The sequence below is a fragment of the Lysobacter gummosus genome (genome assembly GCF_001442805.1).
In the GTDB taxonomy this organism is placed as follows: Bacteria; Pseudomonadota; Gammaproteobacteria; order Xanthomonadales; family Xanthomonadaceae; genus Lysobacter; species Lysobacter gummosus.
Genome location: NZ_CP011131.1, coordinates 3,492,965 through 3,550,635, shown reverse-complemented (window position 1 = coordinate 3,550,635; position 57,671 = coordinate 3,492,965). Strand labels below are relative to the sequence as shown.

The window sequence follows — 57,671 nt, the reverse complement described above, 5'->3', positions numbered from 1 at the left end:
TTTCACAAAGGGGAATACCAGATGATCGCTCGCTCGCCGGGTCGCAAGTCCTTGTCCTTGGCCATCGCATTCGGCCTGGCCGCTTTCGCTTCGCAGACGCAGGCGCAACAAGCCGCCGCGCCGCCGCAGCAAGAGGAAGCCAAGACGCTCGCCGGTCTGACCGTCACCGCGCAAAAACGCGAGGAGGCGATGCAGGACGTGCCGATCTCGATCACCGCCTTGCCCGAGCAACTGCTGCGCGACACCGGCGTGCGCGACGTCAAGGACGTGCAACTGCTGGTGCCGGGCCTGACCGTCAGCAGCACCCAGAGCGAGGTGCAGACGGTGGCGCGCATCCGCGGCATCGGCACGGTAGGCGACAACGCCGGTCTGGAGTCTTCGGTCGGCGTGGTCATCGACGGCGTGTATCGCCCGCGCAACGGCGTGGGTTTCGGCGACCTGGGCGAGATCGAGCGCATCGAAGTGCTCAAGGGCCCGCAGGGCACGGTGTTCGGCAAGAACACCTCGGCCGGCGTGATCAACGTGATCACCCGCCGTCCGAGCTACGACACCACGGTGGAGGGCGAACTCACCATCGGCAACTACGGCGCGCTCGGCGCGGCCGGTTCGCTCAACACCACGATCGGCGAAAACGCCGCCTTCCGCATCTACGGCGCCAAGCGCAAGCGCGACGGCTTCACCGATGTAGAAGTCGGCCGCGGCCCGCGCGGCGAGCGCGAGGACGGCGACCAGAACTTCCACACCTTGCGCGGCCAGCTGCTGTTGGAGCCGACCGAGAACCTCGACATCAACCTGATCGCGGACTTCACCAGCCGCGAAGAAAACTGCTGCGTCGGCCTGACCACGGTGCGCGGGCCGACCTCGGCGATCATCAACGGCCTGGTCGGCGGCATCGGCGTGGCGCCGGTGGCCGATCCGTTCGCGCGCCGCGCGTGGAGCAACCGCCCGACCACGCAGGACATCAAGGACAAGGGCATTTCCGCCGAGGTCAACTGGATCACGCCGTGGTTCGGCGGCGCCACTCTGACCTCGATCACCGCCTCGCGCGATTGGCAGGCGATCAACGGCCTGGACTTCGATTTCACCACCGCCGACATGATCTACCGCGACGCCGATCCGGACGAATCGTTCACCGGCTTCAAGCAGTTCAGCCAGGAATTCCGCCTGACCGGCGCGACCGACAAGCTCGACTGGATGGTCGGGCTGTTCTATGCCGACGAAGACCTCAAGCGCAACGACTCCTACAGCCTGGGCGCGCACTACGAGCCGTATCTGTCCACCGCCGTGCTGAGCCAGATCGCCGCGCGTTTCCCGGCCGGCATGGTCAACACCGCCAACGCCGCGACCTTCCTGTCGCAGGCGGCGGGGCGTCCGTTCGGCAGCAGCTTCGGCGGCCTCGGCGCGCTCGACCGTTATCAGCAGAACAGCAAGAGCGTGGCGTTGTTCACGAACAACACCTGGCACGCGACCGATCAGCTCGATATCACCCTGGGCCTGCGCTACACCAAGGAAAACAAGGAACTCGATTCGGTCTACAGCAATCCCAATGGCGGCCTGGGCTGCGGCGCGGCGCTGTCGAATCCGGCGCGGGTCGGCCAGGCGCTGGCCGCGCGCGGCGTGCCGGTCGCAGCGCTCGGCGCGCTGGTGCCGCAGGTGGTCGGCTTCATGTGCCTGCCGTGGGCCAACACCTTGCACAACGGCCGGGTGACCAATCAGGAACGCGACGAGAAGGAATGGTCGGGCACGTTGAAGGCGGCGTATCGCTGGAACGAGCACGTGATGGGCTACGCCTCGGCCGCGCGCGGCTACAAGGCCGGCGGTTTCAATCTCGATCGCGTGCAGTCTTCCAACGGCCTGTCGGCGGGCACCGCCGGCATCGCGCCGGTCAACGACACCTCGTTCCCGGGCGAGTTCGTCGATAGCTACGAGTTGGGCGCCAAGACCACCTGGGCCGGCGGCAACCTGTTGCTCAACGCGACCTTGTTCCACCAGACCTATACCGACTTCCAGCTCAACAGCTTCCTGGGCACCAGCTTCGTGGTGCGTTCGATCCCGGAAGTGGTGTCGCAGGGCATCGACACCGAAATCATGTGGCAGACCGGCCTCAAGGGCCTGATGCTGCAGGGCGGCGTGATGTACGCCGACACCAAGTACGGCGACGATCCCTTGCCCGATGCCGACCTCGCCAAGCTGCCCGGCGCGCGCGCGAGCTTCGCGCCGCTGTGGTCGGCCTCGGCGTCGGTGACGTACCAGTGGGATTTCGCCTCCGATCTGGTCGGCCGCTTCAACATCGGCGCGAAGTATTCCTCCGACTACAACACCGGTTCCGACCTCGACCCGGAGAAGTCGCAGGACGCCTACACCGTGGTCAACGCGCGCCTGGGCTTCGGCGCCAAGAACCGGCGCTGGATGATCGAAGCCTGGGCGATGAATCTGTTCGACGAGGAATACAAGCAGGTCGGCTTCGACGCGCCGCTGCAGACCGGTTCGTGGAATGCCTTCCTCGGAGCACCGCGTACCTATGGCATGACCTTCCGGGTGATGTACTGAGCCCTGAGGGCCGCCGATGCTCCCGCCGCTGCGCATGCGGCGTGGCGGGAGCGGGGTAGGCGAATCCTTCGTGGGGTTTCATTGCAGTCCGGTTTCGTAATCGCCGCTCCTGCGGTTGCACTGCAGGAGCGGCGCAGGCTGCGACTGCGTGGCTTCATCAACGACTTTGCGACGACGCGAACGCCCAAGCGTCGATCTCGCGCATCGCACCCGCCACCATCGCGCCGCCTGACACTTGTCAGCGATGCTTGCTGCAAGCGCCAAACCGGCGCCCGCGATGACTAGCGGCACATGCCCGCGCCTGTCCGCGCGCCTAGCGTGAGCCGCGAACCTGGGCCATGGACCGGTGTTGCCCGCGGACGCGACGTTCGCTTTCCACGCATCGGACTGCCGCATGACTTCCTTGATCAAACCGCTGGCGCAAGCGTCGGCGGCATTGGCGCTGTGCGCCGGTTTGTCGTCGCCGTCGTTCGCCGCCGCGACTGCGCCTGTGCAAACCGCGCCTACGATTTTCTCGCCCGGGGTGATCTCCGGCGCCGGCCACGACGCCGCGCCCGCGTTCACGCCCGACGGCGACACCGTCTACTTCGGCCGGCAGGCGCCGGACACTGCGGCGATCATGGAATCGCACCGCATCGCCGATGGCTGGAGCGAGCCGCGCATCGCGGATTTCTCCGGCGAATGGAGCGACATGGAGCCATCGATGGCACCCGACGGCTCGTACATGGTCTACGTGTCCAACCGTCCGGCGCGCGCCGGCGACAAGCCCGGCGATGGGTTCTACAACGGCAAGGCCTGGCCGGGCAAAGCCAGCGCGCTATGGCAGGTGCGCCGCACCGGCAAGGGCTGGAGCGCGCCGGAGCGTCTGCCGGAACAGATCAACCGCAGCACCTCGATCTACGCCCCAACCGTCGCCGCCGACGGTTCGCTGTACTTCATGCAGCCCAACACCAAGACCGGCAATTTCCAACTGTTCCGCAGCCAGATGCGCGATGGCCGGTTCGAGGAGCCGCAGCCGCTGCCATTCAGCGGCGGCGAGCAGAACGACGTCGATCCGGCGGTGGCGCCGGACGAATCGTTCCTGATCTTCGGCTCGCGGCGCGAACCGGCGAGCAAGTCGATGGATCTGTTCGTGGTGTTCCGCGGCGGCGCAGGCTGGGGCACGCCGCAGTGGCTGGGCGATGTGGTCAACGGCCCGAACTCGGATGCCGAAGCGCGCTTGAGTCCGGATCTGAAGACGTTGTACTTCAGCAGCGAACGCACGGTGCCGGTGGGGTATCCGCGGACCCGCGAGCAGACCCGCGCCGATCTGAAGCGCATCGCTGCCTGGGATAATTCGCTTTACAACATCTGGCAGGTGCCATTGCGGCCGTTGTTGGAGAAGTATCGCGGGGAGTTTGGGGCGCGTTGAGGTCGGGCGGCGGCGGTGTTCGCAGGCCTTGGGAGTGCGGGCGCGGGAGGGGACCGAACTTTCCTGCCGTCATCCCCGCGAAGGCGGGGATCCAGGGCTTTATCGCGACGTGCCTTTCGGTGGCAGACGCGGCCGTCTGAAGTCAGGCGGCATCGCTCCCGATCGGTTGGCAACCCGGCCAGGGCTGGCCGCGCTTGCAGGCGTGGGGAGTGCGGCAGCGGGGCGATGGGAGATCGAATCTTCCGGCCGTCATCCCCGCGAAGGCGGGGATCCAGGGCTTTATCGCGACATACCTTTCGGGGGCAGACGCGGCCGTCTGAAGTCAGGCGGCTTCGCTCCCGATCGATTGACGACCCGGTCAGGGCTGGTCGCCCTGGCGTTCGTGGATGCGCGAGCCCGCGGCTCGCAAGCGCATCCACTCACTCAGCAAAGCCGCGTCGCCTTCGCCCGTTATAGTGAGCGCCATGACCGCAGACGCCTCCGACATCGCCTTGCAGCGCCTCGCCCAGCAGATCGGCGAGGACGCCCGCCTCAATCACCACATGCTGGTCACCGCCGAAAGTTGCACCGGCGGCTGGATCGCCAAGACCCTGACCGATATCGCCGGTTCCTCGGCCTGGTTCGAGTGCGGGCTGGTCGCGTACAGCTACGAGGCCAAGCAGGCCCTGCTCAGCGTGCGTCCGCAGACGCTGGAACAGTTCGGCGCGGTCAGCCGCGAGACCGTGATCGAAATGGTCTCCGGCGCCCTGGCCAATACCGGAGCGACCATCGGTGTCGCGGTGACCGGCATCGCCGGGCCCGGCGGCGGCACCGAGGACAAGCCGGTCGGCACGGTCTGGATTGCCTGGAAACGCCGCGGCGGCTATCCGCGCGCGGAAGTCTTCCACTTCGACGGCGATCGCGAGGCGGTGCGCCGCCAGACCGTGGCCGCGGCCTTGATGGGCATGCAGGCGCTGGTCGCCTGAGCCCGCCCGCGTGATTCGGCGCGGCTCAGAAAACGCGCGCCGCGATCAATCCAGCTCGCGCGTCCACACCTGCCCGACCAGATCGTGGCCGAAGCTGTGGTGGCGCTCTTCCTCGATCAGCTTGAAGCCGAAGTCTTCGTAAATCCGCCGCGCCGAGGTCAACAGGTCGTTGGTCCACAGCAGCATGCGCCGGTAGCCGGCGGCGCGGGCGAATTCGATGCAGGTCCGCACCAGGCTGCGGCCGACGCCGAGCCCGCGCGCGCGCGGATCGACCAGCAGGCAGCGCAGCTGCGCGGTATCGGCATCGTCCTTGTTGCGCACCACGAAAACGCAGCCGATGCGCTCGCCGTCCAGTTCGGCGATCCAGCAGCGCTCGCGTTCGGGATCGTGCGTGGCGGCGAAGCGCGCGAACAGGCCCGCCACCAGCGCCTCGAAATCGCCGTTCCAACCGTATTCGTCCGCGTACAGCCGGCCGTGCCGCTCGATCGCCCAGCCGATGTCGCCGATCCGGTGCGTGCGGATCCGCACCCGCTGCGCCGCCGGCAGCGTCTGCGGCGACAGCGCGAGCTCGGCTTCGGCGATCGCGCGCAGCAGGCGGTCGCGCTCCAGCGGCGACAGCGCCGCCAGCATCGCCGCGGTGGCCTCGTGCGAGCTGCGGTCGAGCAGGGCGAAGGCCTCGCGGCCCTTGGCCGACAGGGTCAGCACGAAGCTGCGCGCGTCGAGTTCGGAGCGGGTTTTCTCGATCAGGCCGGCGTCGGCGAAGGTTTGCAGGATCCGGCTCAGATAGCCCGGGTCCAGGCCCAGCGTGTCGCCGATGTCGCGCGCGGCGACCGGTTCGCGCTGGGCCAGTTCGAACAATACCCGCGCCTGGGTCAGCGGAAAGCGGCTGCCCAGCAAGTCCTCGTGCAGCACGCCGATACGCCGGGTGTAGAACCGGTTGAAGGCGCGGATGGCGTCTACTTCGGCGGTTTCGATATCGGTGGCCATGACGGCGTCTCGATGGGCAGAGCCGCAGATTCGGATAACTAATTGACTGTGTCAAATAAATTTCCGTCTCAGCGGCCTTGCTGTCCCGGGTCGTTAGTAGTAATACTACTAACCATGAATCTGACCGACACCCAGCAAGCCATCCTCGCGCTGATCGCGGAACGGATCGACGCCGAGGGTATCCCGCCGTCCCAGACCGAGATCGCCAAGGCCCTGGGCTTCAAGGGCGTACGCGCCGCGCAGTACCACCTCGACGCGCTCGAGGCGGCCGGCGCGATCGAACGCACCCCCGGCCGGGCCCGCGGCATCCGCGTGCTGCAGCCGCCGCAACAGGCCCAGCGCGAGCTCGGGCTGGTTTCGGCCAACGACGAGGAAGCGATCCGCTTGCCGGTGCTGGGCCGGGTCGCCGCCGGTTCGCCGATCGGCTCGGGCGCCGGTGTCGAGCCGGACAACTACGTGCTGCTCGATCGCAACATGTTCTTCCCGTCGCCGGACTATCTGCTCAAGGTCAAGGGCGACTCGATGCGCGACGAAGGCATCTTCGACGGCGACCTGATCGGCGTGCACCGCACCCACGACGCGCGCTCGGGCCAGATCGTGGTCGCGCGCATCGACGATGAGATCACCGTCAAGCTGCTCAAGATCGGCAAGGACCGCATCCGGCTTCTGCCGCGCAATCCCGATTACGCGCCCATCGAGGTCCAGCCCGATCAGGATTTCGCCATCGAAGGCCTGTACTGCGGCCTGGTCCGGCCCAATCGCTGAACCATGGGACGCGCAAAGGCCAACGTCGATCGTTACGGCTCGGTGCGCGCCTGCGCGCCCGTACACGCCGCGCAAGCGGCATTGCAAGGCCTGGATGAGTCGATTTCCGCCTCGATTTCGAGGAGAAATCCGACCCCCGCCCAGGCCGTGCCCCGGCTTACCGCCACGGTGGCGGGCGATAATTTAGTTCCAGGCGCGACGGTCTCAGTCTCTGCGATGCGCGTCCTCTAACTTCCCCTCACCACGACAGACTTAAGGAATACAGCGATGGACGAGAACAAAAAGCGCGCTCTTGCGGCCGCCCTGGGCCAGATCGAAAAGCAATTCGGCAAGGGCTCGGTGATGCGCATGGGCGACCGCGCGGTCGAAGTCGCCGAGGTCATCGGCACCGGCTCGCTGATGCTCGACATCGCGCTGGGCATCGGCGGCCTGCCCAAGGGCCGCGTGGTCGAGATCTACGGCCCGGAATCCTCCGGCAAGACCACGCTGACCCTGCAAGCCATCGCCCAATGCCAGAAGAACGGCGGCACCGCCGCGTTCATCGACGCCGAGCACGCGCTCGATCCCATCTACGCCGCCAAGCTCGGCGTCAACGTCGATGACCTGCTGCTGTCGCAGCCCGACACCGGTGAGCAGGCGCTGGAAATCGCCGACATGCTGGTGCGTTCGGCCGCGGTCGACATCGTCGTCATCGACTCGGTCGCAGCGCTGACCCCCAAGGCTGAAATCGAAGGCGAAATGGGCGATCAGCTGCCCGGCCTGCAGGCCCGTCTGATGAGCCAGGCGCTGCGCAAGCTGACCGGCAACATCAAGCGCTCGGGCACCCTGGTGGTCTTCATCAACCAGCTGCGCATGAAGATCGGCGTGATGATGCCGGGCCAGAGCCCGGAAGTGACCACCGGCGGCAACGCGCTCAAGTTCTACGCCTCGGTGCGCCTGGACATCCGCCGCATCGGCGCGATCAAGAAGGGCGACGAAATCATCGGCAACCAGACCAAGATCAAGGTCGTCAAGAACAAGCTGGCCCCGCCGTTCAAGCAGGTCGTCACGGAAATCCTCTACGGCGAAGGCATCTCGCGCGAAGGCGAGCTGATCGACATGGGCGTGGAAGCCAAGCTGGTCGAGAAGTCCGGCGCCTGGTACAGCTGCGGCGATGAGCGCATCGGCCAGGGCAAGGAAAACGCGCGCCAGTACCTCAAGGAAAACCCCGAGGTCGCCGCGCGCCTGGAAGCGCAACTGCGCGAGAAGTTCGTCCCCAGCGACGCACCGCGCGAAGAGGCCGTCGAGGACTGATCCTCGCCGGCACGGTTAGATGAGTTCCGATCGGGATGACGGACGGCGCCATGGTGGTGGCGCCGACGGCACGGCCGGGCAGGGCGATGAGCCCTCGCCCGGCCGTAGCGGTGCGCATCTCGATGAATTGCGCGCGCGTATGCGCGCGATCGAAAGCAACGCCAAGGCGGCGGCTTCGCTTCGCGATGAAGCCGGTCGCGGCGGCGCCACGGGCGACCGCGCGCGCGGGGGCGTAGGCGGGGCGGCCCGATCCGGCGAAGCCGAGGCCGGCATAGGTGCCGGCACCGGTATCGATGCCGAAACCGAAGGCGACGAAACACCGTCAGCATTTGAGACAGGAGCCGACCGCAAGCCGCGTCGCTCCGGCCTGGGCGGCGGCGGCTTCGGCCAGCGCCGAAACCGCCCGAAGCGGCTCGCGTACGGCGCGGAAATGAACGAGTCAGAAAACGCGCCTGAACCAGGCCGCGCGGCTTCAGGTCGGGACGCCGCGGCGCGGCCCAGGTGGCCGGCCACATGGTCTCGGCGGCCTGGCTCCCGCGATGCCGAAGATGAATCGCCGCAGCTCACGGGAGCGGGTGAGGGGCGGACAAATCCCGGCGGACCGGCTGCGTCCGAGCCGCAATCCGGCCCGGATTCCGATGCCGAGGCGGCTTTCGACAACGACTACACCCCGTTATTCGACGAAAGTCTAAACGACGCCGCCCGCGGTTCGCGCCGGCGGGGCGCGCGCGAGCAGACCGCGACTCAGCGCGCCCTGGGCCTGCTGACCCGGCGCGAGCATTCGCGCAAGGAACTGACCCGGAAACTGACCTCGCGCGGGCTCGATCGCGAAGAGGTCGTGGCGGCCGTCGATCGGCTCGCTGATGCCGGCTGGCAGAACGACGCCCGCTTCGCCGAGAGCATGATTCGCAGCCGCGCTGGCAACGGCTACGGCCCGGTGCATATCCGCGCCGAGCTGGGCATGCACGGCCTGGACAGTCAGATCGTCTCCGAGGCTTTGCAGAACTACGAAGGCGATTGGCTCGACAATGCCCGCGAATTGGCCCGGCGCCGCTACGGCGAGGGCTATTTTCTGGACCCGGCGTTGCGCCGAAAGGCCGCGGATCTGCTGATACGGCGCGGCTTCGACGGCGAAACCGTGCGTAATGCCAGTCGTTCCTGCGCCGAGGACTGAACGGCTGGGCATATTTGCTGCACAGCCTTGCGCATAAAGCCCCCGGGCCTGCTAGGCTACGCGGCTTTCGGGTCCCCGGGTTGCCTGTTCCAGTCGATGCCCCCATCGTGGTGGCATGGGTTCGGTCGAGCGGTCCGCTCCCGACCAGGCGACTATCTCCCAGGCATGAAGACCACCACTGAAATCCGCAGCGATTTCCTCGAGTTTTTTCGGGGCAAGGGCCACACCATCGTGCCGTCGGCACCGTTGGTGCCGGCTAACGACCCGACCTTGTTGTTCACCAACTCGGGCATGGTGCAATTCAAGAACGTATTCCTCGGCAGCGAGAAGCCGGGCTACGTGCGCGCGGCCGACGTGCAGCGCTGCCTGCGTGCCGGCGGCAAGCACAACGACCTCGATCAGGTCGGCTATACCGCGCGTCACCACACCTTCTTCGAAATGCTCGGCAACTGGTCCTTCGGCGATTACTTCAAGGACGACGCCATCACCTGGGCCTGGGAACTGCTGACCCAGGTGTGGGGCCTGCCGGCCGAACGCCTGCTGGTCACGGTCTACCACACCGACGACGAAGCCTTCGATCTTTGGAACAAGAAGATCGGCGTGCCGGCCGAACGCATCGTGCGCATCGGCGACAACAAGGGTGCACCGTTCGCATCGGACAATTTCTGGCAGATGGCCGACACCGGCCCCTGCGGCCCGTGCACGGAAATCTTCTACGACCACGGCGCGCACATCGCCGGCGGCCCGCCGGGTTCGCCCGACGAGGACGGCGATCGCTTCATCGAAATCTGGAACCTGGTGTTCATGCAGTTCGACCGCCAGCCCGACGGCACGCTGCTGCCGTTGCCGGCGCCGTGCGTGGATACCGGCATGGGCCTGGAACGTCTGGCGGCGGTGCTGCAGGGCGTGCACGGCAACTACGAGATCGACCTGTTCCGGCATCTGATCGCGGCTGCGGCCAAGGCCACCGGCACCGCCGATCTGGAGAACAAATCGCTGCGCGTGATCGCCGATCACATCCGCGCGTGTTCTTTCCTGATCGTGGACGGCGTGCTGCCGTCCAACGACGGCCGCGGCTACGTGCTGCGGCGGATCATCCGCCGCGCGCTGCGCCACGGCTGGATGCTCGGCCAGAAGGGGCCGTTCTTCCACAAGCTGGTCAAGGCGCTGGTCGAAGTAATGGGCGATGCCTATCCGGAACTGGCCGCCAAGCGCGAATTCGTCGAAGCCGCGCTGGCCGCCGAAGAAGAGCGCTTCGCCGCGACGCTGGATTCGGGCATGCGCATCTTCGATGAGATCGCCACGCGCTCGCACGGCACCATCGCCGGCACCGACGCATTCAAGCTCTACGACACCTACGGCTTCCCGGCCGACCTGACCGCCGACATCGCGCGCGAGCGCGGCCTGTCGGTGGACATGGCCGGCTTCGAAGTCGAGATGGAAAAGCAGCGCATCATCGCGCGCAAGGCCGGCAAGTTCGGCAACGCGACCACGATGCCGGCCGAACTGGCCGCGCAGCTGGCGCCGACCGAATTCCTCGGCTACGACCACCTCACCGAAGGCGGCCTGCAAGTCGTGGCGCTGCTGCGCGACGGCGCGCCGGTCGAGCGGCTCGACGCCGGCGACGAAGGTGTGGTCATCCTCGACCGCACCCCGTTCTACGCCGAAAGCGGCGGCCAGGTCGGCGACACCGGCGAGCTCGACGAAGCCGGCACCCGTTTCGTGGTCGGCGATACGCAGAAGTTCGCCGGCCAGTTCCACGGCCACATCGGCACGCTTACCGCCGGCAGCCTCAAGCGCGGCGACCGCGTCCTTGGCGCCGTGGACGAAGCCCGCCGCTCGGCGACCGTGCTCAACCATTCGGCGACCCACCTGCTGCACGCGGCCCTGCGCCGCCTGCTCGGCGACCACGTGACCCAGAAGGGCTCGCTGGTCGCTCCGGACCGCCTGCGTTTCGACTTCTCGCACTTCAACCCGCTGACCGACGCCGAGCTCGCCCAGATCGAGCGCCAGGTCAACAGCGACGTGCGCCGCAACTACGAAGCCGAAGTCCACCAGATGGGCATGCAGGAAGCCATCGACTTCGGCGCCATGGCGCTGTTCGGCGAGAAGTATGGCGACCGCGTGCGCGTGCTGCGCATGGGCGAGGCCTCGACCGAACTGTGCGGCGGCACCCACGTGTCACGCACCGGCGACATCGGCCTGTTCAAGATCGTGGCCGAAAGCGGCGTCCAGGCCGGCGTGCGCCGGATCGAGGCGCTGACCGGGCAGGGCGCGCTGGACTATGTGGCCGAAGAGGAGCAGCGCCTGGAGCAGGCCGCGCGCCTTCTCGGCGGCAACGCCGGCGATGTGGCCGACAAGCTGCGCGCGCTGCTCGACCGGCAGAAGAAGCTCGAACGCGAGTTGGAATCGATTAAAGCCAAGGCCGCTTCCGGCGCCGCCTCCGACCTGGCCGCCTCGGCGACCCAGATCGGCGCGGTCAAGCTGGTAGCGACCCGGCTGGAAGGGTTTGACGCCAAGGCGTTGCGAGAGGCGGTAGACAGCCTCAAACAGCAGCTTGGCGACGCGGTGATCGTGCTGGCGGGCGCCAGCGACGGTAAGGCGGCCTTGGTCGCTGGAGTGAACGGAAGCGCGGCTGGCAAGGTCAAGGCGGGGGAACTCCTCGCTCACGTGGCCGGTCAGATCAACGGTAAAGGCGGCGGCCGTCCGGACATGGCGCAGGGCGGAGGCGATGACGGCCCGGCCCTGATCCAGGCTCTTGCGGGCGTTGCGCACTGGGTTGAGAGTAAGCTTGTCTGAATGGCGAACAGTGACCTCTATCGCTTGCGACCTAGTTTGACCGGTCGCTAAGATGGTTCACGTTTGTGTACAAATTGAAGCATTCTTCCTGATGGAAAAGAATGCCAACGCCGGTACTACGGTCCCGGCTCGAGGAGGTTTTCAATGCTGATCCTGACGCGTCGCGTCGGCGAAACCCTGATGATCGGCGACTCGGTGACCGTCACCGTGCTCGGCGTCAAGGGGAACCAGGTGCGTATCGGTATTACCGCACCGAAAGATGTCGCGGTCCATCGCGAGGAGATTTATCAGCGCATCCAGCGTGGCGAGGACGCGTCGGACGATTCTGGCAAAAACGCTGGCGGCTGATAAAAAAAGTTTGTCGCAAGCGTTGCCGTAAAACGGGTGAGCCGTTATGCTTCCCGCCCGCATTGCTTCAATAGATGCGGAGAGTTGCCCGAGAGGCTGAAGGGGCTCCCCTGCTAAGGGAGTATAGGGTCAAAAGCTCTATCGAGGGTTCGAATCCCTCACTCTCCGCCAGTTGCAAATGGAAGCCGCCAATGGCGGCTTTTCTTTGCTGATTGTCGGTTTGGCGGTATCGATGATCAGCAAAAAAAGAGTTTGAAAAATGTTGACGATGCGCTGATTAATCGTCATAATTTTCCAACTAGGCGCCCGTAGCTCAGCTGGATAGAGCACCAGGCTACGAACTTGGGGGTCGGAGGTTCGAATCCTTCCGGGCGCGCCACTACAAAGAAAGCCGGCAATCGAAAGATTGCCGGCTTTTTCTTTGCGTGTTTTGTTTAGCTGTTCGCGCCTCGCGAAGTGGCCGATCCGATGGTGTGTATCGGTGCTCGAATGCAAAGCGCGTCGGTCAGCGATGCGCGGCCCAGGTGTGGAGTTCCGAATGCCTTAGCGGCCGCTGCGCGAATACGCCGGCTCCGATCCGCCGGGCTCATACTCCGAACGCGTCACCAACCCGAACCGATGCCTTGCGCACGCGCGCGCTAGCCACCATAGTCCCGGCCTTTCTGGCCAAAGGACCTCGCCATGAACGCCATCGTCGCGATTCATCCGTACAAGACCCACGGCATGTGGGTGTTCGACGACCTCGCGGTCGGACTGCGCGAGGAGCCGTTCGTCTCCGGCGCCGATACGATCATCGATCACATGGTCGCCGGCATCGACGGCGCCCAGAACGGCTTCACCCTGCTGTTCTCGACCCACCCGTTTCCGGGCTATCAGCTGCAACTGGACTGGCAGCGCGCCGACCTCAGCGGCAACTGGTATCGCAGCGAATCGATCGGCATGGAAGGCTGGCTGTGCCCGGCCTTGCTCAAGTACTTCGATGCGCCGCCGACTACGCTGTACGCGCAGTTCCGCGCCAAGGCTGCGTAAGGCGGGCCGTCGGTCGCGCACGAACGCCCGGCGCGCTCGTGCGTGCCGCGGCTTGAGCGGCCGCTACGCGACGTGGATTGAAACGGCCACCCAAGCGCACGCGCCGATCGAACCCCGCTTTCAGCGCGTCTCGATGAAACGCAGCCCCACGCCCGGCTCGGTGGCGATATAACGCGGTGCCGCGGCGTCGTCGCCGAGCTTGTGGCGCAGCTTGCCCACCAGGATGCGCAGGTAATGCGTGTCCTCCTGATGCGTCGGCCCCCACAGCTCGCGCAGCAGCTGCGGCTGAGTGACCACGCGTCCGGCGTGCTGGAACAGCATCGCCAGCAGCGCGTACTCCTTGCGCGCGAGCACCACCGGCTCGCCGTGCAGATGCACCTCGCGCCGCGCCAGGTCGATGCGCAGATGGCCGTCGTCGAACACCGGCAGGGTCTCGCCCTGCGGGCCGTGCGCGCGCAGCAGGGCGCGCACGCGCGCCATCAGTTCCTGCACGCCGAAGGGCTTGGTCACGTAGTCGTTGGCGCCGCCGTCGAGCGCGGCGACCTTTTCCGATTCGCTGGAACGCACGGTCAACAAAATTACCGGCACGCCCGACCACTGGCGCAGCTCGCGCAGCACGTCGTGGCCGTCGCGATCGGGCAGGCCCAGATCCAGGATCACCAGGTCGGCGCCGCGCGTGGCCAGCGTTTCCAGGCCGCTGTTGCCGTTCTCGGCCAGCTCGACCGCATAGCCCTGGGCGCGCAGGGCGATGTCGAGAAACTTGCGGATCTGCGGCTCGTCGTCGATCACCAGCACGCGCGCGGGCGGCGCGGCCTGCGGGTGCGAATGCGGAGCGTGGTCCTCGGTCATGGCGCGGCGGCAGGCTCGGGTTCGATAGGCGGCAGGGTAATGCGGATCGTGGTGCCGCGGCGACCCTGCGCATCGGGCTGGCCGGGCAGGGCGACGACGTTGCCGCCGTGCGCGCCGATCATGCCCTGGCAGATCGCCAGCCCCAGGCCGGTGCCCTGGCGGCCGCGATCGCCGCGCTCGACGCTGTAGAACATGTCGAAGATGCGCGCGCGTTCGTCCTCGGGAATGCCCGGGCCGCGGTCGCTGACGTCGATGCGCAGCACCTGCTCGGGCTGGGCGCCGGGCTCGTTATCGACCCGGCGCGCGTCGATGCTCACCGGCGTGTCGGGCGGGGAGAACTTCACCGCGTTTTCGATCACGTTGAACAGCGCTTGTTCGATCAACGCCGGATGCACCCAGATCGGTCCGAGCCCGGGCTGCAGCCGCACCTCGAAGCGCGCGCCCGGCTCGTAGCGTTGCAGGCGCGTGACCGCCGAACCGATCAATTCGTCCACGCCGATCCAGTCGCGATTGAGCGCCAGCCCGCCGTGGCCGAGCCGGGTCATGTCGAGCAGATTCTGGATGTAGCGGTCCAGCCGTTCGCCTTCGATGCGGATGGTTTCCAGCAGGGCGTGGCGATCCTCGCGCGGCATCGCCTCGGCGTAGTTGTCCAGGCTGCTGGCGGCGCCGATGATCGAGGCCAACGGCGAGCGCAGATCGTGCGAGACCGAGGACAGCAGCGCCGAGCGCAGGCGTTCGGTTTCGCCGCTGACGCGCGAGTCTTCCAGGTCGGCGACCAAACGGGTGCGCAGAATCGCCTGTGCGACGTCGTCGGTCATGGCCTCGGCCAATCGACGCTGTTCCGCGCCCAGCCGGGTCAGCGACGTGGGAAAACGCAAGCCGACCACGCCGGCCGCCGGCGCGTCGTTCGAGCCGGCGCCTTTGAGCGGCAGCAGCCACCAATCCGATCCGGCCAAGGTATCGGTATAGCGGCCGGCGGATTGGCGATGCTTCAGGCTCCAGTCGGCGGCGGCGCGATCCTTGTCGTTCATCTCCGGCAACTGCTCGCCGCGCAGCGGCGCGGCGCCGATGTAGACGAAGGCTTCCGCGCCCAGCGAGCGCTTGAGCGCGTTGCGCCCGGCGCGCACGACCTGGCCGACGTCGGCGGCGGTGGACAGTTCGCGGCCGAGGCTCTGCAGCTCGGTCGCGTGCGCGTTGGACGCGCGCAAGGCCAGCACCTGCATGCGCAGCTTCGAGGCCAGGCGTCCGGCGACCAGCGCCGCGGCCAGGAACAGCACCACCGTCGCCACGCCCTGGCTCGCGCCGATTTCGAAGGTGAAGCGCGGCTCGATGAAGAAGAAGTTGTACGCCAGAAAGCACAGCACCGAGGCGATCACCGCCGCGGTCATGCGGGTGCGCGCGGCGACCACGACCACCGCGACGATGAAGATCAGCGACAGATCGTCCAGGCCGATCCAGCGTTCGGCGGCCCAGGCCAGGGCGGTGGCGAGGGTGGCGGCAACCACCGCCAGCGCCGCGTCGCTGCGATTGAGCAGGCCGCGCAGGCGGCTGCCGTTGTCGCGCATCGATCGCCGTGCCTTCGCGCGCGCTTCCGGCGTGCTGACGATGGTCAGCTCGTAATGCGCGCCGCGCTGGATCAGTTGCTGGGTCAGGGTGCGGTTGATCATGCGCGCGAGCGGCCGCTCGCGGGTGCGGCCGAGCACGATGGTCGATACGCCGGCGCGTTCGCCGTGATCGAGCAGGGCATCGACGATGCTGTTGCCGTGCAGCACCACCGCCTCGCCGCCGAGCCGGCGGGCGAGGGCGAAGGCGCGGTCGAGTTCGGATTGGCGCGCCTCGTCGGGCGCGCCGCCGGTGTGGACGGTGACCACGATCCACGGCGAATCGCGGCGTTCGGCGATGCGGCGCGCCACCCGCACCAGGTATTCGGACTGGCCGAGCCCGTCGATGGCGACCATCACCGCGCGCCGCAGCGGCACGCCGGGCAGGCCGCGCGCGGTCTGGGCCTCGCGCAGGTCGCTGTCGACGCGATCGGCGGCGGTCTGCATCGCCAGTTCGCGCAGCGCGGTCAGGTTCGAGGGCGAGAAGAAGGCCTGCAGCGCGTGCGCGGCCTGTTCGGGCACGTAGACCTTGCCCTGTTGCAGGCGCTCGATCAGCTCGCGCGGCGGCAGATCGACCAGGACGATATCGCGCAGGCGGTCGAACAGCGCATCGGGCACGGTTTCGCTGACGCGCACGCCGGTGATGCGGTGGATGACGTCGTTGAGGCTTTCCAGGTGCTGGATGTTGATGGTGGTGTAGACGTCGATGCCGGCGTCCAGCAGTTCCAGCACATCCTGCCAGCGCCGTTCGTGGCGGCTGCCGGGGGCGTTGCGGTGGGCGAGTTCATCGACCAGCGCGACCTTGGGCTTGCGCGCGAGCACGGCGTCGAGGTCCATTTCCTCGAGCGTGCGGCCCTGGTAGTCCAGGCGTTTGCGCGGGAGCACGTCGAGGCCTTCGACCAGGGCCGAGGTTTCGGCGCGGCCGTGGGTTTCGACGATGGCGACGACGACGTCGATGCCGCGGCGTTGCAGTTCGCGGGCGCGGCCGAGCATGGTGTAGGTCTTGCCGACGCCGGGCGCTGCGCCGAGGAAGATCGTCAACCGCCCGGCGCCCTGGCGTTGCAGTTCGCCCATGAGGGCATCGGCTTGGGCGCTGCGGGGGTCGGTCATGCGGGAATTGTGCGCTGGGTGGGTGATGGGTGTGTAGTGGTGCGGGTGGGCGGTTTAGGGCTTTGGGGCCCTCCTAAGTAAGAGCCCGACGTTCCTGATCGAAACAACCCGGCCTGCGCATTCTCTCCCACCGTCATTCCCGCGAACGCGGGAATCCAGGGCCTTTCGTGCGAGAACGCTTGAAGTCTCTGGATGTTCGGCTACGCCGAAGTAAAGCGGAGCCCGCGTTCGCGGGAATGACGAGCAAAAATGCAGAAGCCTCAAGCAAGAGCAAGAGCAAACGCCTAAAGCTTCCGCCATAAAGCGGCGGGTTACTTTCTTTGTCCAAAGCGACAAAGAACGTAACCAAAGAAAACGCTTTGGCTGTTTCGAGTCAAAAGCCACGAGCGCGATGCTTACGCAGGCAGGTCCCACATTGGGCATCCTGCCCAAGGTGGGACCCGGCACACGTCCATGTGCGCCGCCCTTCGGGTGTCCCTGGTCTCGCGAGTTACTAGCGGCGCCAGGCAACGACAAAAGCAAAGGCAGGGCTGAAGCAAAGCGTAAGCGAAGCGAAGCAGAGACAAAGCGAAGCAAAATCTTGGCAACGGCAACGGCAACGGCAACGGCAACGGCAACGGCAACGGCCGCGCCGCGATAAGCGTCGAATCAGCGGGCCGCATCCAGGGCCAGGTTGAGCCGCAGCACATTCACCCGCGCCTGCCCGAGCGCACCGAACTGCGGCGCCTCAGTGTTCGCGGCAATCAAGGCCTGAATCTTGGCCGCATCCACGCCGCGCGCCTTGGCTACGCGCGCGGCCTGCACCTGCGCGGCGCGGGGCGAGATGTGCGGGTCTAGGCCGCCGCCGGATTGAGTGGCCAGTTCGGCCGGTACTTCGCTCACGGCAATGCCTTCGCGTTGGGCGATCGCCGCGGTGTCGTCGGCGATGCGCTTGCGCAGGTCGGGATTGCTGCGTGCCTGGTTGCTGCCCGATGCGGCGGTCGGATCGTACTTGGCCGCCGAGGGACGCGCCTGGAAATACTTCGCGTCGGAGAAGGGCTGGGCGATCAGCGCCGAGCCGACGGCATGGCCGTTGTGCTCGATGATCGAACCGGTGGCCTGCGACGGAAATGCGACTCGGCCGAGCGCGGTGCCGGCGAGCGAGTACAGCAGGCCGAAGCCGAGCAGAGCGACGGCGGCGAACAGCAACGGCGCGCGCAACCCAATGCGGTCGTCGATGCTGGCGGCTTGGGTGGTGGGAGTGTTCATTTCGTTGTCCTGTTGATTAGGTCGGGCCTTGCTGGTTTCGCTTGGCCCTCACCCCAACCCCTCTCCCGCAAGCGTGAGAGGGGCTCTGTAGGGCGCGGCGGTTCAGAAGATCGCAACCAGCGCCATGTCGATGAGCTTGATCGCCACGAACGGCAGCAGCACGCCGCCGACGCCGTAGACCAGCATGTTCCGGCGCAGCAGCGAGACCGCGGTGGCGGGCTTGAAGCGCACGCCGGCCAGGGCCAGCGGAATCAGCGCCGGGATGATGATCGCGTTGAAGATCAGCGCCGCCAGCACCGCATTGGTCGGGCTCGACAGATGCATGACGTTGAGCGCGGCCATCTGCGGAATCGCCGCGGCGAACAGAGCCGGCAGGATCGCGAAGTACTTCGACACGTCGTTGGCCAGCGAGAACGTGGTCAGCGCGCCGCGGGTGATCAGCTGCTGCTTGCCGACTTCCACCACCGCCAGCAGCTTGGCCGGATCGGAATCCAGATCGACCATGTTGCCGGCTTCCTTCGCCGCCTGCGTGCCCGAGTTCATCGCCAGTCCGACGTCGGCCTGGGCCAGCGCCGGCGCGTCGTTGGTGCCGTCGCCGACCATCGCGACCAGACGGCCGCCAGCCTGCTCGGCGCGGATGCGGGCGAGCTTGTCTTCCGGGCGCGCTTCGGCGATGTAATCGTCCACGCCGGCCTCGGCCGCGATCGCCGCCGCGGTCAGCGGGTTGTCGCCGGTGATCATGACCGTGCGCACGCCCATCGCCCGCAGACGCGCGAAGCGTTCCTTGACGCCGTGCTTGACCACGTCCGACAGCTCGATCACGCCGAGCACGTAGCGGCCTTCGGCCACGACCAGCGGCGTGGCGCCGCTGCGCGCGACCTGCTCGATGCGGGCGTTGAGTTCGGGAATGACCTCGCCGCCGAGCGAACGCACGTAGTTGCCGATCGCGTCCCCGGAGCCCTTGCGGATCGAGCGCGCGCCGCCCGGGTAATCCTCGGGCAGATCGACGCCGGACATGCGGGTCTGCGCGCTGAACTGAATGTAGTCGGCACGTTCGGGTTCGAGCGAATTGCTGTGCAGCTCGCGCGCCAGGCGCACGATCGACTTGCCTTCCGGGGTCGGGTCGGCCAGTGAGGACAGCAACGCGGCGTCGCGCAGTTGCGCGCGATCGACGCCGGCCAGCGGATGGAACGCGGTCGCCTGACGGTCGCCGAAAGTGATGGTGCCGGTCTTGTCGAGCAGCAGCACGTCGACGTCGCCGGCCACTTCCACCGCCTTGCCGGATTTCGCCAGCACGTTCGCCGACAGCGCGCGGTTCATGCCGGCGATGCCGATCGCCGGCAGCAGGCCGCCGATGGTGGTCGGGATCAGGCAGACCAGCAGCGCGATCAGCAGCAGCGGATCGAGCTTGGCGCCGACGAAGCCGGCGAAGAACGGCAAGGTCGCGACCACGATCAGGAAGGTCAGCGTCATCGCCGCCAGCAACATGGTCAGGGCGATTTCGTTCGGCGTCTTCTGCCGGTTGGCGCCTTCGACCAGGGCGATCATGCGATCGAGGAAGCTGTGCCCGGGCTCGGCGCTGACTTCGATCACGATCTCGTCCGACAGCACCTTGGTGCCGCCGATGACGCCGGAACGGTCGGTGCCGGCCTCGCGCAGCACCGGCGCGGATTCGCCGGTCACCGCCGATTCGTTGATCGTCGCCACGCCCTTGACGATTTCGCCGTCGGCCGGGATCAGCTCGTTGGCCGAGACGATCACCCGGTCGCCGGGCTTCAAGGTCGAAGCGGCGACGCGGGTTTCGTTCTTGCCGATGGTGTCGAGCTTGCGCGCGACCAGATCGCGCCGCGCCGCTCGCAATGACGCGGCCTGGCCGCGGCCGCGCGCTTCGGCGACGGCTTCGGCGAAGTTCGCGAACAGCACGGTGATCAGCAAGATCACGCTGACCGCGATGCCGAAGCCGGTGTTGCCCGGAACGAAGATCGTGATCAGCGCCGACAGCACCGTGCCGAGCAGCACGATCGCCATGATCGGGCTGCGCACGGCGTGACGCGGCGAGAGTTTGACGAAGGATTCCAGGATCGCCGCGCGCAGGCCGGCGGCGTCGAGGCCGGCGACCGCGGTGGTGCGGCGCTGCACTCCGAGATGGGTTTGTTCAGTCACGATGGCATACCTCAGAGAGCGGGGCTGCTGAGCGCCGGAACGGCGCCCGCATACAGCGTCAGGTGGTCGGCGATGGGGCCGAGGACCAGCGCCGGCATGAATTGCAGGACGGTCAGGATCACGATCACCGCGATCAAGGTCAGGGCGAAGGTCGGCGTTTCCGTGTGCAAGGTGCCGGCGCTTTCCGGCGCGACGCGTTTGCGCGCCAACAAGCCGGCGACGGCGAGCGGCACGATCAGGGCCGGGTAACGGCCCAGCGCGAGCACCGCGGCGCAGCTCAGGTTCCACCAATACGTGGCGTCGCCCAGGCCTTCGAAACCCGAACCGTTGTTGGCGAAGGCCGAGGTGTACTCATAGAACACTTGGCTGATGCCGTGGAAGCCCGGATTGGAATTGGCGGTGATCGACGGGATCGCCAGAGTGACCGCGCTGAAGCCGAGCACGACCAGCGGCTGCAACAGAATCAGCAGCGCCAGCAGACGCACCTCCGGCGCTTCGATCTTGCGACCGAACAACTCCGGCGTGCGCCCGGTCATCAGGCCGGCCAGGAACACCGACAACAACAGATACACCAGGAACTGCTGCAGACCGCAGCCGATGCCGCCCCAGATCGAGTTGATCAACATGTTGACCATGGCCATGCCGCCGGTCAGCGGCGCCAGCGAGTCGTGCATGGCGTTGACCGAGCCGTTGCTGCTCTGGGTGGTCAGCGCCGCCCACAAGGCCGAGCCGTCGGCGCCGAAGCGGGTTTCCTTGCCTTCCATCAGTGTCGCGTCGGCGGTGGTGGACGAATGCGCTTCCGACCAGACGGTAAGACCGGTGGAGACCACCGACATCATCAGCATGCTGCCGAACACCAGCGCGGTGAGTTTGCGCCGGCCGGTGAACGGGCCGATCATGAACGTCACCGCGACCGGAATCAGAATCAGCGCCAGAGTTTCCAGCAGATTGGCGAACGGGGTCGGATTCTCCAGCGGCACCGCGCTGTTCGGGCCGTACCAGCCGCCGCCGTTGGTGCCCAGTTGTTTCGCGGCGACCATGGAAGCGACAGGCCCCACAGGGATCTTCTGTTCTTTCAGCTCGGCGCTTTGGTCGAGCGGCGAAACCGTCACGGCGCCTTGCAACGTCGACGGAACGCCTTGCGAAGTCAGCAGCACCGCCCAGACCAGGCACAGCGGCAGCATGAAACGCAGGGTGGCGCGGGTGACATCCACCCAGTAGTTGCCCAGATCGCGCGTTTCGCCTTCGCGCGCGGCGGCGTTGGGCGCGCCCATTGCCTGACGCCCGCCGAACAGGCCGCGCAGGGTGGCGACCACGATCGCCAGACCCATCATCGGCGTGACCACCTGCAGCCCGACGATGCCGACCATCTGCGACAGATAGCTCAGCTGCGCCTGACCGGAGTAGTGCTGCTGGTTGGTGTTGGTGAGGAACGACACCATCGTGTGCAGCGCGGTGTCCCAGCGCATGTTGGGGATGTTGTCCGGGTTGAACGGCAGCCAGGCCTGGGTCATGAACAACACCCAGACCAGCACGGCCAGCACGAGATTGCTCAGCGCGAAGGCCAGCGCGTAACCGCGCCAGCTCATGCCGCGGCCGGGATCGACGCCGAGGGCGCGGTAGATCGTGCGCTCCAGCGGTCCGAACACCGCGTCCAGACGCGAGCGGTCGCCGCGCATGACCCGCGCCAGGTACAGGCCGAGCGGCCATCCCAGGCCGACGGCCAGCGCGAATACGAGAATGATTTCGATCATGGTGAAACACCGGGCGATGAAGGATCCGTCGCGACGCATCCGGCGTCTCTACGGACCGCGCCCGAGCGGTCGTTCCGTTCGGGCGCTGAGGAAAGGTGATGCGGATCGGTCCTGGTCCGCACTGCGGCTGCGCGGACTAGAAGTCTTCCGGACGCAGCACGACGTAGAACAAATACGCGGCGGCCACCAGGACCGAGACCGCGCACAACATGGAAAGCCAGCCAGGCATGGTCGTATCCCCTGTCAGAACGAGGCTTGCACGGCCGCTTCGATGCGCGAGCCGGCAAGGGAATCGCCGAAGATGCGTTCGGCGTTGTGATCGGTGGCGTGCGCGGTCAGGCGCAGTTCGAACGGCGCCTTGACCGCCCAGATCGCGCTGAGCTGGCCGTGGCTGTAGCTGCGGTCGTAGACGTCGTCGAGGAAATAGTGGCCGACCGCGGCTTCCAGGCGCAGCGCGTCGTTGACCGGGAAGCGGGCGCCGATCTGGGCATAGATGCCTTGATCCTTGCTGCCCAGCGCTTCGTTCGAATAGCCCAGCGACAGCCAGTAGTTGTCGCGGTAGGTCACGGTGCCGTTGAGCTCGGTCCAGTTGAGATCGCTGGTGGTCGAGGGATAGCGGTAGTGCAGGACGTTGATGTCCAGCGCCCAATCCTGGGCGATCTTGCCGGCCCAGCCGACGGTGAAGTCGAGCTCGCTGCTGGCGTGGGTTTCCGGCGCGAACTCGACGTTGGAGCCCCAGATCGAGCCGTAGAAACCGTTGGCCGCGGCGGCCTTGAAGCCGACCTGCACGGCCGGATCGCCTTGCGTCTGCGAACTGCCGCGCCAGACGTAGTCGCTGGTGAGCGCGGCCGAGCCGGTGAAGCTGGCGCTGGGCGTTTCGGCGGCATCCGCGCGCGTGCCGAGCGCGAGCAGGCCGAGGCCGGCGCAGACGGCGAGGAGCAACGGAGCGGCGGCCTCGCGGCGGCGGAACAGGTGATGCGACGACGACATGGGTGTATCCGTGAATAGGAACGAGGCCGGTCTTGGCCACGTCGTCATTCTCGGAACATGGGGCGTAAAGCCGCTATTTCGTGCAGGCCGTCACGCCGTAAATTCAGCGTAAAAAATCGCCGGTTGGGCGTAAATCGCCGCGGCGCGGCATCGTGGTTCCTGATGCGGCCGATGTTGAAGCGGTGCAAGCCGTGACCGTGGGGCGGGTAGTGGCATCGTTGCTGCGAGGCCGCCGTTCGCGCTGCTGCCTGCGCGTGGTTCGTGCCGGTTCGCCTATTAGCGCAGCAACGCCTTCGCCACCGCTTCGGGCTGTTTCAGCCACGAAAAATGATCGGCGCGCGTTCCCAGATCGCTCTCGCGCAAGACCACTGTCTCGGCGCGCGAGCGCGGCAGCTTCGACAGCAGGAAGTCGAGCGAGGCCCGCGGCACCAGCCAATCGCTGTCCATGATCGCCGCGCGTATCTCGACGTCGGCCTGGGCCATGCCGGCTTCCATGTCCGCCTCGATGCCGCGCGCGGCGTAGCGGCCGCTCAGTGCGGTCAACGCCCAGTCGCGAATCAGGCTGCGCGCCTCGTTGCCGCCGAAGCCGATGCGTTTGCCGGGCAGGGCGCCATTGACCTGCGCCAGCCACGGCAGGAAGCGGTAGATCATCGGCATCGCGATCCTCCGCGGCATCGGCCACGCGCGCCAGTACGGCGCGCCGCTGGCCGCCAGCCACAGCGAACGCGGCATCAGCGGATCGTTGCGCAAAGCCGCCAAACCCAACTGCATGCCGGCCATCTGCCCGCCGAGGCTGTGGCCGCCGATGATGCGCGGCACGCCGGGCAGTGCCGCCGCGACGGCGTCGTCGCTGAGCGGAATGTCTTCGAGCAACAGTTCGCGATAACCCCAGTCGCTGTCGCGGCCGGCGCGCAGGCTGCTGCTGCCGTTGCCGCGCCATTCGTGCACGAACACGGCGACGCCCTGAGCGGCCAGCGCATGCGCGAACGGCAGATAGTTGCGCGCGGCGACGCCGAGCGCGGGCAGCCACAGCAGGCTGGCGCTGGGTTGTTGCGGAATCGTGGAGATCAGCGACCAGCGATGGCCGTCGGCGCCGCTCAGAGGGGATTGACCGACCACGACAGATTCAAGCACGCGGCGCGGCTCCGAAGTGATCGAGCACCAATACCTCGCTGCGTCCCGGCCGATAGCCGAGGCGAAGCGCGTCGTGCACGTAGTCGGCGGCGGCGACGCTCGCTTCCTGCAGCGAGCGTCCCAGACACAGATTCGCCGCGACCGCCGAGGCGAGCGTGCAGCCGGTGCCGTGCGCGTCCACTTGCAGGCGCGGGTGGGCGATCTCGCGCACCGATCCGGGCTGCGCGAACAGATCGACGACATCGCCGTCGCCGGGCAGGTGTCCGCCCTTGAGCAGCACCGCGTGCGCGCCCAGTGCGAACAGCCCATCGATGGCGCGATGCATGGCGTCGCGATCGGCGATGGATGCGCCGAGCAGCAGTTCGGCCTCTGGCAGATTCGGCGTGATCACGCTGGCCAGCGGCAACAGGCGTGTGCGCAGCGCGTGGAGCGCGGAAGGTTCGAGCAGGCGCGCGCCGGAGGTGGCGACCATGACCGGATCGAGCACGGTGTACTGCGGCCGGTAGTGTTCGAGCGCATCGGCGACGGCGACGATGACCTCGGCGGTGGCGAGCATGCCGAGTTTGACCGCGCGGACGTCGAAGTCGTCGAAGCCGGCGTCGATCTGCGCGCGCAGGAACCCGGTATCGGGCACGTGCACGGCGCTGACCCCGCGGGTGTGCTGCGCGGTCAGCGCGGCGATGGCGCTCAGTCCGTGCACGCGGTGCGCGGCGAAGGTCTTGAGATCGGCCTGGATACCGGCGCCGCCGCCGGAGTCGGAACCGGCGATGGTCAGGGCGCTGGGGGGGCGGGGGGAGGAGTGTGGGGCGGTCATGGGGTTAGCGTACCCAAATCGTTTGGGGTGTGGGGATGGGGTGAGAGGTGGTGTGTGCGATGGGGCGAGCGGCAGTTTGCGAAGTTTTCGCGATTGACTGCAGGTTCGTTCCTCGCCTTAGCCCTTGGCCTTGCGCTTGCTGTTGCTGTTGCCAAGATTTTTCTTCAGCTTCAGCTTCAGCTTCAGCTTCAGCTTCGGCTTCGGCTTCGACTTTGCTTTGGTCTGGCTTTGTTTTTGCCGTTGCCGGGCGCCGCTTGTAACTCGCGAGACCAGGGACACCCGGAGGGCGGCGCACATGGACGTGCGCCGGGTGCCACCTTGGGCAGGATGCCCAATGTGGCACCTGCCTGCGCAGGCACCGCACTCGTGGCTTTTGACTCGAAACAGCCCAAAGCCTTTTCTTTGGTTACTTTCTTTGTGGCTTTGGACAAAGAAAGTGACCCGCCGCTCCATGGCGGAAGCTTTAGGCGTTTGATCTCGCTCTTGCTCTTGCTCTTGCTCTTGTTTGAGGCTTTTGCTTTTGCTCGTCATTCCCGCGAACGCGGGAATCCAGTGCCTTTCGTGCGAGAACGCTTGAAGTCTCTGGATTCCCGCTTTCGCGGGAATGACGGTAGGAGGAGTGCGCAGGACTGGTTGTTTCGATCAGGGGCTTCAGGTTCGTTAAGAAGCCTTAGAAGCCCTAGAAGCCTTAGAAGCCTTAGAAGCCTTAGAAGCCTCAAGCAAGATCAAACGCTAAACGCTTCCGCCATAAAGCGGCGGGTCACTTTCTTTGTCCAAAGCCACAAAGTCCCACGGGATTTCCTTCGGTCAAAAGTAACCAAAGAAAAGGCTTTGGGCTGTTTCGAGTCAAAAGCCACGAGTGCGATGCCTGCGCAGGCAGGTGCCACATTGGGCATCCTGCCCAAGGTGGCACCCGGCGCACGTCCATGTGCGCCGCCCTCCGGGTGTCCCTGGTCTCGCGAGTTACTAGCGGCGCCCAGCAACGGCAAAAGTAAAGCCGAAGCAAAATCTCGGCAACGGCAACGGCAACGGCAACGGCAACGGCAACAACTACGACAGCGGCCGCAGCTGCAACTACCGCAACCAACCTCGCCGATCGCATGCCCCACAAAACCAAACGCCGCGCGATTCGCATCGCGCGGCGTAGGTCAAGCCGATCCGATGAAACTCAGAGCACTTCGGAAGCGTAATCCGCCAACCGCGAGCGCTCGCCGCGCCGCAAGGTCACGTGCGCGCTGTGCGCCCAGCCCTTGAAGCGATCCACCGCATAGGTCAGGCCCGAAGTCGTCTCGGTCAGATACGGCGTATCGATCTGCTCCACGTTGCCCAGGCACACGATCTTCGTGCCGGGACCGGCGCGGGTGATCAAGGTCTTCATCTGCTTCGGCGTCAGGTTCTGCGCCTCGTCCAGAATCAGCCAGCGGCTCAGGAACGTGCGCCCGCGCATGAAGTTCATCGAGCGGATCTTGATGCGTGAAGCCAGCAGGTCGTTGGTCGCCGCGCGGCCCCAGGCGCCGCCGTCCTGGTTGTGGGTCAGCACTTCCAGGTTGTCGGTCAACGCGCCCATCCACGGCGTCATCTTCTCTTCCTCCGTACCCGGCAGGAAGCCGATGTCCTCGCCGACGCTGACCGTCGCGCGGGTCATGATGATCTCGCGATACCGCTGCTGATCCATCGTCTGCGCCAGGCCCGCGGCGAGCGCGAGCAAGGTCTTTCCGGTGCCGGCGGTGCCGAGCAGGGTGACGAAGTCGATCTCCGGGTCCATCAACGCGTTGAGGGCGAAGTTCTGCTCGCGGTTGCGCGCGATGATGCCCCACACGGCGTGCTGGTTATGGCGGAAATCGTCCACGATCTGCAGGGTCACGCGCTCTTCGCCGACCTTGGTGACCTTGAGCTCGGACTCGTCGTCGCCGGGCAGGAACAGGAACTGATTCGGATACCAGTCGTCGTCCTGCGCGCGGTTGATTTCGTAGTAGGTGCGGCCCTTCTCGGTCCAGGACTTGAGGTCCTTGCTGTGGATCTGCCAGAAATCGTCCGACAGCGCGGTCGCGCCGGTGTACAGCAGGCTGAAATCGTCGAGCGCGCGATCGTTTTCGTAGTCTTCCGACACGATCCCGGCGATCGAGGCCTTGATGCGCAGGTTGATGTCCTTGGACACGAACACCACCGGCACGCCGGGTTCCTGCTCCTGCAACGCCAGGATCGCGCCGAGGATCTGGTTGTCCGGAATCACCGCGCTGAAACGCTTGCCCGCGTCGAACGAGCCGGTCTGGAAGCGCAGCTTGCCGATGCTTTGCGCGCCGCGCAGCTGCAGGCCCTGCGGCCGGTTGAGGGTGAGGCCGGTGCTGATCTTGTCGGTGCCCTCGATTTCGATCAGCTCGTTGAGGAAACGGCTGACCTGCCGCGCGTTGCGGCTGGCCTCGGAGGTGCCTTTCTTGCCGTTGTCGAGTTCCTCGATCACCTGCATCGGCAGGTAGACATCGTGTTCCTGGAATTTGAACAGCGCGGTGGGATCGTGCATCAGCACGTTGGTATCCAGCACATAGATGCGCTTGCTTCTTGTCATCGACAGCTCCGCTGGAGATAGGCGTCGGGCGACGCCGGGGGAAAAGTGCTGCGTACCGCTAGGGCGCGGATGGCTGCTGCGATCGCGCACGGCAGCGCCGCCGTGGCCCGCGGGGCGGGACGGCGTGCGATCGTGGGAATCAGGGGGCTCACTGAGTGGTGGCTTCCTGCGGCGCGTTTATTGGCCAGAATGGGTTTTGAGCGAATCGAGGACGGCCTGGGCATGCCCGGCGACTTTCACCGGACGCCATGACTGCACGATGACGCCCTTCGGGTCGATCAGGAAAGTGCTGCGTTCGATGCCCATGTATTTGCGGCCGTACAGGCTCTTTTCCTTGATCACGCCGAAGGCGTTGCACAAGGTTTCGTCCTTGTCGCTGATCAGGTCGAACTTGAAGCCCTGCTTGGCGCAGAAATTCTGGTGCGACTTGATCGAATCGCGGGACACGCCCAGCACCGTGGCGCCGAGCTTCTTGAACTTGGGCAGCAGAGCATTGAAGTCCAGGCCCTCGGTAGTGCAGCCGGGCGTGCTGTCCTTGGGATAGAAGTACAGCACCAGCCAGCCGCCGGCGTAGTCCTTCATCTTGACGGTGTCCCCGCTGGACAGGGCCAGTTCGAGAGCTGGAGCTTTGCCGCCGTAGGCGCGATCGCCGGTATCGAGCATAGTCAGAACTTCATCGGGTCCATGATGGCGTCCAGGTTCAGATGGTCGCAGAACTCCAGGAAATCGTCGCGCAGGGCGGCGATGTGCATGCTCGAGGGTACGCCGATCGTGATCTGGGCGGAGAACATATCCGCGCCGGTCTGCATCGCGCGGTAGCGCGAGCAGTGCAGGCTTTCGATGGTGATGCCCTGGCGGTCGAAGAAATCCGCCAGCTGGAACAAGATGCCGGGCTTATCCGCGGCCACGACTTCGACGATGTAGGGCAGCAGACTGGACTGCACCTGCTTGGCGCCGGTGCGGTACCAGACCAGCTTGAGGCCTTCCTCGCGCTCCAGGCGCGTGAGCATGGCTTCCAGCTTGGCGACCGCGTCCCAGGAGCCCACCGCCAGCGCGGTGACCGAGACGTCGCGGCCGACCGTGGACAGGCGCGCATCGACCAGATTGCAGCCCGAATCGGCGATCCGGCGGGTCACCGACAATAGCGGCGACTCCGGATGCGTCGTATAGGCGTTGATCAGGAGGTGGTTTTCGTTCGGCGACGGCCGGGAAGCGGAATCGGTCAAGGCGGCGCCTGCAAGGGAGCGTAAGGCTCGGAAATGAACGGCGGCCCGGGCCCGGGCCGCGCTGTGAAGCAGCATACTTGCCCGCGCTTTCGCGCCGCAAGTAACATCGGCGGGTGTATGGCGGCGCGCCGGCACGGTTTCGTGTCCAGGCGCCCGCTTTCGCCGCAACCCAGGTCCGTCCTGCGTTTGCGTCCATAGTGCGTTTCAGGTTTTCGGCCCCCGTCCGCTCCGCCCATGCGCGGAAGCGGCCTTTCACTCAGATAGGTCCTCACTTGCGACTTTCCGGCAGCATCACCGCGCTGGCGACGCCGTTCACCGCGTCGGGCGAAATCGACCTGGACGCCTGGCACAGGCTGCTGGCGCTGCAGTTGCAAGGCGGCACCCAGGCGGTCGTGGTCGCGGGCTCCACCGGCGAAGCGGCCGCGCTGTTCGACGCCGAATACGATCTGCTGCTGCGCAGCGCGGTTGAATTCGTCGCCGGGCGGATTCCGGTGCTGGCCGGCACCGGTCTGTCCAATACCGCCAAAACCATCGAACTCACCCGCCACGTGGCCGCCCTGGGCGCCGACGCGGCGTTGGTGGTGACCCCGCCTTACGTGCGTCCGACCCAAGCCGGATTGCTCGCGCATTACCGCGCCATCGCCGACGACGACGCGCTGCCGATCGTGCTGTACAACGTGCCCGGCCGCACCGGCGGCGATCTGCTGCCGGAAACGGTGGGCGCGCTCGCCGGCCACCGGCGCATCGTGGGCATCAAGGAGGCGGTCGCCGATCCGCAGCGCATGAGCGATCTGCTCGCGTTCAAGTCGGACGACTTCGCCGTGCTCAGCGGCGACGATCCGACCGCGTGCCGGGCCATCCTGGCCGGCGCTGACGGCATCATTTCGGTGGGCTCCAACGTGCTGCCGGCGGCGTTCCGCCGTCTGGCCGACCTGGCCCGCGGCGGCCGTCGCGGCGAAGCCGAGGGCTGGGACGCGCGTCTGCGCCCGGTCTACGATTTTCTCGCCCTGGAACCCAATCCGATTCCGGTCAAGGCGCTGCTGGCGGCGCAAGGCATCGGCCACGGCCTGCGTTTGCCGCTGCAGCCGCTGTCGGCCATCCATCACGAAGCCGCGCGGCAGTCCGCCGCGCTGGTCGTTGAACTCGAACACCTCTGCCGCGACACGCTCGCGGCCTGAACCCCTGCAGGAGATGCTCATGCGTTCCAATGTTTCTCTGTCCCGTGCGGTCGTCGCCGGTGTTTTGCTGGCCGTAATCGCCACGTCGGGCTGCAGCTGGTTCCGCAAGGGCAACAAGCTCTATGCGGAGGCGCCGGAAAACCGTCCGCTGGAAGTGCCGCCGGACCTGGACCAGCCGCGCACCGACGGCGCCATGGCGATGCCTGCCGCCGGTTCGGCCACCGCCTCCGGCCAGGCCGCCGCGCGCCCGACCCAAGCCGCTCCGGCCTCGTCCGCGAACGGTTTCACCGTCAGCGGCAACCGCGACGACACCTTCACCAAGGTCGGCGATGCGCTGGCCAAGGTCGAAGGCCTGACCGTCTCCAGCCGCGCGCAGCTGCTCGGCGCGTTCGACGTCAGCTACGAAGGCAGCAACTTCCTGGTTCGCGTCAGCACGGTGGAAGCCGGCTCCGCAGTCTCGGCGGTCGATCCGCGCGGCCTGCCGGCCACCGGCCCGGCGCCGGCCAAGCTGATCGCCAGCCTCAAGAGCGCGCTCGGCGGGCGTTGATCGACGCTTCGGCGGGTCGCCGGCTCAGGCCGGCGGCGCCCCGGATCGCGAAAACGGGCGCCGCTGGCGCCCGTTTTCGTTGCGGGTGTGGAATTGAGGCGGGGCGGCGGCGGTTGCGCCGGTGTTCGCGCCCTGATTGGCGCCGTTTTTTGTAGAGGCGTATCGCCAAACGGTCCCGCGTGGTGTGCGAAAGCAGCTTGTCGGCAGTGGCGTCCGATGCCTGGACGGCAGGGCCTTGGCGCCGTCCGGCGAACCCGCTCGGCTCAGTTCGACGCCAGCCGCGACAGCCCTTCGTTCAACATCAGCCGAGTCGCCGCGGCGCGCTGCGGCAGCGGCAGGTCCTTGAGCGCATCGAGCAGCCAGCCGAACGAACGGCAGCGCGCCTGGCGCCCGGCCGCGTCGCTGCCGTCGGCGTTCAGGCCGGCGGCGAAGCCGTCGTGCAGGAGCATGGCCTGAGTGCCGGCGGATTTCAGCGTCTGTTTCGCCACCGCCGGATCGTAGGCCTGGCGCGGATTCTGCAATCCGGTCGCGGCGATATTGATCAGCGCTTCGCTGAAACGCTGGCGGCTTTGCGGCGCCAGGCTTTGCGCGGCGGCCATCAGCGCCTGCCCGCTGCGATCGGCCTGCGGGTCGAACAGGCCGCACAGCGTGCTGGCGTCGCGCGGTGTGCGCGAGGCCTGGTGCAGGGCCTGGAACAATTCGTCGATGCGCCCGTCGGGCGCGCGCATCACCGTGTCGTTGGCGCTGGCCACGATCGCGGCCGGGTCCAGTTGCGACAGATCCAACTGCGACAGATCCAGTTGCGACAGATCGAAACCGCGATGCTGGGCGCCGGTCACGGCCGGGGTCAGGCACAGCGTCAGCAGCAGGCCGAAGGGCAGGAGCTTGGACATGGGGCGGCGACCGGAAAGGGCTCGCGGCCGAGTCTAGGTGCCTGCGGATGAACCTTTCCGCGCCACGCGCGAACGCCCGGACGCGGGACAGCGGAACTTTCGCCGAGACGGCCGCGCAGGCAAAGCCCGGCCGCCGATCCGGCGCCGCGCGGTCAGCGCGGCGCGCGTGTGTCGCTGGCGACTTGTTCCTTCTCGACCTCGAATAACCGTACACCGCGCTGCCGTCGGGCGGGCGGTCGTAGCCCATCGCCACGGCCACGCGGTCCGGGCTGAGCAGGCCATCTTCCACGCGCCCGCGCCGTCGAAACCGGCCGCGCCGATCTTCTGGAATTCGCGCTTGCCGCCGAGCTTGTCCTGGATGCGATTGCCGCTGGAGCTGTCCAGCACCGCCCACTGCGGCTGGTCCAGTATCGGCAATACCAGCAGGCGAGCGATCGCGCCGCCGCGGCGCAGGTTCGCGCTGAGCTGACCGAGGCGTATGCGCGGGTCGGCATCACCTCGTGCGCGGGCACGCCATGCGTACAACTGGACAAGGACGCGCCGCGCTGGGGTGGCAAGGGCGGCTACGTGCTGATCCAGCGGTATCCGAACGAGAAGCCGCGTTGAGTGTGGCGCAGCCAAGCATTTAAGCGCGTGCAAGCCGGTTTTTGCCCGTCATTCCCGCGTTCGCGGGCTCTGCTTTACTTCGGCGTAGCCGAACATCCGGAAACTTCAAGCGTTCTCGCACGAAAGGCACTGGATTCCCGCGTTCGCGGGAATGACGGTCTGGAGAGAGGGTGCTGAAGTCCCTGGAGGTTCGGCTCCGCCGAAGTAAAGCGAAGCCCGCGTTCGTGGGAATGACGAACTTGGTTTCCAGCGGCTTCGAGCAAGCGCCTCAGCGCTCGATCAGATCGATCTTGCCCGGCTTGCCTTCCCATTCCTTGGCGTCGGCCAGGGCGTCCTTGCGGGCGGTGATCACCGGCCAGGCCTTGGCCAGTTCGGCATTGAGCGCGACGAACGGCTCCTGGCCGGCGGGCACGTCGTCTTCCGGGTAGATCGCGTTGATCGGACACTCGGGCTCGCACAAGGTGCAGTCGATGCACTCGTCCGGATCGATCACGAGAAAGTTCGGGCCTTCATGGAAACAGTCCACCGGGCACACCTCGACGCAATCGGTGTACTTGCACTTGACGCAGTTCTCGGTGACGACGAAAGGCATGGCTGGGTCCTGGAATGTGGTCCGGTACAAGCAGGCCGGGCGGTCGATAGTGTAGCCACTCGCATCGCGCTCGCCCACGACGCCATCGGGCCGATTGCGAAGCTGCGAAGCGGGTAACGATGAAAATGGAACTGTTCGGACAGGTTGCTCCGGGCGCCCGCGCGAAAACCGCCGGAGCGGGGTTTTCGCGCGAATCGGCCCGCGCCGGTGCCGCCCGCGCCGCGCAGTCCGCGCGCGCGGCGGTCCGGTCGCCGGCTGTTCACGCAAAGAAAAAGCCCGCGTCTGAGCGGGCTTTTTCAGCGACATGATCGCGTGTTTGGCGCTCCCTACGGGATTCGAACCCGTGTTTTAGCCTTGAGAGGGCCACGTCCTAGGCCTCTAGACGAAGGGAGCAGGTTGTACTTCCCGCCGGGCGCGAACCGGGTCTGCGAGACCTGCAGACCGATGGAAGGCGGCTTGGGCGGACCGCATGGACTCTCAATCCTATGCGGCCTGCTAGTATATGCGCCGCCGTAGCCTCGGGCAACGGTTGGACCCACGAAACTTCTAGAAGGCGGCGCGCCCGCGCTCGATGCAAGCCGACAATTCCTCACTTATTCCTCAGACCTCCTTGCGGGTGATTCCGCGCGATCAGCACAACGTATCGCGCAAGGAGATCAGTCCCAACGCGCTGCGCGTGCTGTACCGGCTGCGCGACAGCGGCTTCGGCGCCTATCTGGTCGGGGGCGCGGTCCGCGACATCCTGGTCGGCGGCCATCCGAAGGATTTCGACGTCGCCACCGACGCCACGCCCGAACAGGTGAAGGGGCTGTTCCGCAACTGCCGACTGATCGGCCGCCGCTTCCGCCTGGCGCACGTGGTCTACGGCCGCGAGATCATCGAGGTCGCCACCTTCCGCGCCAACAGCGACGACGGCAGCGGCGATCGCGAGACCGACACCGGTGGCCGGCTGGTGCGCGACAACGTCTACGGCAGCATCGAGGACGACGCGGTGCGCCGCGACTTCACCGCCAACGCGCTGTACTACGCGGTCGAGGACTTCTCGGTGCGCGACTACACCGGCGGCTTCGAGGACGTGCAGAACCGTCTGATGCGCCTGATCGGCGATCCGGAAACGCGTTATCGCGAAGACCCGGTGCGCATGCTTCGCGCGGTGCGCCTGGCGGCCAAGCTGGGCTTCGAGATCGAAGCGGCGACCGCCGCGCCGATCCCGCACCTGGCGCCGTTGCTGGCCGATGCCGCGCCGGCGCGCCTGTTCGAAGAATGCCTGAAGCTGTTCCTGTCCGGCCACGCCGTGGAAAGCTTCCTCGGCCTGGAGCGGTACGGCCTGTTGTCGGCGCTGCTGCCGGAAAGCGCCGCGGCGCTCAAGTCCAATCGCAGCGGCGCGTTGCGGCGCATGGTGCTGGAAGGGCTCAAGGGCACCGATGCGCGCGTGGCCGCGGACGAGCCGGTATCGCCGGCGTTCCTGTTCGCCCTGCTGCTGTGGCCGGCGTACTGCCGCGACCTGATGGGCCTGCAGGCGCAGGGCGTGCACACCGCCGAAGCGCAGCGCCGCGCCGCCGACCGGGTCACCCTGCATCAGCTTTCGACCATCGCCCTGCCGCGGCGTTTCTCGCTGCCGATGCAGGAAATCTGGCTGCTGCAGTCGCGTTTCCAGCAACGCCAGCGCAAGCGCGTGTTCCGCCTGCTGTCGCATCCGCGCTTCCGCGCCGCGTTCGACTTCCTGGTCCTGCGCATGGCCGCCTCGGACGAACACACAAGCGATGTCGAGTTTTGGCGCGAGGCGCAGGCGCATCCGAACGAGCTGCTCGCTCAGCAGGAAGCGCAGTCGCAGGCCTCGGCCGGCGAAGAGGGCGAGGAAGGCGACGGCCACGCGCCGCGCAAGCGTCGCCGCCGCCGTCGCGGAGCGCCGGTCGCGGAGTAACGCGGCCGCGCGGTTCGGCCGCGGTTTCCAGGCTCATCCGGGCGATTGCATCGGGCGCAGGCGGCGAATCCGCCTGAGGCCCGCGCCGTCGCCTTCACCCGTCTTTCCCTTCCTGCGCCAAACGCATGCCGGCTCTCTCCAGCGATCCCGCGACCGTCGCCTTCGTCGGTCTGGGCAGCAATCTCGGCGACAGCGCCGCGGTCCTGCGCGCGGCCTTGCGCGCGCTCGACGCGCTGCCGCGCACGCGCCTGTCGCGGGCGTCGAAGCTGTATCGCACGCCGGCCTGGGGCCAGACCGATCAACCCGATTTCCTCAACGCCGTGGCGATGCTCGACACCGCGCTGACGGCGCGCGAGCTGCTGGCGGCGATGCTGGAGATCGAGCGCGACGCGGGGCGTTCGCGCCGCGCCGACGGCAGCGACCGCTGGGGCCCGCGCACGCTGGACCTGGACTTGCTGCTGTACGCCGAGGCGGTCATCGCCGAGCCGGGCCTGCACGTGCCGCATCCGCATCTGCACGAGCGCGCGTTCGCGCTGGTGCCGCTGGTGGAGATCGCGCCGGACGCGCGGATTCCGGGCATCGGTTTGGCGCGCCAGGCCCTGGCCGGGATCGACGCCGGCCAGATTCAGGCGATCGGTTCGGACGATCGTTTCGAGCGATAAAGGTTCGCCAGACCTCGCGGCGGCGGCGATCGACCGGTGGCCTGCGGCCCGGCCGGGCACAGCGGCCGGGCAAGCTTCGCAATAAGCCGCGCGGGATCGCGCACGGCGCGGCGAGCGGATCGCGACGCAATCCCCGGTTGGTCCGACAGTGTTGCGCCGGTGAGGGCCGCGCGCCGTCGTCGACCTGCTAAGTTATGGAGCTCTCCCCACGACGTCCGTCGCCACCGGACGAATCGCCCATGTACACCTCGGCTCCGACCGACGCCAACGCTTCCGAAAAACGCAAAGCCTGGACCGTGCCCATGCTCGCCGACGCCAAGCGCGACGGCCGCAAGCTGGTCATGTTGACCGCCTACGACGCCGGCTTCGCCCGCACCATGGATGCCGCCGGTACCGACCTGGTGCTGGTCGGCGACTCGCTGGGCATGGTCGTGCAGGGCCACAACAGCACCTTGCCGGTGACCACGGCCGATATCGCCTACCACACCGCCTGCGTCGCCCGCGGCCTGTCCAAGGCGCTGTTGATCGCCGACCTGCCGTTCCAGTCCGACGCCACGCCCGAGCGCGCGCTGGTCGCCTCCACCGCCTTGCTGCAGGCCGGCGCGGCGATGGTCAAGCTGGAAGGCGCCGGGCACAAGCTGGAGGTGATCCGCTTCCTGGTCGAGCGCGAGATTCCGGTCTGCGCGCATCTGGGCCTGACTCCGCAGTCGGTGCTGCGCCTGGGCGGCTACAAGCTGCAGGGCCGCGACGACGCCACCGCGACCAAACTGCGCAGCGACGCGCGCGCGGTGGCCGAGGCCGGCGCCGCGATGATGGTGCTGGAATGCATGCCGACCGGCTTGGCCGCGGCGATCACCGCCGACCTGGCCATTCCGACTATCGGCATCGGCGCCGGCCCGCATTGCGACGGCCAGGTGCTGGTGCTGCACGATCTGCTCGGCGTCAATTCGGGCCATCGCCGGCCCAAGTTCGTGAAGGACTTCCTCGCCGAGGCCGGCTCGGTCGAAGGCGCGTTCCGCGCCTACGCCGACGCGGTGCGCAGCGGCACCTTCCCCGACGCCTCGCACTCCTACGACTGACGCTCGCGGCCGGGCGCTGGAAATCCGCCGCGCCCGACCCGATATCCGAGTTTGTTCAAGCGTCATCCGGCCGGGACCGGCCGGATTTCGTCGCGCATGGAGTGCGCTGCCCAATCACGAGTACCGCATGCTGACCGTCGATCAACTGGACGCCCTGCGCTCCACCCTCGCAAGCTGGCGCCAGGCCGGCCAACGCATCGCCTTCGTGCCGACGATGGGCAATCTGCACGCCGGCCATCATTCGCTGATCCGGCTCGCGCGCGAACACGCCGACCGGGTGGTGGCGAGCGTGTTCGTCAATCCGACCCAGTTCGGCCCGAATGAGGATTTCAGCCGCTATCCGCGCACGCCGCAGGCCGATGCCGAAGGGCTGGGCGCGGCCGGCTGCGATCTGCTGTGGCTGCCTTCGGTCGAGACCATGTACCCGTTCGGCGCGCAGAACACCGTGCAGGTGAGCGTGCCGGGCGTTACCGAAACCCTGGAGGGCGCGCACCGTCCCGGCCATTTCGACGGCGTGGCGACGGTGGTCGCGCGCTTGTTCAATCAGGTCGGCCCGGATCTGGCCGTGTTCGGTCGCAAGGATTTCCAGCAGCTGGCGGTGATCCGCTACCTGGTGCGCGACCTGGCCTTCGCGCTGGACATCGTCGCCGCGCCGACCCTGCGCGAAGCCGACGGGCTGGCGATGAGCTCGCGCAATCAATACCTGTCGGCGGAAGAACGCCCGCGGGCGGCGGAGATCCACCGCGTCCTGCAGTCGATGCGCGAGGCCGTTCAGGCCGGGCGCGAGCGCGAGGCGGTCGAGGCCGAGGCCGGCGAACGTCTGGCCGCGGCCGGCTTCGCCGTCGATTACGCGGCCATCCGCCGCCCCGACCTGACCATTCCTGAATCCGCCCCGGGGCAGGGCGACGGCGCCCGTGTGGCCCTGATCGCTGCCCGCCTGGGCCGCACCCGCCTGATCGACAACCTGGAATTCACCGCCTGAACGCACGCGCGGAGCCGCCGGAGCGCAGGCGCAGCCGACAGGAAAGCTGCGTTCCGCCCAACCCGGCCCCCGCCCATGTTGCAGCGCGCCATGCGCTGCTAGACTTCAGGCCCTTCGCGCCCGCGCGCCTGCGGACCCACGAGTAACGACCATGCAACTGAACCTGCTCAAGGCCAAGATCCACCGCGCCACCGTCACCCACGCCGAGCTGCATTACGAAGGCTCCTGCGCGATCGACGGCCGTCTGCTCGATATCTCGGGCATCCGCGAGTACGAGATGGTCCACATCTACAACATCAACAGCGGCCACCGCTTCTCCACCTACGCCATCCGCGGCGAAGAGGGCAGCGGGGTGATCTCGGTCAACGGCGCAGCGGCCCACAAGGCCCAGCCCGGCGATCTGGTCATCATCTGCGCGTACGGTATCTGCGAGGAAGCCGAGGCGGCGAAATACAAGCCGACCCTGGTCTACGTGGACCGGCACAATCAGCTGACACACACCAACCACTCGATGCCGGCTCAAGCCGCCTGATCGACCCACTTCAAGAGCCTCTCGCACGATGAGCGATGACGTCCGACTTCACGAGCTGCGCGCCGAGGTCGGGCGCGTCGCCGTCACTCCATTGCCCCGGTTGATCGCGCAAGACCCGGCCCGCGCCGCGGATTTCGCCCTGCAAGTCGGCCCGCTCTACGCCAGCTTCGCGCGCCAGCATTACGACCGCGAAGCCCTGGCGTGGCTGCAGAAGGCCGCCGCGGCCGCCGGCAGCGTCCAGCGCCTGCATGCGCTATTCGACGGCGAGATCGTCAATCTCACCGAAGGCCGCCCGGCACTGCATACCGCGCTGCGCGGCGATTTGTCGTCTTCGGAAACCGCCCGCGCCGCGCACCAGCAGGCGCTGGCCGCGCGCAAGCAGATGCGCGCGGTGGTCGATCGACTCGCCGCGAGCGAAGTCACCGACATCGTCAGCGTCGGCATCGGCGGCTCCGACCTCGGCCCGCGTCTGGCCGTGGACGCGCTGACCGGCGCCACGCCCGGCCGCTTCCGCGTGCATTTCCTGTCCAACGTCGATGGCCACGCCGCCCAGCGCACGCTGGCGGGGCTCGATCCCAAGCGCACCGCGGCGCTGCTGATCTCGAAAACCTTCGGCACGCAGGAGACGCTGCTCAACGGCGGCATCCTGCGCGACTGGCTCGGCGACGATTCGCGTCTGTACGCGATCAGCGCCAACCTCGAGCGCGCCGCCAGCGCCTTCAATATTCCGTCCGAGCGCATCTTGCCGATGTGGGACTGGGTCGGCGGCCGTTACTCGCTGTGGTCGGCGGTGGGCTTGCCGATCGCATTGGCGATCGGCATGGACAAGTTCGAAGAATTCCTCGACGGCGCCGCGCTGATGGACGCGCACGCGCTGGAAACGCCGCTGGAGCGCAATCTCGCCGCCTGGCACGCCCTGACCGCGATCTGGAACCGCAACGGCCTGGGTTATGCGACGCAAGCCGTGCTGGCTTACGACGATCGCCTCAAGCTGCTGTCGAACTATCTGCAGCAATTGGTGATGGAAAGCCTGGGCAAGTCCACGCGCCTGGACGGCTCGCCGGTCGGCGGCGACACCGTGCCGGTGTGGTGGGGCGGGGTCGGCACCGACACCCAGCACAGCTTCTTCCAGGCGTTGCATCAAGGCACTTCGATCGTCCCGGCCGACTTCATCGGCGTGATCCGTTCCGATGCGCCGTATCCGCAGAACCATCGTGCGCTGCACGCCAATCTGCTGGCGCAGACGGAAGCCTTCGCCAACGGCCAGAGCAGCGACGATCCGCATCGCGCCTATGCCGGCGGACGGCCGAGCACGACGATCCTGCTGGACGCGCTGACCCCGCAATCGCTTGGCGCGCTGCTGGCGATGTACGAGCACAGCGTGTATCTGCAGTCGGTGTTCTGGGGCATCAACGCCTTCGACCAGTTCGGCGTCGAGCTCGGCAAGCAGGTCGCCAGCCGCCTGCTGCCGGCGCTGGCCGGCGAGGCCGAAGCCGACGATCCGGTGACGCGCGAGTTGCTGCGCAAGCTGCGCGGCTGAGCCGGCGCGGGGGTTTTCGCATGAATCGAACGGCGCCGCGGCGCCGTTCGTGTTTTCGGGAGTGGCCGACATGGCGGTGCGTTTCGATCATTTCGTTCTGACCGTGGCTTCGATCGAAGCCACCTGCGCGTTCTACCGCGCCGCGCTGGATGCGCGCGTCGTCGAATTCAAGGGCGGGCGCAAGGCGCTGGATTTCGGCGGGTGGAAGATCAACCTGCACCGGATCGGCCACGAGTTCGAGCCCAAGGCCGCGACGCCCACCGGCGGCAGCGGCGATTTCTGCGTGATCAGCGACGAGCCGCTGGATGAGCTGATCGCGCGGCTGGGCGAGTTGGGCATCGTGATCGAAGAAGGCCCGGTGCCGCGCACCGGCGCGAACGGGCCGATCGTGTCGGTATATTTCCGCGATCCGGATGGGAATCTGGTCGAGGTTGCGAATCCGGCTTGAGCGAATCGGCTGCCAGAGCAGAAGACAGTTGCGCAACCTGCGCAAGCCACGAGGTCTTTTGGAGGAGCGGCTTCAGCCCCGATGCTCTTCGATCAGTTCGCTGCGACCGGAGCGAAGAGCATCGGGGCTGAAGCCCCTCCCACAAAAAACTTCAAGCGCACGCGGCGTTACGCAACTCCATGCCGCGCCAACGCCCACGCCACATGCTCGCGCACCACCTCGCTGGGATCCTCGCGCCGGGCGCGCAACGCCGCGACAACTTCCGGCGAATCCTCCGCATTCCCCAACGCCACCGCGATATTGCGCAGCCAGCGCTCATGCCCGCTGCGGCGGATCGCCGAGCCCTCGGTGCGCTGCAGAAACTCCGCCTCGTCCCAGGCGAACAACTGCGTCAGCGTGGCCTTGTCCAAATCGTTGCGGGCGCGGAAGTCCGGCTCGTCGGTGCGCTGGGCGAACTTGTTCCAGGGACAGACCAGCTGGCAGTCGTCGCAGCCGAAGATGCGGTTGCCGATGGCCGGACGCAGCTCGATCGGAATCGCGCCTTCGTGTTCGATCGTCAGATAAGCGATGCAGCGCCGAGCATCCAACCGGTGCGGCGCGACGATGGCCTGGGTCGGGCAGATGTCGATGCAGCGCGTGCAGGTGCCGCAGTGCGCGGTCGCCGGCGTGTCCACCGGCAGCGGCAGATCGACGTAGATCTCGCCGAGGAAGAACCACGAGCCGCCGTCCTTGTCGATCAGGCAGGTGTGCTTGCCGATCCAGCCCAGCCCGGCGTTGCGCGCCAGCGCGCGTTCCAGCACCGGCGCGGAATCGACGAACACGCGATGGCCGAACGGCCCGACCACCTCGGCCAGACGGTCGGCCAGGCGCTGCAAGCGCTGGCGCATCAGCTTGTGGTAGTCGCGGCCCAGGGCGTAGCGCGCGACGTAGGCGCGCTCGCGATCGGCCAGCGTCGCCCAGGCGTCTTCGTCGTCGCGGCGGCCGTAGTCCAGGCCGACCGAGATCACCCGCAAGGTGCCCGGCAGCAAGGCGCTCGGACGGGCGCGCAGATCGCCGTGGCGGGCCATCCAGTCCATCGAGCCGTGCAGGCCCTGATCCAGCCAGTCGAGCAGATAGGCCTCGTCTTGCGCCAGTTCGATGCCGCTGATGCCGCAACGCTGAAAACCGAATTCGCGCGCGATCTGGCGGATGCGCGCGGCCAGCGCCGCGTAGTCGGGCGCGGCGGCGGGCGAAGTGGGGCGGGCGTCGGGCTGGCTCACGATGCGGCAAGTATAGAATCGCGCCATGTCCCAGATCGCTGAAACTGCGCAGATCGCCCCGACGACGGGCCTGTACGACGCCGCGGCGCTGCGCGCGGCGGAAACCGCGGCCGCGGCCGAACTCGGCGACGGCTACGCGCTGATGCGCCGCGCCGGCGAAGCGGCCTGGCGCGAATGGCTGGATCGCTGGAGCCAGGCCTATTCGCTGCTGGTGGTATGCGGCCCGGGCAACAACGGCGGCGACGGCTACGTGATGGCCACGCACGCGCATCAGGCCGGGCGCCGGGTAACGGTGGTGCGTCTGGGCGAACACGCGCCGCGCGGCAAGCTCGCGCAACGCGCTGCCGCCGAGTACGCCGCCGCCGGCGGCAGCACGATCGAATTCGACGGCGCCTTGCCGGCCGCCGACGCCATCGTCGATGGCTTGTTCGGCATCGGCCTGAAGCGTCCGCCGGAAGGCGCGGCGGTGGCGTTGATCGACGCCATCAACGCCCATGGCGCGCCGGTGTTCTCACTGGACACACCCAGCGGCGTCGATGCCGATCGCGGCCGGGTCGAGGGCGCGGCGGTGATCGCCGAACGCACCATCGAGTTCATCGCGCGCAAGGCCGGCTTGCGCACCGGCGCGGCCCTGGATCATGTCGGCACCGCGAGTCTGGCCGATCTGGGACTGCGCTTGCCCGCGTACGGCGTGCATCCGGTCGCCGAATGGCTGCGCGCCGAGGATCTGCCGCGCTGGCTGCATCGGCGCCGCCGCGACAGCCACAAGGGCCGCAACGGCCGCGTGCTGTGCATCGGCGGCGATCACGGTCATGGCGGCGCGCTGTTGTTGTGCGCGCAGGCGGCGTTGCGTAGCGGCGCGGGTTTGCTGGATGCGGCGACGCGTCAGGCGCATGTGGCGCCGATGCTCGCGCGCCTGCCCGAAGCGATGCCGCGCGCGGTGGAACATCCCGACGATCTGCGCGCATCGATCGACGCCGCGGACGCGATCGCGATCGGTCCCGGCCTTGGCCAGGAAAGCTGGGGAAAACAGCTGTTTTCCGCGGTGATCGAAAGCGGCAAGCCGCTGCTGCTGGACGCCGATGCGCTGAACCTGCTCGCCGCCGAGCCGCGGCTGTTGCCGAGCCAGACCATCCTTACGCCGCATCCGGGCGAAGCCGCGCGCCTGCTCGGCAGCGATACCGCGCGCGTGCAATCGGATCGTTACTCCGCGGTGCGCGCGCTCGCCGATCACTACCACTGCACGGTCGTGCTCAAGGGCGCGGGCAGCTTGATCGCCGCGCCCGGTTCGGGCGTGCGGGTGATCGGCGCGGGCAATCCGGGCATGGCGGTCGGCGGCATGGGCGATGTGCTCAGCGGCGTGATCGCGGCCTTGCGCGCGCAAGGCTTGAACTCGTTCGATGCGGCCAGTTGCGGCGCGTTGCTGCATTCGGTGGCCGGCGACTGCGCCGCGCGCGAAGACGGCGAGCGCGGTCTGTTGCCGAGCGATCTGATGCCGTGGCTGCGTCGCTGCGCCAACCCGTCCGTTGCCAATACACTGACGCGATGATGAGTCCGAACCATTCCGCGAACGCATCCGAAATCGCATCGAACGCTTCGCCATCGTTGAGCCTGATGTTGGCCGACGCCGACGCCACCGACGCGCTCGGCGCGGCGTTGGCGCAAGCGCGCGCGCAACTCGCGCCGATGCCGGTGTTGCACGTGCATCTGCACGGCGATCTGGGCGCGGGCAAATCCACCTTGGCGCGCGCCCTGCTGCGCGCGCTGGGTGTGCAGGGCGCGATCCGCAGCCCGACCTACACCCTGGTCGAACGCTACCCGCTCAGCGACGGCGGCGAGGCTTGGCACATGGACCTGTACCGGATCGGAGACGCCGGCGAGCTGGAATTCCTCGGCCTGGACGGCGGCGAAGCCTCGCTGTGGCTGATCGAATGGCCCGAACGCGGCCAGGGCTGGCTGCCGGCGGCCGATCTGCGGATCGATCTGGCCGTGGACGGGAGCGGCCGTCGCGCCGGCCTGAGCGCCTCCACCCGGGGCGGGCGCGAGTGGCTGGCGGCCCTTAACCGGGTAACCGACCCGCAGGCGTTTGCGGCCGACTCCTGAACGATTCCATAGGAAGTAGCGGCAGGTACCGGATTTGCAAGGGAAAAATACTTGCAATTCATCAATTCCGGTGCTTGACTTACACCCATGCGAGTAAAAGGGGCCACTGTTCAGAAATTCCTGCTCGGCTTGGCGCTGCTTGCGGCGCTGGCCTGGAACCTCGCGCACGCCAGTGAAATCAAGGGCTTGGAGCTGCGCAGCGGCTCCACCGGCACCCGCGCCGAGATCGCCCTCGACGGCGCCGGCGAATACAAAGTCATCAGCCTGAAGGGCCCCGACCGCCTGGTCGTGGATCTGCCCGCCTCGCACTTGGGCAAGAACATCAAGCTTCCGGCCGGCGCCGGCATCGTCAAATCCGTGCGCAGCGGCGAGCCGCAGCCGGGAACCGCGCGCATCGTGTTCGACCTGGCCCAGCCGGTCGCGGCGATGAAGCCGCGTATCGAGCAGGGCGCCTCGGGTCCGCGTCTGGTGCTGGAATGGCCGGGCGACGGCAGCGAATCCGCCGCCGCGCCCGCCGCTGCCGTGGCGGCCGCGCCGAGCGCGCCGGCACCGCAGGTCGCGGCCAACCCGGCCGTTGTGGCCGCGCAGACCGAAGCCGATCCGGCTGCGGCTTCGAACGCGGCGACCCAGAAGCTGATCGCCGAACTCGCCGCGCGTGGCGCCGCGACTCATCAGGCCGCGCCGCGTCCGGCCGCATCGACCGCGCAGTTGCCCATGGGCGCGTCGGTGTCGGTGCAGCCCGCGGCGCCGCCGCCGCAGAACATCGCGCAGGCCGCCGCGCCGGCGCCATCGGCCTACAACTCCGCGCAGCCAACCGCCAATCAAGCCGTGAATCAGGCCGCCACCCAGGCGATCTTCGAACAGGCCGCGCAGGCGCCGGTGCCGACCACGGTCGCGACCGGCGTGCCGACCCGCATCGCCACCGGCGTGCCCACCCGCGTCGCCACCGGTGTGCCGACGCCGATGCCGGGCGCGCCGGCCATGGCCGCCGAAACCGCGCCCGCGCCTGAGGCATTGCCGCCGCCGGGCGCGGTCAAGACCATGAAGGACGTGATGCGCGGCCGCGGCATGCGTCCGTTGATCATCGCCATCGATCCCGGCCACGGCGGCCAGGACCCCGGCGCGATCGGCCTGACCGGCAAGCGCGAGAAAGACGTGACCCTGGCGATCGGCCGCGAACTGGCGCGCCAGATCAATTCCACGCCGGGCCTGAAGGCCTACATGACCCGCGATTCGGACGTGTTCATTCCGCTGCCGCGCCGTGCCGCGCTGGCGCGTCAGGCGAAGGCCGACATGTTCATCTCGATCCACGCCGATGCCGCCGAAAACCGCGCCGCCAAGGGCTCGTCGGTGTACGTGCTCTCGCTCAAGGGCGCGTCCTCGCAGCGCGCGCGCTGGCTGGCCGACAAGGAAAACGCCTCCGATCTGATCGGCGGCGTGCGTCTGCAGCAGACCGACAACACCCTGGCGTCGGTGCTGCTGGACCTGACTCAGAGCGGACACATGAAGGCCTCCGAAGACGCGGCCGGGCATGTGCTCGATGGCCTCAAGGATGTCGGCAACAATCACAAGCCGCATATCGAGCGCGCCAACTTCGCGGTGCTGCGCACCTCGGACATGCCGGCGATGCTGGTCGAGACCGCCTTCATCTCCAATCCGGACGAAGAGCGCCGCCTGACCGATCCCTCGCACCAGCGCGCGCTGGCGCGCGCGGTGCTGGGCGGAATCAACACCTATTTCACCCGTCAGCCGCCGCCGGGCACGATGTACGCGGCGCGCGCCGAGGCCCAGCAGGCTTCGCCGGGCGGGTTTGGCGGGGGTGGCAGTCCCTGAGGTTCGCGTGGTGGCGGCTCAGGTTTTGGCGAACGGCCCTTCGGGGCCGTTTTCGTTTTTGGGCGGAGGCCCTCACCCCAACCCCTCTCCCGCAAGCGGGAGAGGGGCTCAGTATCGGTAGCGGTATCTGGTGCTGCTTCAATTGCGAGAGAAGCAGCGGAATCGAGCCCTTCTCCCGCTTGCGGGAGAAGGTGCCCGGAGGGCGGATGAGGGCGCTTTTGCCCGCGCGCCATCACCAACCCGCTCCAAACCACAAGCAGCGGATCGCGGCGACCGGCACCCAGCGGCTATCATCGATCCCCATCCCCCCACGGTGCCGCGCGCACCGAAACGCCGCCTGTGAGCATCCGCCAACTCCCCGATACCCTCATCAACCAGATCGCCGCCGGCGAAGTGGTCGAACGGCCCGCGTCCGTGGTCAAGGAACTGGTCGAGAACGCGCTCGACGCCGGCGCGCGACGGGTCGATATCGACCTGGAAGAAGGCGGCGTGCGCCTGATCCGCATCCGCGACGACGGCAACGGCATCGCGCCGGAGGAACTGCCGCTGGCGGTGTCGCGCCACGCCACCAGCAAGATCGCTTCGCTCGACGACCTGGAAGGTGTCACCACCCTGGGCTTCCGCGGCGAAGCCTTGCCGTCGATCGCCTCGGTCAGCCGCTTCGCGCTGTCGTCGCGGCGGATCGGCGAGGACCGCGGCGCGGTGCTGGAAATCGACGGCGGCCGTCTCGGCGAAGTCACGCCCAAGTCGCATCCGCAAGGCACCACGGTCGAGGTGCGCGACCTGTTCTTCAACGTGCCGGCGCGGCGCAAATTCCTCAAGGCCGAGCGCACCGAGTTGGGCCATATCGAGGAATGGCTGCGGCAACTGGCGCTGGCGCGGCCCGACGTCGAACTGCGCGTCTCGCACAACGGCAAGGCGACGCGGCGCTGGAAAGGCGAGGGCGATCTGGTCGATATGGGCCTGTCGGACGTGCGCATCGGCGAAGCGCTGGGCGAGGAATTCGCCAAGAACGCGCTGCGCGTGGACCACAGCGGCGCCGGCCTGCGCCTGCACGGCTGGATCGCGCAGCCTTCCTACAACCGCGCCAGCGCCGATCAGCAGTACCTGTATTGCAACGGCCGCTCGGTGCGCGATCGCAGCATCGCCCACGCGGTCAAGCAGGCCTATGCCGACGTGCTGTTCCACGGACGCCAGCCGGCGTACGTGCTGTTTCTGGAACTCGACCCGCGCCGGGTGGACGTCAACGTGCATCCGGCCAAGCACGAAGTGCGCTTTCGCGATGCTCGGCTGATCCACGACTTCGTCTACCGCACCCTCAACGACGCTCTGGCCGAAACCCGCGCCGGCACCTTGCCGTCGGCGCAGGTGCCCGGCGGCGGCGACCCGTTCGCTGCCGCGAACGGCGAGGGCGCCGCGCCGTCGAACATGTACCAGTACCGGCCGACCGCGCCGCTGGGCCTGCAGGTGCGCGAAACCCAGGCCGGCTATGCCGCGCTGTACGGAAACGGCGGCGGCTCGGTGTCCGGCCCCGCGCCGGGCGCCGGACTGTATGCCGGCTCCGGCAGCGCCTACGCCGCGCCGTCTCCGGGCATGCCGTTGCCGGCGCTGCCGCGCAGCGACGACGACAGCCTGCCGCCGCTGGGCTATGCCATCGCCCAGTTGCACGGCATCTACGTACTGGCCGAAAGCGCCGAAGGCCTGATCGTGGTGGATATGCACGCCGCGCACGAGCGCATCGGCTACGAAAAACTCAAGACCGCGCACGACGGCGAGGGCCTGCGCACGCAGCCGCTGCTGGTGCCGGCGACGCTGGCGGTGTCCGAGCGCGAGGCCGAGGTCGCCGAGCGCGAGGAGGCCACGCTGATCGCGCTGGGTTTCGAAGTCACCCGCAGCGGCCCGCAGTCGCTGACCCTGCGCGCGGTGCCGGCCTTGCTCGCCCACGGCGACGTCGAGGCGCTGCTGCGCGACGTGCTGGCCGACCTGCGCGAACACGGCGAATCGCGCCGGGTCGCGGCCGCGCGCGACGAACTGCTTTCGACCATGGCCTGCCACGGCGCGGTGCGCGCCAACCGCCGTCTCACTTTGCCGGAAATGAACGCCTTACTGCGCGAAATGGAAGCGACCGAACGCTCCGGCCAATGCAATCATGGGCGCCCTACCTGGGCGCGCTTCTCCCTGCCCGAAATCGATCGTTGGTTCCTGCGAGGACGTTGAGATGTCTGCAGTCCGCCCGTTGTTGCCAGGCCTTGGCATGCCGTTGTTGTGCGCCGTATTGCTGTTGCCGGCGCTGGCCGGCTGCGACTCGCCCGAGCAGCAGGCCGAGCGCAAGCGCGAAGCCGCCAGCGTGGCCCAGGCCAGCGAGAATTTCTCCCGCGACGAGCAACTGTGGCGCGAACAGCGCCGCGCCGAGCTGACCAAGCCCGACGGCTGGACCAGCCTGATCGGCCTGCATCCGGTCGATCCGGGCTCGCATTATTTCGGCAGCGATCCCGACAACGGCATCCGCCTGCTGCTGGGGCCGGAGCACATCGGCCTGCTGTCGCTGGACAAGGGCCGCCTGCGTTTCGTGCCCGAAAGCGGGGTGGCGCTGACCTTGAACGATCAGCCGCTCAAGGGCGCGGTCAGCCTGCTCGCCGACGACTATCCGGCCGGGCCGAGCAAGATCGGCTTCGACGAAGGCAAAGGCCTGCTGACGGTGATAGAGCGCGGCGACAAGTACTACCTGCGCGTGCGCCACGCCGACGCGCCGGCGCGCACCGGCTTCAAGGGCATCGACTACTGGCCGGCGCAGGAAGACTGGAAAATCACGGCCAAGTTCGTCGCCCATCCGGCCGGCAAGACCATCGATGTGGCCAACATCATCGGCAACATCGAAGCCACGCCGAATCCGGGCGCGATCGAGTTCGAGCGCGATGGCCAGACCTATCGCATCGAAGCGCTGGACGAAGGCGACGACGAACTCATGCTGGTTTTCGCCGACCGCACCAGCGGCCATACCAGCTACAGCGCCGGCCGTTTCCTCGACGTACCGCGGCCGAATCTGCAGGGCAAGGTCACGGTCGATTTCAACAAGGCCTACAACCCACCATGCGCGTTCACCGCGTTCGCGACCTGCCCGCTGCCGCCGGAAGGCAATCGCCTGAACCTGGAGATCACCGCGGGCGAGAAGACGTACAAATCCGACGCGGGCGCCGCCCCGGCCGCGCCGCATGCTTCGTGACGACGCGCCGGACCGGCGCGATCGCCGTCGCACCCACCGTGAATCAAGGAACTCCCCGCCGATGCGGTTTTTGAAGTTGTTCGCCCTGCCGTTGCTGACCGCGAGCCTGCTCAGCGTGTCGCTGACCTCCGCCACCGCGGTCGCCGGCGGCGAACAGGCCGCGCCGGCCGCTGCCAAGGCGCCGCCGGTGCCGCTGCTGTGGAAGATTTCCGACGCCGACAACGCGGTGTATCTGCTCGGTTCCTTCCATCTGCTGCGCGCCGACGACTATCCGCTGTCGGCCGATATCGACCAGGCCTTCGCCGCTTCCGACAAGGTGGTGTTTGAAGTCGCGCCGGAGGAAATGTTCGACCCCACCGTCGGCCAGCGCTTCATGCAGCGCGCGCGTTACCAGGACGGCGGTACCCTCAGCAAGGAGTTGCCCGCGGACCTGCGCGAAAAACTCAATCGCGTGCTGGCCAAGAACGGCCGCTCGCTGAGTCAGGTCGATGCGCTGGAGCCGTGGTTCGTCAATCTGTCGCTGGTGCTGGGCGTGTCGCAGTCGATCGGCTTCAGCCCGCAACTGGGCCTGGATCAATACCTGATGCGCCAGGCCGCCGAAGCCGGCAAAGCCACCAGCGGTCTGGAGAGCATGGATCACCAGCTCGATGTCATGGACTCGGGCCCGGTGGACGAACAGATCAAGGGCCTGCGCGAATTCCTCGACAAGCCCGACGAAGTGCCGGGCATGCTCGAAGACATCCACAAGGCCTGGCGCAACGCCGATCTGGCCGAGCTGGACGAAAAGGCCCGGCGCGAGATGAAGGACAAGACGCCGCAGACCTATCGCATGGTCAACACCGAGCGCAACGACGCCTGGGTGCCGCAGATCCAGAAGCTGCTCGACGATGCGAAGAAGGGCGAAACTCTAGTCGTGGTCGGCAGTCTGCACCTGCTCGGCGACGATGGTCTGATCGAGCGCCTGCGCGGCAAGGGCTACAAGGTCGAGCGCGTGTGCGCGGCCTGCGCGAGCGGCACGCCCGATCTGGCCGCGCCGGTGGCGCCGGCACCAGCCGAAGCGACGGAAGCCGGCGGCGCCAGCGGCAAGCCGGTGAAGACCGGCTCGGGCAAGCCCGCTCGATAAGGTTTCGTAGTCGCGTTCGCGCGCCGCGGTGCGGTGCGGTGCTCAGCCCGGAGACCGCGAACGCCGATTCGCGCCGCGGATCAGACTGCGCCGCGCATCGCCGCCGCGCCGGCCTGCACTGCCGGCACCAGCACGATGCAATCCACCGGACAGGCCGGAACGCACAGCTCGCAACCGGTGCACAGCGGTTCGATGACCGTGTGCATGTGCTTGGACGCGCCGATGATCGCATCGACCGGACAGGCCTGGATGCACTTGGTGCAGCCGATGCAATCGGCTTCGACGATCAACGCCACCGGCGCCGGCTTGTGCTCGCCGCGGGCGCGATCGTAGGGACGCGCGGCCACGCCGAGCAGCCGCGCCAGCGCGCGCGCGCCGGCGTCGCCGCCGGGCGGACAGCGATCGATATCGGCCTGACCCTGCGCCATCGCTTCGGCATACGGCCGGCAACCGGCGTAACCGCACTGGCCGCATTGGGTCTGCGGCAGGAGTCGGTCGAGGCGTTCGATCAGGTCCATGGGTGGGGAGGAATGAGTTCGCAGGAGTGAGGAACGAGTAAAAGCCAAGGGCGACGCGCCGTTACGCTTCAACCGGGCTCTCGCTTCTGCCTTTACTCGTTCCTCACTCCTATTCACTCATTCCTTGCCTCAACGCACCGGCATGCCCGGCGCGGCGCCGCCGTCGGCGTCGAGCAGGAACAAGTCGCCGCCGTCGAAACCGGCCGACAGGATCATGCCTTCGCTCAGGCCGAAGCGCATCTTGCGCGGGGCGAGGTTGGCGATGAACACCACGCTGCGGCCGAGCAGCTTTTCCGGTTCGGCGTAGGAGCCGCGGATGCCGGAGAAGATCTGGCGCTTGCCCAGATCGCCTGCGTCGAGTTCGAAGCGCAGCAGCTTGTCGGAGCCTTCCACGAATTCGCAGGCCAGCACTTTGCCCACGCGCAGGTCGAGCTTGGCGAAGTCGTCGATCGCGATGGTCGCGGCGGCGCCGGCTTCGGCCTTCGCGGCCACAGCGGGTTTGGCCGCCTCGGGTTTGGCGGACGCGGCGGGTTTAGCGGCGGTGTCGGCCGTCGGCGCGGACGGGGCGAGGGATTCCTTGCTGGCTTCGATCATGTTCTCAATCAGTTTCGTGTCGATACGGGTGAACAACGGCGTGTAGGCGCCGATGGTGTGCGCGGTCAGCGGCGCGGCCAGATCGCTCCAATGCGCGACCGGCGCCTGCAGGAAGGCCTCGGCCTGCGCGGCCACGCGCGGCAGCACCGGCTTGAGCGCGGCGGCGAGCACGCGGAACAAATTCAGTCCCTGCGTGCACACGGCCTGCAACTGCGCGTCGGCGCCGTCCTGCTTGGCCAGCACCCACGGCTTGTACTCGTCGATGTACTTGTTGGCTTCATCGGCCAGCGCCATGGTCAGGCGCAGCGCGGTCGCGGCTTCGTTGCGATCGTAGGCCTGCGCGATCGGGATCAGCTGATCGACGAAACGCTGGTACATAGCCGCATCCGGCAACGCATCGGCCAGACGGCCGTCGAAGCGCTTTTCGATGAAGCCGGCGCAGCGGCTGGCGAGGTTGACGAACTTGCCGACCACGTCGGCGTTCACCCGCGCGACGAAATCGGCGAGGTTCAAATCGATGTCCTCGACGCCGCCGCTGGTCTTGGTGGCGAAGTAATAACGCAGCGCTTCCGGGTCCAGGCCGACGTCGAGATAGGTGCGAGCCATGATGAAAGTCCCGCGCGATTTCGACATCTTCTCGCTGTTGACCATCAGATAGCCGTTGACGTGCAGTCGCGTCGGCGCGCGGAAACCGGCGCCGTGCAATACCGCCGGCCAGAACAGGCCGTGGAAGGTGACGATGTCCTTGCCGATGAAGTGATGCAGCTCGGCCTGGCTGTCGCGCGCCAGATACGACCAGAAGTCCAGGCCTTCGCGTTCGCACAGCACCTGGAAGCTGCTCAGGTAGCCGATCGGCGCGTCGATCCACACGTACAGGTACTTGCCCGGATGGCCGGGAATTTCGAAGCCGAAGTAGGGCGCATCGCGCGAGATGTCCCAGGCGCGCAGGCCGCCCTCGGCGTCCAGCCACTCGTGCAGCTTGGCGCGGATACCGGGCGTGCCGACGTCCTTGGCCAGCCATTCGCGCAGGAACGCCTCGAAGTGGCCGACCTCGAAGAAGAAGTGCTCCGAGTCGCGCAGCTCCGGCGTCGCGCCGCTGACCACCGAGCGCGGTTCCTTGAGTTCGGTGGGCGCGTAGGTCGCGCCGCAGTTCTCGCAGTTGTCGCCGTATTGGTCGGGCGTGCCGCAGTTCGGGCAGATGCCCTTGACGTAGCGGTCGGGCAGGAACATGCCCTTGACCGGGTCGTACAACTGCGCGACCGAACGCCGGCTGACATGGCCGTTGTTGTCCAGGCGCGCGTAGAAGCCTTCGGTCAGCGTGCGGTTGCCGGCCGAGTGGGTCGAGTCGTAATGATCGAAATGCACGCCGAAATCGCGGAAGTCGAGCTCGTGCCGGACCTTGATGTCGGCGATGTAAGCCTCCGGCGTTTTCCCGGCTTTTTCCGCGCCGAGCATGATCGGCGTGCCGTGGGTGTCGTCGGCGCAGACGTAGTGCACGGTGTTGCCGCTCATCCGCTGCGCGCGCACCCAGATGTCGGCCTGCATGTAGCCGACCAAATGACCGAGGTGGAGTTCCCCGTTGGCGTAGGGCAGCGCGTTGGAGACGACGATTTCGCGGGACATAAGCGGATGGGCCGTGGTTGGTCGTGAATTATGGCATGCGACCCGCGCGGGCTTGGCGCGGGGGCGAGCGTTTCGGGGTTCGGAGGGTACGCGTGCGCAGAATCTGAGAAACCCGACCGAGGCCGGAAGGTGCGGCTCAAAAACAAGAAACCCGGCCGAAGCCGGGTTTCCATGAACATACGGACCGGCCGGGACTTATTCGTGACGCCCCCAGGTCTGGGTGCGGCCGAGCAGCGAGAAGCCCATGAAGCCGCGCACCTCGAGCTTCTTGCCGCTGTCGATGGGGGTGATCTTGACCGAGTAGATCTTGCCGGTGGCCGGGTCGAGGATCTGGCCGCCGTCCCAGGTGTCGCCGTCCTTGCGCACGCCCCACAGGATGACCATGCCCTTGACCGGCTTGCCCTTGCGTTCGCCCGAGCACTTGTCGCACAGCGGATTGGGGCCACGGTCGGATTGCAGGACTTCGTTGACCCGGCCGGCGAGGCTGCCGTCCTTGGCCTCGTAGATTTCGACGATCGACTTGGGCTTGCCGGTCTTGTCGTCGATGGTGGTCCACGAGCCGACCGGCGTGGCCTGGGCGAACGCCGCCGTCGGCAGCGCCAGCAACAGTAATGCGAGCAGTTTGATGCGCATGTATCCCCTCCCAGAGACAGTGAGCGTGGTTTCGGACCGCGTGCTGACCGAAGGCCGGCCATGGCGGTTGCAGTCTTTATACCGCATCCGCCTGGGTATGGAAGCGGTGCGCGGCCGGCATTCAGGCCCAGGGTGAAGCCAACGCCGCCGGCGCCGCCGCGTGAAGCGCGAAGCGGCCCGTCGCGGCGCGGCGGCCGCGGCGAACCGGAGCCGCGAAAGCGACAAGCCCGGCATGAGCCGGGCTTGTCGTTGCAACGGTGAAGCGATCGCGACCGATCAGAACTTGTAGGTCGCGCCGGCGTACACGTAACGGCCGAGGTTGTCGTAGTTCGAGTTGGCGGCCGCTTCGCCGAAGTAGTTCAGCGGCGGATCCTTGTCGAACACGTTGTCGGCGCCCACGTACAGATCCAGTCCGGTGTTCGGGACCTTATAGCCGACCTGCAGGTTGTGGTAGGTGTACGACGGGTTGCGGATCGGATTCACCTGGCCCGGGTTGCTGTTGTAGCTGCCCGGCTCGACGCGCAGGTTGCCGTCGATGTAGCGCATGTCCCAGCTCGCGCGCCACTGGCCGATCTTGTAGCTGGCGTTGAGGCTGGCGCGCCAGCGCGGATCGCTGACGTAGGTCAGGTATTCCTTGTACTCGTTCGGGAAGTCCTGGAACGCCCATTCGCGCGAGGAGATCAGGCGCGTGCCGACGAAGCGCAGCGAAGCCTGGCCGCCCAGCATCTCGAAGCGGTAGTCGGCTTCGATGTCCACGCCGGCGCGGCGCGAGCGGGCCAGGTTCTCGTTGAGCGCGGTCCAGTTGTAGATCGTGCCCGCCGGGAAGGTGCGGCCCTGCGGATCGATGTAGCCGCCCGCCGGAGCGCGCTTGATCGCCGCGCAGAAGTCGTTGTTGACGCCGCCAGGGGAGTCCACGCAACGCGTCGCCATCTGCTCGGCGCTGACCGCGCCGATGGCGTCCTTCAGGTTGACGCGCCAGTAGTCCACCGACACGCCGAAGCCCTGGATGAACTCGGGTTGCCACACGAAGCCGTAGGAGAACGAACGCGCTTCCTCGACGTTGAGGTCGGGGTTGCCGCCGCTCACGCCCGGGTAGTTGCCGCCGTAGGTGTTCTGGTAGTTGGCCGGCAGGCCGAGCGCGGCGCAGTTGCTTGCGCGCAGCGCCGGATTGGCCGCGGTGTTGACCGAGTTGGTGCGGCCCGGACGGGTGTCGCAAGGATCATTGATGGTCGCGAAGTTCTGCGTCTGCGGGCTGAACAGCTCGCCGATGTTCGGCGCGCGCACCGCCTGGGCCAGGCTGGCGCGGACGCGGAAGGAATCGTTGACCGCCCAATCCAGGCCGACGTTCCAGGTCTTGGTCTCGCCGACGGTGCTGTAGTCGGAGTAACGACCGGCCAGGTCCAGGCTCAGGCGCTGCACGCCCGGCAGATCGGCCAACAGCGGGATGGTGGTTTCGGCGAAGATTTCCTTGACGCTGTATTCGCCCTTGCGGCTGGGAATGGCGTTGAGGAAGGTCAGGCCCTGCGCGGCCAGCGGATCGGTGATCTCTTCGCTGGTTTCCTTGCGGTATTCCACGCCGCCGGCGAAGCCGACGCCGCCGGCCGGCAGCTCGAACAGCGAGCTGTTGGCGACCGAGGCGCTGAACACCTGCTGGGTGATCTTGGTGCGGTTGACCGCGTCGTAGTTGAACCAGTCCGCCGCCTGCGGATTGACCGCGCCGTTGCCGAAGATGCTGAAGGGCACGCAGCCCTGGCGCGACAGGTCGAGGTAACGCACGCCGGTGTTCGGGTTGATCGCGTTGGGATCGACCGAGACGCGGCAGGCCAGATTGCCGCTGGCGTCGCGCACCACGTCCATGCCGGCCTGCCAGCGGTCGTTGATGCGGTTGTTGAGGTTCAGGCGGTCGATTTCGGTCTTGCCGTAGACGCCGGACACTTCATAGGTCCAGTTCTCGCTCAGGAAGCCTTCGAAACCGGCGACGTAGCGCTGGGTCTTGCGCTCGACGTTCTCGCCGCGACGGCCGGCGTCGACGTTGAAACGCGAGACCTGCAGCATCTTGGCGCGGTCGGTGAGGCTGTTGAGGCCGTTGGCGTCCATCAGCGCGGCCAGCTGCGGCGACAGCAGCGCGTTGTCGCGGCGAATGCGCAGCGGCTGGTCGAAGCTGGGTTGAGCCAGGAAGTCCGACTCGGTCTTGGTGTACTTGCCTTCGAAGAAGAACTTGTGGTTTTCGTTGATGTCGTAGTTCAGCAGCGTGTTGACGCTGTAGCGGTCGAAGCCCGGCTGCAGGTCGGCCACGCCGTTGAGGTCGACGAAGTCGCAGTTCACGCAGGTGTTCGGTCCATCGCGCGGGCCGTCGAAACGGGTCGGGCGGAAGGTGCCGTCGGGGTTGAACTGGTAGCGCGTGCCGCCTGCGTTGAAAGTGCCGCCGTAGGAAATGCTGGAGTTGCCGCCCGGGCCCATGAAGACGCGCTGCGGGTTTTCCTGCGTCGGCGGCAGCGCCGGGTTGTAGTTCGGGTTCGGCATGCTGACCATGAACTCGCGGCCGATCTTGCGATCGCCTCGGCCGAAACGGTCCTGCTTGCTGTACTCGGCCGAGTACACGATGCTGCCCTTGCCGCCGGCGAATTCGTTGCCGCCGGTGAAGCTGGCGAAGGAACGGCTGAAGTCGCCTTCGCTGGCGTCGCCGGTCTGGGCGCGCAGCTCATAACCGTCGAACTTCTTCTTCATGATGAAGTTGACCACGCCGGCCACCGCGTCGGCGCCGTAGACGGCCGAGGCGCCGCCGGTGATCACTTCCACGCGTTCGATCAGTTCCACCGGGATGGTGTTGACGTCGACCGCGGTCGAACCGGACAAGCCGCCGACGTGGCGACGGCCGTTGACCAGCACCAGGGTGCGGGTGGTGCCCAGGCCGCGCAGGTCGAGCAGGCCCAGGCCGGCGGTGCCGATCGAGCGGGTCGAGTTGCCCAGGGTGTAGGTCGCCGACAGCTGCGGCAGAGTGGTCATCAGGTCGGCGATGGTCACAGCGCCGGTGGAGCGGATTTCTTCCGAGCTGATGCCGATCACCGGCGACGGGGTGACGAAGCCGACGCGCTTGATGCGCGAGCCGGTCACGGTGACCGCGTCGATGTCGGTGGGCGTGGCGGCGGCGCCGTCGGCCTTGGCCGCATCTTCGGCGGCGTAACCGGCGCCGCTGGCCGAAATCAGGATCGCGCAGACGACCGCGGCCGTCAGCCTGCTGCGTTGCAGGCCGTGGATATGTACTGCCATCAGGTGTTTCCCCCTAGCTGAGAACTGGAATCGTGGAGCTGATCTATTTGTGTGGATCTGCGTTTTCGGGTTGCCTTCCAGGGCGTTAACAATCCTTTTACAAACCTGAACTTAACACGGCTGTAATAATTTTTAGGGTGCCGGTTTGGCTGCATGGCTTTGCCGAATTCCAACACTCAAGTGACTGAATACAATGCAGTGTTGTGTTTTTTTATGTGCGATCAGTCAAATTCCGAGGATTTCAAAGGCTGGCCCGGCGCGGTTGCGGTTTCGTTATACGCGTCACAATGTGCGACGGAATTATGCACTTTTGAGTGGTGGTATTAACAAAGCCGGCCCAGCCCGGCTTCGACCGGATTCGGGCCGGGCGGACCCGTCCGGCCGCAGCCGTCGCGGCACCCGCGCGGGTCCGCACGCGAGCGGACGCCGCCGGTCGCAGGCTTTACCATGTGCATCGGCCGCCGCGGCGGCATTCCCCTGATCGAGTCCCCATGCGCTATCGAATTCCGCGCCCGACCGGATCGCCGGTATGAGCGAGAACCTGCAAGCGGCCATCGCGGCCCTGACCCTCCCCGACACCGACCTGAGCCTGAGCGACAGCGAGGCGCGCGTGCGCGCCGGCGTCGGCGAAGGCCGGGTCGCGGTTTCCATCCACGCCGGTTATCCGTTGCAGGGCCTGCGCGCGGGCCTGGAGGCGGCGATCGCCGCGCTGCTGGCGCCGCAGGGCCTGAGCCTGGCCAGCCTGGAATTGAATTCGCGCATCGTTTCGCACGCGGTCCAGCCCAACCTGTCGCCGCTGCCGAACGTGCGCAACGTGATCGCGATCGGCTCGGGCAAGGGCGGGGTGGGCAAGTCCACCACCGCGGTCAATCTGGCCCTGGCCCTGGCCGCCGACGGCGCCCGCGTCGGCGTGCTCGACGCGGACATCTACGGCCCCAGCGTGCCGACCATGCTCGGCGTCCACGGCAAGCCCGACAGCCCGGACGGCAAGCACATCGAGCCGCTGCGCGCGCACGGCATCGAGGCCATGTCGATCGGCCCGCTGGTCGAACAGGACACGCCGATGATCTGGCGCGGCCCGATGGCGACCTCGGCGCTGACCACCTTGCTCAACGACACCCAGTGGAGCGAGCTGGATTATCTGATCGTCGATCTGCCGCCGGGCACCGGCGACATCCAGCTGACCTTGTCGCAGAAGATTCCCGTGGCCGGCGCGGTGATCGTGACCACGCCGCAGGACGTGGCCACGCTGGACGCGCGCAAGGCGCTGCGCATGTTCGAGAAGGTGCAGGTGCCGGTGCTGGGCCTGATCGAGAACATGGCCGTGCACATCTGCTCGAACTGCGGCCACGCCGAGCATCTGTTCGGCGAAGGCGGCGGCGCGCGCATGGCGGCGCAGTACGGCGTGCCGCTGCTGGGCAGCCTGCCGCTGGAGATCGCCATCCGCGAGCAGGGCGACGCCGGCGTGCCGGTGGTCGTGGCCCAGCCCGATTCGGCCGCCGCGCACGCCTATCGCGGCGCGGCGCGGTGCCTGGCCGTGCAACTGGCGCGGCGTCCGCGGGTCACCCCGTCGATTTCCGCCTCGCTGCTGGGTTGAGCCGGATGCGCCGGATCGGCCGCGGCCGTTGCGGCGCCGATTCCTGCGCCCGCGCCGCAGCCCTTACAATCGCCGCCTTCCCTGTCGTTCGTTCGCGCGGCCCCGCCGCGCCCTGATTGGAACACCGCATGAGCAT

At 67.3% G+C, this 57,671-nt stretch carries 45 protein-coding genes, 3 tRNA genes and 2 pseudogenes (1 of these 50 cut by a window edge); 28 read left to right on the top strand and 22 right to left on the bottom strand.

Going from position 1 to position 57,671, the window contains the following annotated elements; all coding sequences use genetic code 11:
* Positions 1-21 precede the first annotated feature (21 nt).
* The 3 genes from LG3211_RS14525 to LG3211_RS14515 all read left to right on the top strand — a co-directional run bounded on the left by LG3211_RS14525 (position 22) and on the right by LG3211_RS14515 (position 4,926).
* Positions 22-2,550 (top strand): TonB-dependent receptor, encoded by a 2,529-nt coding sequence (locus tag LG3211_RS14525; RefSeq protein WP_057943464.1) that lies wholly within the window; start codon positions 22-24, stop codon positions 2,548-2,550.
* 394 nt (positions 2,551-2,944) lie between these two features.
* Entirely contained in the window at positions 2,945-3,961 is a 1,017-nt protein-coding gene (locus tag LG3211_RS14520) for a TolB family protein (protein WP_057943463.1), read from the top strand.
* 464 nt (positions 3,962-4,425) lie between these two features.
* Positions 4,426-4,926: a CinA family protein gene (locus tag LG3211_RS14515; protein WP_057943462.1), complete on the top strand. Its 501-nt coding sequence runs from the start codon at positions 4,426-4,428 to the stop codon at positions 4,924-4,926.
* 45 nt (positions 4,927-4,971) lie between these two features.
* Here the strand turns inward: LG3211_RS14515 and LG3211_RS14510 are convergent, their stop codons facing one another.
* Positions 4,972-5,913 carry a bifunctional helix-turn-helix transcriptional regulator/GNAT family N-acetyltransferase gene (locus tag LG3211_RS14510; RefSeq protein WP_057943461.1) on the bottom strand — a complete coding sequence of 314 codons (942 nt, stop codon included), beginning with the start codon at positions 5,911-5,913 and terminating at the stop codon, positions 4,972-4,974.
* Positions 5,914-6,027: 114 nt separating this feature from the next.
* Here LG3211_RS14510 and lexA point away from each other — a divergent pair, with 114 nt between their 5' ends.
* The 8 genes and pseudogenes from lexA (at position 6,028) to LG3211_RS14470 (ending at position 13,321) form a co-directional block, all read left to right on the top strand.
* Complete coding sequence (gene lexA, locus LG3211_RS14505; protein ID WP_057943460.1) at positions 6,028-6,678, top strand: transcriptional repressor LexA; 651 nt, start codon at positions 6,028-6,030, stop codon at positions 6,676-6,678.
* Positions 6,679-6,945: 267 nt separating this feature from the next.
* Positions 6,946-7,971 (top strand): recombinase RecA, encoded by a 1,026-nt coding sequence (recA, locus tag LG3211_RS14500; RefSeq protein WP_057943459.1) that lies wholly within the window; start codon positions 6,946-6,948, stop codon positions 7,969-7,971.
* Positions 7,972-8,683: 712 nt separating this feature from the next.
* Positions 8,684-9,145: pseudogene (recX, locus tag LG3211_RS27085) on the top strand (recombination regulator RecX); the annotation flags it as partial.
* Between the two features lie 165 nt (positions 9,146-9,310).
* A complete protein-coding gene (gene alaS, locus LG3211_RS14490; protein ID WP_057943458.1) occupies positions 9,311-11,944 on the top strand; it encodes an alanine--tRNA ligase in 2,634 nt (877 codons plus the stop codon).
* A gap of 144 nt (positions 11,945-12,088) precedes the next feature.
* Positions 12,089-12,292 (top strand): carbon storage regulator CsrA, encoded by a 204-nt coding sequence (gene csrA / locus LG3211_RS14485; protein WP_036111509.1) that lies wholly within the window; start codon positions 12,089-12,091, stop codon positions 12,290-12,292.
* Positions 12,293-12,370: 78 nt separating this feature from the next.
* Positions 12,371-12,463 (top strand) — tRNA-Ser (locus tag LG3211_RS14480).
* Between the two features lie 131 nt (positions 12,464-12,594).
* Positions 12,595-12,671: transfer RNA gene (locus LG3211_RS14475), tRNA-Arg, on the top strand.
* A 302-nt stretch (positions 12,672-12,973) separates the two neighbouring features.
* Entirely contained in the window at positions 12,974-13,321 is a 348-nt protein-coding gene (locus LG3211_RS14470; RefSeq protein WP_057943457.1) for a DUF6717 family protein, read from the top strand.
* Between the two features lie 120 nt (positions 13,322-13,441).
* Here LG3211_RS14470 and LG3211_RS14465 read toward each other — a convergent pair whose 3' ends face one another.
* From LG3211_RS14465 to LG3211_RS14405, 13 genes are all read right to left on the bottom strand, one after another.
* Complete coding sequence (locus LG3211_RS14465) at positions 13,442-14,170, bottom strand: response regulator (RefSeq protein ID WP_057943456.1); 729 nt, start codon at positions 14,168-14,170, stop codon at positions 13,442-13,444.
* On the bottom strand, positions 14,167-16,881 hold the full coding sequence (locus tag LG3211_RS14460) for a sensor histidine kinase (protein WP_057943455.1): 2,715 nt from the start codon (positions 16,879-16,881) through the stop codon (positions 14,167-14,169). Before LG3211_RS14460 ends, LG3211_RS14465 begins: the two co-directional genes overlap by 4 nt.
* Before the next feature lie 648 nt (positions 16,882-17,529).
* Complete coding sequence (gene kdpC / locus LG3211_RS14455; protein ID WP_057943454.1) at positions 17,530-18,129, bottom strand: potassium-transporting ATPase subunit KdpC; 600 nt, start codon at positions 18,127-18,129, stop codon at positions 17,530-17,532.
* Positions 18,130-18,231: 102 nt separating this feature from the next.
* Positions 18,232-20,292, bottom strand: a complete 2,061-nt coding sequence (gene kdpB / locus LG3211_RS14450; RefSeq protein ID WP_425479912.1) for a potassium-transporting ATPase subunit KdpB — start codon at positions 20,290-20,292, stop codon at positions 18,232-18,234.
* 11 nt (positions 20,293-20,303) lie between these two features.
* Positions 20,304-22,046 (bottom strand): potassium-transporting ATPase subunit KdpA, encoded by a 1,743-nt coding sequence (gene kdpA, locus LG3211_RS14445; protein WP_057945498.1) that lies wholly within the window; start codon positions 22,044-22,046, stop codon positions 20,304-20,306.
* Between the two features lie 136 nt (positions 22,047-22,182).
* Complete coding sequence (locus LG3211_RS14440; protein ID WP_057943452.1) at positions 22,183-22,275, bottom strand: potassium-transporting ATPase subunit F; 93 nt, start codon at positions 22,273-22,275, stop codon at positions 22,183-22,185.
* Between the two features lie 14 nt (positions 22,276-22,289).
* Entirely contained in the window at positions 22,290-23,036 is a 747-nt protein-coding gene (locus tag LG3211_RS14435; protein WP_057943451.1) for a TorF family putative porin, read from the bottom strand.
* A gap of 276 nt (positions 23,037-23,312) precedes the next feature.
* Positions 23,313-24,170 carry an alpha/beta hydrolase family protein gene (locus LG3211_RS14430; protein ID WP_237049764.1) on the bottom strand — a complete coding sequence of 286 codons (858 nt, stop codon included), beginning with the start codon at positions 24,168-24,170 and terminating at the stop codon, positions 23,313-23,315.
* Positions 24,163-24,984 carry a bifunctional hydroxymethylpyrimidine kinase/phosphomethylpyrimidine kinase gene (gene thiD, locus LG3211_RS14425; protein ID WP_057943449.1) on the bottom strand — a complete coding sequence of 274 codons (822 nt, stop codon included), beginning with the start codon at positions 24,982-24,984 and terminating at the stop codon, positions 24,163-24,165. The genes LG3211_RS14430 and thiD overlap by 8 nt, the downstream gene beginning before the upstream one ends.
* A 117-nt stretch (positions 24,985-25,101) precedes the next feature.
* Positions 25,102-25,515 (bottom strand): hypothetical protein, encoded by a 414-nt coding sequence (locus LG3211_RS25755; RefSeq protein ID WP_148648915.1) that lies wholly within the window; start codon positions 25,513-25,515, stop codon positions 25,102-25,104.
* A 637-nt stretch (positions 25,516-26,152) separates the two neighbouring features.
* Positions 26,153-27,550, bottom strand: a complete 1,398-nt coding sequence (locus LG3211_RS14415) for a PhoH family protein (RefSeq protein WP_057943447.1) — start codon at positions 27,548-27,550, stop codon at positions 26,153-26,155.
* Positions 27,551-27,727: 177 nt separating this feature from the next.
* Complete coding sequence (locus LG3211_RS14410) at positions 27,728-28,213, bottom strand: peroxiredoxin (RefSeq protein WP_057943446.1); 486 nt, start codon at positions 28,211-28,213, stop codon at positions 27,728-27,730.
* A gap of 2 nt (positions 28,214-28,215) precedes the next feature.
* Positions 28,216-28,851, bottom strand: a complete 636-nt coding sequence (locus tag LG3211_RS14405) for a glycine cleavage system transcriptional repressor (protein WP_083512546.1) — start codon at positions 28,849-28,851, stop codon at positions 28,216-28,218.
* A gap of 197 nt (positions 28,852-29,048) precedes the next feature.
* Between LG3211_RS14405 and dapA the strand changes: the two genes are divergently transcribed.
* Complete coding sequence (gene dapA / locus LG3211_RS14400) at positions 29,049-29,954, top strand: 4-hydroxy-tetrahydrodipicolinate synthase (protein ID WP_057943445.1); 906 nt, start codon at positions 29,049-29,051, stop codon at positions 29,952-29,954.
* A 19-nt stretch (positions 29,955-29,973) separates the two neighbouring features.
* Positions 29,974-30,501, top strand: a complete 528-nt coding sequence (locus LG3211_RS14395) for a hypothetical protein (RefSeq protein WP_057945497.1) — start codon at positions 29,974-29,976, stop codon at positions 30,499-30,501.
* A gap of 263 nt (positions 30,502-30,764) precedes the next feature.
* Here the strand turns inward: LG3211_RS14395 and LG3211_RS14390 are convergent, their stop codons facing one another.
* From LG3211_RS14390 to LG3211_RS14380, 3 genes are all read right to left on the bottom strand, one after another.
* Positions 30,765-31,394, bottom strand: coding sequence for a hypothetical protein (locus tag LG3211_RS14390; RefSeq protein ID WP_057943444.1), 630 nt, complete (start codon positions 31,392-31,394; stop codon positions 30,765-30,767).
* A gap of 874 nt (positions 31,395-32,268) precedes the next feature.
* On the bottom strand, positions 32,269-32,592 hold the full coding sequence (gene fdxA / locus LG3211_RS14385; protein ID WP_057943443.1) for a ferredoxin FdxA: 324 nt from the start codon (positions 32,590-32,592) through the stop codon (positions 32,269-32,271).
* A gap of 317 nt (positions 32,593-32,909) precedes the next feature.
* Positions 32,910-32,985: transfer RNA gene (locus LG3211_RS14380), tRNA-Glu, on the bottom strand.
* A gap of 178 nt (positions 32,986-33,163) precedes the next feature.
* Here LG3211_RS14380 and pcnB point away from each other — a divergent pair.
* From pcnB to LG3211_RS14345, 7 genes and pseudogenes are all read left to right on the top strand, one after another.
* Positions 33,164-34,516, top strand: a complete 1,353-nt coding sequence (gene pcnB / locus LG3211_RS14375; RefSeq protein WP_057943442.1) for a polynucleotide adenylyltransferase PcnB — start codon at positions 33,164-33,166, stop codon at positions 34,514-34,516.
* Between the two features lie 125 nt (positions 34,517-34,641).
* Entirely contained in the window at positions 34,642-35,178 is a 537-nt protein-coding gene (gene folK / locus LG3211_RS14370; protein WP_057943441.1) for a 2-amino-4-hydroxy-6-hydroxymethyldihydropteridine diphosphokinase, read from the top strand.
* A 239-nt stretch (positions 35,179-35,417) separates the two neighbouring features.
* Positions 35,418-36,257: a 3-methyl-2-oxobutanoate hydroxymethyltransferase gene (panB, locus tag LG3211_RS14365; protein WP_057943440.1), complete on the top strand. Its 840-nt coding sequence runs from the start codon at positions 35,418-35,420 to the stop codon at positions 36,255-36,257.
* Between the two features lie 127 nt (positions 36,258-36,384).
* On the top strand, positions 36,385-37,239 hold the full coding sequence (gene panC / locus LG3211_RS14360) for a pantoate--beta-alanine ligase (RefSeq protein WP_057943439.1): 855 nt from the start codon (positions 36,385-36,387) through the stop codon (positions 37,237-37,239).
* Between the two features lie 151 nt (positions 37,240-37,390).
* Positions 37,391-37,771, top strand: a complete 381-nt coding sequence (panD, locus tag LG3211_RS14355; protein WP_057943438.1) for an aspartate 1-decarboxylase — start codon at positions 37,391-37,393, stop codon at positions 37,769-37,771.
* Between the two features lie 94 nt (positions 37,772-37,865).
* Positions 37,866-39,311 (top strand): annotated as a pseudogene (gene pgi / locus LG3211_RS14350) (glucose-6-phosphate isomerase); the annotation flags it as partial.
* A 70-nt stretch (positions 39,312-39,381) separates the two neighbouring features.
* The gene (locus LG3211_RS14345) at positions 39,382-39,759 is read left to right on the top strand and encodes a VOC family protein (protein WP_057945495.1); all 378 of its coding nucleotides are present in this window, start codon (positions 39,382-39,384) and stop codon (positions 39,757-39,759) included.
* Between the two features lie 167 nt (positions 39,760-39,926).
* Here the strand turns inward: LG3211_RS14345 and queG are convergent, their stop codons facing one another.
* Positions 39,927-41,045: a tRNA epoxyqueuosine(34) reductase QueG gene (queG, locus tag LG3211_RS14340; RefSeq protein WP_057943437.1), complete on the bottom strand. Its 1,119-nt coding sequence runs from the start codon at positions 41,043-41,045 to the stop codon at positions 39,927-39,929.
* Here queG and LG3211_RS14335 point away from each other — a divergent pair.
* The 6 genes from LG3211_RS14335 to LG3211_RS14310 all read left to right on the top strand — a co-directional run bounded on the left by LG3211_RS14335 (position 41,044) and on the right by LG3211_RS14310 (position 49,300).
* Complete coding sequence (locus LG3211_RS14335) at positions 41,044-42,567, top strand: bifunctional ADP-dependent NAD(P)H-hydrate dehydratase/NAD(P)H-hydrate epimerase (RefSeq protein WP_057943436.1); 1,524 nt, start codon at positions 41,044-41,046, stop codon at positions 42,565-42,567. The two genes, queG and LG3211_RS14335, sit on opposite strands and share 2 nt — an antisense overlap.
* Before the next feature lie 65 nt (positions 42,568-42,632).
* On the top strand, positions 42,633-43,121 hold the full coding sequence (gene tsaE / locus LG3211_RS14330) for a tRNA (adenosine(37)-N6)-threonylcarbamoyltransferase complex ATPase subunit type 1 TsaE (protein ID WP_057945494.1): 489 nt from the start codon (positions 42,633-42,635) through the stop codon (positions 43,119-43,121).
* A gap of 87 nt (positions 43,122-43,208) precedes the next feature.
* Positions 43,209-44,954, top strand: coding sequence for an N-acetylmuramoyl-L-alanine amidase (locus LG3211_RS27255; RefSeq protein WP_057943435.1), 1,746 nt, complete (start codon positions 43,209-43,211; stop codon positions 44,952-44,954).
* A 339-nt stretch (positions 44,955-45,293) separates the two neighbouring features.
* A complete protein-coding gene (mutL, locus tag LG3211_RS14320) occupies positions 45,294-47,171 on the top strand; it encodes a DNA mismatch repair endonuclease MutL (RefSeq protein WP_057943434.1) in 1,878 nt (625 codons plus the stop codon).
* Between the two features lies 1 nt (position 47,172).
* Positions 47,173-48,177, top strand: coding sequence for a DUF1684 domain-containing protein (locus LG3211_RS14315; RefSeq protein WP_057943433.1), 1,005 nt, complete (start codon positions 47,173-47,175; stop codon positions 48,175-48,177).
* A 61-nt stretch (positions 48,178-48,238) separates the two neighbouring features.
* Entirely contained in the window at positions 48,239-49,300 is a 1,062-nt protein-coding gene (locus LG3211_RS14310) for a TraB/GumN family protein (protein WP_057943432.1), read from the top strand.
* Between the two features lie 80 nt (positions 49,301-49,380).
* Here the strand turns inward: LG3211_RS14310 and rnfB are convergent, their stop codons facing one another.
* From rnfB to LG3211_RS14290, 4 genes are all read right to left on the bottom strand, one after another.
* Positions 49,381-49,818, bottom strand: a complete 438-nt coding sequence (gene rnfB / locus LG3211_RS14305) for an Rnf electron transport complex subunit RnfB (RefSeq protein WP_083512542.1) — start codon at positions 49,816-49,818, stop codon at positions 49,381-49,383.
* Between the two features lie 129 nt (positions 49,819-49,947).
* Entirely contained in the window at positions 49,948-52,035 is a 2,088-nt protein-coding gene (metG, locus tag LG3211_RS14300) for a methionine--tRNA ligase (RefSeq protein ID WP_057943431.1), read from the bottom strand.
* Between the two features lie 195 nt (positions 52,036-52,230).
* Positions 52,231-52,668, bottom strand: coding sequence for a DUF2147 domain-containing protein (locus tag LG3211_RS14295; protein WP_057943430.1), 438 nt, complete (start codon positions 52,666-52,668; stop codon positions 52,231-52,233).
* Between the two features lie 276 nt (positions 52,669-52,944).
* Positions 52,945-55,941 carry a TonB-dependent receptor domain-containing protein gene (locus LG3211_RS14290; RefSeq protein WP_057943429.1) on the bottom strand — a complete coding sequence of 999 codons (2,997 nt, stop codon included), beginning with the start codon at positions 55,939-55,941 and terminating at the stop codon, positions 52,945-52,947.
* Between the two features lie 526 nt (positions 55,942-56,467).
* On the opposite strand from LG3211_RS14290, the gene apbC reads away from it, so the two are divergent.
* Positions 56,468-57,535, top strand: a complete 1,068-nt coding sequence (apbC, locus tag LG3211_RS14285; RefSeq protein ID WP_237049763.1) for an iron-sulfur cluster carrier protein ApbC — start codon at positions 56,468-56,470, stop codon at positions 57,533-57,535.
* Positions 57,536-57,663: 128 nt separating this feature from the next.
* On the top strand, positions 57,664-57,671 hold the 5' end (the start) of the coding sequence (gene dcd, locus LG3211_RS14280; protein WP_036115729.1) for a dCTP deaminase. The gene runs 565 nt beyond the window's last position; the window shows 8 of its 573 coding nt (coding positions 1-8); the start codon lies at positions 57,664-57,666; the stop codon falls past the right edge of the window.

Bases quoted from the DNA above. Each gene is read 5' to 3' on its own strand.
- LG3211_RS14405 (WP_083512546.1), bottom strand. From the start codon at position 28,851: ATGCTGCTTCACAGCGCGGCCCGGGCCCGGGCCGCCGTTCATTTCCGA.
- kdpA (WP_057945498.1), bottom strand. From the start codon at position 22,046: ATGATCGAAATCATTCTCGTATTCGCGCTGGCCGTCGGCCTGGGATGG.
- panB (WP_057943440.1), top strand. From the start codon at position 35,418: ATGTACACCTCGGCTCCGACCGACGCCAACGCTTCCGAAAAACGCAAA.
- LG3211_RS14335 (WP_057943436.1), top strand. From the start codon at position 41,044: ATGTCCCAGATCGCTGAAACTGCGCAGATCGCCCCGACGACGGGCCTG.
- LG3211_RS14515 (WP_057943462.1), top strand. From the start codon at position 4,426: ATGACCGCAGACGCCTCCGACATCGCCTTGCAGCGCCTCGCCCAGCAG.
- metG (WP_057943431.1), bottom strand. From the start codon at position 52,035: ATGTCCCGCGAAATCGTCGTCTCCAACGCGCTGCCCTACGCCAACGGG.
- csrA (WP_036111509.1), top strand. From the start codon at position 12,089: ATGCTGATCCTGACGCGTCGCGTCGGCGAAACCCTGATGATCGGCGAC.
- LG3211_RS14520 (WP_057943463.1), top strand. From the start codon at position 2,945: ATGACTTCCTTGATCAAACCGCTGGCGCAAGCGTCGGCGGCATTGGCG.
- LG3211_RS14390 (WP_057943444.1), bottom strand. From the start codon at position 31,394: ATGTCCAAGCTCCTGCCCTTCGGCCTGCTGCTGACGCTGTGCCTGACC.
- recA (WP_057943459.1), top strand. From the start codon at position 6,946: ATGGACGAGAACAAAAAGCGCGCTCTTGCGGCCGCCCTGGGCCAGATC.
- apbC (WP_237049763.1), top strand. From the start codon at position 56,468: ATGAGCGAGAACCTGCAAGCGGCCATCGCGGCCCTGACCCTCCCCGAC.
- LG3211_RS14410 (WP_057943446.1), bottom strand. From the start codon at position 28,213: ATGCTCGATACCGGCGATCGCGCCTACGGCGGCAAAGCTCCAGCTCTC.
- panD (WP_057943438.1), top strand. From the start codon at position 37,391: ATGCAACTGAACCTGCTCAAGGCCAAGATCCACCGCGCCACCGTCACC.
- LG3211_RS14440 (WP_057943452.1), bottom strand. From the start codon at position 22,275: ATGCCTGGCTGGCTTTCCATGTTGTGCGCGGTCTCGGTCCTGGTGGCC.
- LG3211_RS14345 (WP_057945495.1), top strand. From the start codon at position 39,382: ATGGCGGTGCGTTTCGATCATTTCGTTCTGACCGTGGCTTCGATCGAA.
- alaS (WP_057943458.1), top strand. From the start codon at position 9,311: ATGAAGACCACCACTGAAATCCGCAGCGATTTCCTCGAGTTTTTTCGG.
- tsaE (WP_057945494.1), top strand. From the start codon at position 42,633: ATGTTGGCCGACGCCGACGCCACCGACGCGCTCGGCGCGGCGTTGGCG.
- LG3211_RS14435 (WP_057943451.1), bottom strand. From the start codon at position 23,036: ATGTCGTCGTCGCATCACCTGTTCCGCCGCCGCGAGGCCGCCGCTCCG.
- LG3211_RS14295 (WP_057943430.1), bottom strand. From the start codon at position 52,668: ATGCGCATCAAACTGCTCGCATTACTGTTGCTGGCGCTGCCGACGGCG.
- LG3211_RS14315 (WP_057943433.1), top strand. From the start codon at position 47,173: ATGTCTGCAGTCCGCCCGTTGTTGCCAGGCCTTGGCATGCCGTTGTTG.
- queG (WP_057943437.1), bottom strand. From the start codon at position 41,045: ATGGCGCGATTCTATACTTGCCGCATCGTGAGCCAGCCCGACGCCCGC.
- pcnB (WP_057943442.1), top strand. From the start codon at position 33,164: ATGCAAGCCGACAATTCCTCACTTATTCCTCAGACCTCCTTGCGGGTG.
- LG3211_RS14465 (WP_057943456.1), bottom strand. From the start codon at position 14,170: ATGACCGAGGACCACGCTCCGCATTCGCACCCGCAGGCCGCGCCGCCC.
- LG3211_RS27255 (WP_057943435.1), top strand. From the start codon at position 43,209: ATGCGAGTAAAAGGGGCCACTGTTCAGAAATTCCTGCTCGGCTTGGCG.
- LG3211_RS14525 (WP_057943464.1), top strand. From the start codon at position 22: ATGATCGCTCGCTCGCCGGGTCGCAAGTCCTTGTCCTTGGCCATCGCA.
- rnfB (WP_083512542.1), bottom strand. From the start codon at position 49,818: ATGGACCTGATCGAACGCCTCGACCGACTCCTGCCGCAGACCCAATGC.
- fdxA (WP_057943443.1), bottom strand. From the start codon at position 32,592: ATGCCTTTCGTCGTCACCGAGAACTGCGTCAAGTGCAAGTACACCGAT.
- thiD (WP_057943449.1), bottom strand. From the start codon at position 24,984: ATGACCGCCCCACACTCCTCCCCCCGCCCCCCCAGCGCCCTGACCATC.
- LG3211_RS14415 (WP_057943447.1), bottom strand. From the start codon at position 27,550: ATGACAAGAAGCAAGCGCATCTATGTGCTGGATACCAACGTGCTGATG.
- LG3211_RS14470 (WP_057943457.1), top strand. From the start codon at position 12,974: ATGAACGCCATCGTCGCGATTCATCCGTACAAGACCCACGGCATGTGG.
- LG3211_RS14310 (WP_057943432.1), top strand. From the start codon at position 48,239: ATGCGGTTTTTGAAGTTGTTCGCCCTGCCGTTGCTGACCGCGAGCCTG.
- LG3211_RS14460 (WP_057943455.1), bottom strand. From the start codon at position 16,881: ATGACCGACCCCCGCAGCGCCCAAGCCGATGCCCTCATGGGCGAACTG.
- LG3211_RS14510 (WP_057943461.1), bottom strand. From the start codon at position 5,913: ATGGCCACCGATATCGAAACCGCCGAAGTAGACGCCATCCGCGCCTTC.
- panC (WP_057943439.1), top strand. From the start codon at position 36,385: ATGCTGACCGTCGATCAACTGGACGCCCTGCGCTCCACCCTCGCAAGC.
- folK (WP_057943441.1), top strand. From the start codon at position 34,642: ATGCCGGCTCTCTCCAGCGATCCCGCGACCGTCGCCTTCGTCGGTCTG.
- lexA (WP_057943460.1), top strand. From the start codon at position 6,028: ATGAATCTGACCGACACCCAGCAAGCCATCCTCGCGCTGATCGCGGAA.
- LG3211_RS14395 (WP_057945497.1), top strand. From the start codon at position 29,974: ATGCGTTCCAATGTTTCTCTGTCCCGTGCGGTCGTCGCCGGTGTTTTG.
- LG3211_RS25755 (WP_148648915.1), bottom strand. From the start codon at position 25,515: ATGACGAGCAAAAGCAAAAGCCTCAAACAAGAGCAAGAGCAAGAGCAA.
- kdpC (WP_057943454.1), bottom strand. From the start codon at position 18,129: ATGAACACTCCCACCACCCAAGCCGCCAGCATCGACGACCGCATTGGG.